At 50.4% G+C, this 55,306-nt stretch carries 67 protein-coding genes and 1 pseudogene (1 of these 68 cut by a window edge); 60 read left to right on the top strand and 8 right to left on the bottom strand.

Annotation, left to right across the window (positions count from 1 at the left end; genetic code table 11):
* The 6 genes from AC1RVX_RS08600 to AC1RVX_RS08575 form a co-directional block, all read left to right on the top strand.
* Nucleotides 1-484, top strand: the 3' portion of a protein-coding gene (locus AC1RVX_RS08600; RefSeq protein ID WP_493216153.1) for a hypothetical protein. The gene continues 74 nt to the left of window position 1, outside the view; only the last 484 of its 558 coding nucleotides appear in the window; its start codon lies beyond the left edge, outside the window; the stop codon is at nt 482-484.
* 457 nt (nt 485-941) lie between these two features.
* Entirely contained in the window at nt 942-2,534 is a 1,593-nt protein-coding gene (locus tag AC1RVX_RS08595; protein WP_493216152.1) for a Fic family protein, read from the top strand.
* A 182-nt stretch (nt 2,535-2,716) separates the two neighbouring features.
* Nucleotides 2,717-3,499, top strand: a complete 783-nt coding sequence (locus AC1RVX_RS08590; protein WP_493216151.1) for an alpha/beta fold hydrolase — start codon at nt 2,717-2,719, stop codon at nt 3,497-3,499.
* Between the two features lie 489 nt (nt 3,500-3,988).
* A complete protein-coding gene (locus AC1RVX_RS08585; protein WP_493216150.1) occupies nt 3,989-4,909 on the top strand; it encodes a pentapeptide repeat-containing protein in 921 nt (306 codons plus the stop codon).
* Nucleotides 4,906-5,532 (top strand): hypothetical protein, encoded by a 627-nt coding sequence (locus AC1RVX_RS08580; protein WP_493216149.1) that lies wholly within the window; start codon nt 4,906-4,908, stop codon nt 5,530-5,532. The genes AC1RVX_RS08585 and AC1RVX_RS08580 overlap by 4 nt, the downstream gene beginning before the upstream one ends.
* Nucleotides 5,529-5,825, top strand: a complete 297-nt coding sequence (locus AC1RVX_RS08575; protein ID WP_493216148.1) for a hypothetical protein — start codon at nt 5,529-5,531, stop codon at nt 5,823-5,825. Before AC1RVX_RS08580 ends, AC1RVX_RS08575 begins: the two co-directional genes overlap by 4 nt.
* A gap of 52 nt (nt 5,826-5,877) precedes the next feature.
* Here AC1RVX_RS08575 and AC1RVX_RS08570 read toward each other — a convergent pair whose 3' ends face one another.
* The gene (locus tag AC1RVX_RS08570) at nt 5,878-7,227 is read right to left on the bottom strand and encodes a type II toxin-antitoxin system HipA family toxin (RefSeq protein ID WP_493216147.1); all 1,350 of its coding nucleotides are present in this window, start codon (nt 7,225-7,227) and stop codon (nt 5,878-5,880) included.
* Nucleotides 7,228-7,252: 25 nt separating this feature from the next.
* Nucleotides 7,253-7,582, bottom strand: coding sequence for a helix-turn-helix domain-containing protein (locus AC1RVX_RS08565; RefSeq protein WP_493216146.1), 330 nt, complete (start codon nt 7,580-7,582; stop codon nt 7,253-7,255).
* A gap of 929 nt (nt 7,583-8,511) precedes the next feature.
* Here AC1RVX_RS08565 and AC1RVX_RS08560 point away from each other — a divergent pair.
* Nucleotides 8,512-10,809 (top strand): TonB-dependent receptor, encoded by a 2,298-nt coding sequence (locus AC1RVX_RS08560; protein WP_493216145.1) that lies wholly within the window; start codon nt 8,512-8,514, stop codon nt 10,807-10,809.
* Between the two features lie 125 nt (nt 10,810-10,934).
* Here the strand turns inward: AC1RVX_RS08560 and AC1RVX_RS08555 are convergent, their stop codons facing one another.
* Nucleotides 10,935-11,303 (bottom strand): MmcQ/YjbR family DNA-binding protein, encoded by a 369-nt coding sequence (locus AC1RVX_RS08555; protein WP_493216144.1) that lies wholly within the window; start codon nt 11,301-11,303, stop codon nt 10,935-10,937.
* 158 nt (nt 11,304-11,461) lie between these two features.
* Nucleotides 11,462-11,902, bottom strand: coding sequence for a hypothetical protein (locus AC1RVX_RS08550; protein ID WP_493216143.1), 441 nt, complete (start codon nt 11,900-11,902; stop codon nt 11,462-11,464).
* Nucleotides 11,903-12,063: 161 nt separating this feature from the next.
* On the opposite strand from AC1RVX_RS08550, the gene AC1RVX_RS08545 reads away from it, so the two are divergent.
* From AC1RVX_RS08545 to AC1RVX_RS08520, 6 genes are all read left to right on the top strand, one after another.
* Nucleotides 12,064-12,912, top strand: coding sequence for a helix-turn-helix domain-containing protein (locus AC1RVX_RS08545; RefSeq protein WP_493216142.1), 849 nt, complete (start codon nt 12,064-12,066; stop codon nt 12,910-12,912).
* A 98-nt stretch (nt 12,913-13,010) separates the two neighbouring features.
* On the top strand, nt 13,011-13,382 hold the full coding sequence (locus tag AC1RVX_RS08540) for a hypothetical protein (RefSeq protein ID WP_493216141.1): 372 nt from the start codon (nt 13,011-13,013) through the stop codon (nt 13,380-13,382).
* 242 nt (nt 13,383-13,624) lie between these two features.
* Nucleotides 13,625-14,062 carry a hypothetical protein gene (locus tag AC1RVX_RS08535; RefSeq protein ID WP_493216140.1) on the top strand — a complete coding sequence of 146 codons (438 nt, stop codon included), beginning with the start codon at nt 13,625-13,627 and terminating at the stop codon, nt 14,060-14,062.
* A gap of 142 nt (nt 14,063-14,204) precedes the next feature.
* Nucleotides 14,205-14,846: a glutathione S-transferase family protein gene (locus AC1RVX_RS08530; RefSeq protein ID WP_493216139.1), complete on the top strand. Its 642-nt coding sequence runs from the start codon at nt 14,205-14,207 to the stop codon at nt 14,844-14,846.
* 68 nt (nt 14,847-14,914) lie between these two features.
* The gene (locus AC1RVX_RS08525) at nt 14,915-15,478 is read left to right on the top strand and encodes a tetratricopeptide repeat protein (RefSeq protein ID WP_493216138.1); all 564 of its coding nucleotides are present in this window, start codon (nt 14,915-14,917) and stop codon (nt 15,476-15,478) included.
* Nucleotides 15,479-15,542: 64 nt separating this feature from the next.
* A complete protein-coding gene (locus AC1RVX_RS08520; RefSeq protein ID WP_493216137.1) occupies nt 15,543-16,811 on the top strand; it encodes a tetratricopeptide repeat protein in 1,269 nt (422 codons plus the stop codon).
* A gap of 290 nt (nt 16,812-17,101) precedes the next feature.
* On the opposite strand, the gene AC1RVX_RS08515 is transcribed toward AC1RVX_RS08520, so the two are convergent.
* Nucleotides 17,102-17,884: a 3-hydroxybutyrate dehydrogenase gene (locus AC1RVX_RS08515; protein ID WP_493216136.1), complete on the bottom strand. Its 783-nt coding sequence runs from the start codon at nt 17,882-17,884 to the stop codon at nt 17,102-17,104.
* Nucleotides 17,885-17,913: 29 nt separating this feature from the next.
* Nucleotides 17,914-18,660 (bottom strand): acetoacetate decarboxylase, encoded by a 747-nt coding sequence (locus tag AC1RVX_RS08510; protein ID WP_493216135.1) that lies wholly within the window; start codon nt 18,658-18,660, stop codon nt 17,914-17,916.
* A 486-nt stretch (nt 18,661-19,146) separates the two neighbouring features.
* Here AC1RVX_RS08510 and AC1RVX_RS08505 point away from each other — a divergent pair, with 486 nt between their 5' ends.
* From AC1RVX_RS08505 to AC1RVX_RS08360, 30 genes are all read left to right on the top strand, one after another.
* A complete protein-coding gene (locus AC1RVX_RS08505; protein WP_493216134.1) occupies nt 19,147-20,283 on the top strand; it encodes a hypothetical protein in 1,137 nt (378 codons plus the stop codon).
* A gap of 334 nt (nt 20,284-20,617) precedes the next feature.
* Nucleotides 20,618-21,763 carry a hypothetical protein gene (locus tag AC1RVX_RS08500; RefSeq protein ID WP_493216133.1) on the top strand — a complete coding sequence of 382 codons (1,146 nt, stop codon included), beginning with the start codon at nt 20,618-20,620 and terminating at the stop codon, nt 21,761-21,763.
* Nucleotides 21,764-22,024: 261 nt separating this feature from the next.
* Nucleotides 22,025-22,387: a hypothetical protein gene (locus AC1RVX_RS08495; protein ID WP_493216132.1), complete on the top strand. Its 363-nt coding sequence runs from the start codon at nt 22,025-22,027 to the stop codon at nt 22,385-22,387.
* A complete protein-coding gene (locus AC1RVX_RS08490) occupies nt 22,387-22,677 on the top strand; it encodes a hypothetical protein (RefSeq protein WP_493216131.1) in 291 nt (96 codons plus the stop codon). Before AC1RVX_RS08495 ends, AC1RVX_RS08490 begins: the two co-directional genes overlap by 1 nt.
* Nucleotides 22,678-22,709: 32 nt before the next feature.
* Nucleotides 22,710-23,381, top strand: coding sequence for a hypothetical protein (locus AC1RVX_RS08485; RefSeq protein WP_493216130.1), 672 nt, complete (start codon nt 22,710-22,712; stop codon nt 23,379-23,381).
* Entirely contained in the window at nt 23,362-24,846 is a 1,485-nt protein-coding gene (locus tag AC1RVX_RS08480; protein WP_493216129.1) for a terminase large subunit domain-containing protein, read from the top strand. Before AC1RVX_RS08485 ends, AC1RVX_RS08480 begins: the two co-directional genes overlap by 20 nt.
* Nucleotides 24,847-24,891: 45 nt before the next feature.
* Nucleotides 24,892-25,266, top strand: coding sequence for a hypothetical protein (locus tag AC1RVX_RS08475; RefSeq protein WP_423040290.1), 375 nt, complete (start codon nt 24,892-24,894; stop codon nt 25,264-25,266).
* A 78-nt stretch (nt 25,267-25,344) separates the two neighbouring features.
* A complete protein-coding gene (locus AC1RVX_RS08470) occupies nt 25,345-28,194 on the top strand; it encodes a hypothetical protein (protein ID WP_493216128.1) in 2,850 nt (949 codons plus the stop codon).
* 9 nt (nt 28,195-28,203) lie between these two features.
* Complete coding sequence (locus AC1RVX_RS08465) at nt 28,204-28,437, top strand: hypothetical protein (protein ID WP_493216127.1); 234 nt, start codon at nt 28,204-28,206, stop codon at nt 28,435-28,437.
* Nucleotides 28,438-28,509: 72 nt separating this feature from the next.
* Nucleotides 28,510-29,472, top strand: coding sequence for a hypothetical protein (locus AC1RVX_RS08460; RefSeq protein ID WP_493216126.1), 963 nt, complete (start codon nt 28,510-28,512; stop codon nt 29,470-29,472).
* Nucleotides 29,473-29,482: 10 nt separating this feature from the next.
* Nucleotides 29,483-30,538, top strand: coding sequence for a N4-gp56 family major capsid protein (locus AC1RVX_RS08455; protein ID WP_493216125.1), 1,056 nt, complete (start codon nt 29,483-29,485; stop codon nt 30,536-30,538).
* Between the two features lie 15 nt (nt 30,539-30,553).
* Nucleotides 30,554-30,766, top strand: a complete 213-nt coding sequence (locus tag AC1RVX_RS08450; protein WP_493216124.1) for a hypothetical protein — start codon at nt 30,554-30,556, stop codon at nt 30,764-30,766.
* A 9-nt stretch (nt 30,767-30,775) separates the two neighbouring features.
* Nucleotides 30,776-31,144, top strand: coding sequence for a hypothetical protein (locus tag AC1RVX_RS08445; RefSeq protein WP_493216123.1), 369 nt, complete (start codon nt 30,776-30,778; stop codon nt 31,142-31,144).
* Between the two features lie 77 nt (nt 31,145-31,221).
* Nucleotides 31,222-31,707, top strand: coding sequence for a hypothetical protein (locus tag AC1RVX_RS08440; RefSeq protein ID WP_493216122.1), 486 nt, complete (start codon nt 31,222-31,224; stop codon nt 31,705-31,707).
* Between the two features lie 3 nt (nt 31,708-31,710).
* Nucleotides 31,711-32,391, top strand: coding sequence for a phage adaptor protein (locus AC1RVX_RS08435; RefSeq protein ID WP_493216121.1), 681 nt, complete (start codon nt 31,711-31,713; stop codon nt 32,389-32,391).
* Nucleotides 32,388-34,433 carry a hypothetical protein gene (locus AC1RVX_RS08430; protein ID WP_493216120.1) on the top strand — a complete coding sequence of 682 codons (2,046 nt, stop codon included), beginning with the start codon at nt 32,388-32,390 and terminating at the stop codon, nt 34,431-34,433. The genes AC1RVX_RS08435 and AC1RVX_RS08430 overlap by 4 nt, the downstream gene beginning before the upstream one ends.
* A 9-nt stretch (nt 34,434-34,442) precedes the next feature.
* Nucleotides 34,443-34,970 carry a hypothetical protein gene (locus tag AC1RVX_RS08425; RefSeq protein ID WP_493216119.1) on the top strand — a complete coding sequence of 176 codons (528 nt, stop codon included), beginning with the start codon at nt 34,443-34,445 and terminating at the stop codon, nt 34,968-34,970.
* A 9-nt stretch (nt 34,971-34,979) separates the two neighbouring features.
* A complete protein-coding gene (locus tag AC1RVX_RS08420) occupies nt 34,980-35,393 on the top strand; it encodes a hypothetical protein (protein ID WP_493216118.1) in 414 nt (137 codons plus the stop codon).
* A gap of 27 nt (nt 35,394-35,420) precedes the next feature.
* Nucleotides 35,421-35,621 carry a hypothetical protein gene (locus tag AC1RVX_RS08415; RefSeq protein WP_493216117.1) on the top strand — a complete coding sequence of 67 codons (201 nt, stop codon included), beginning with the start codon at nt 35,421-35,423 and terminating at the stop codon, nt 35,619-35,621.
* Nucleotides 35,622-35,702: 81 nt separating this feature from the next.
* Nucleotides 35,703-36,356, top strand: coding sequence for a hypothetical protein (locus AC1RVX_RS08410; protein ID WP_493216116.1), 654 nt, complete (start codon nt 35,703-35,705; stop codon nt 36,354-36,356).
* Nucleotides 36,277-36,780, top strand: a complete 504-nt coding sequence (locus AC1RVX_RS08405) for a DUF4376 domain-containing protein (RefSeq protein ID WP_493216115.1) — start codon at nt 36,277-36,279, stop codon at nt 36,778-36,780. The genes AC1RVX_RS08410 and AC1RVX_RS08405 overlap by 80 nt, the downstream gene beginning before the upstream one ends.
* 149 nt (nt 36,781-36,929) lie before the next feature.
* Nucleotides 36,930-37,124 (top strand): hypothetical protein, encoded by a 195-nt coding sequence (locus AC1RVX_RS08400; protein WP_493216114.1) that lies wholly within the window; start codon nt 36,930-36,932, stop codon nt 37,122-37,124.
* On the top strand, nt 37,121-37,603 hold the full coding sequence (locus AC1RVX_RS08395) for a glycoside hydrolase family 108 protein (RefSeq protein WP_493216113.1): 483 nt from the start codon (nt 37,121-37,123) through the stop codon (nt 37,601-37,603). The genes AC1RVX_RS08400 and AC1RVX_RS08395 overlap by 4 nt, the downstream gene beginning before the upstream one ends.
* Nucleotides 37,596-38,039 carry a hypothetical protein gene (locus tag AC1RVX_RS08390; RefSeq protein ID WP_493216112.1) on the top strand — a complete coding sequence of 148 codons (444 nt, stop codon included), beginning with the start codon at nt 37,596-37,598 and terminating at the stop codon, nt 38,037-38,039. The genes AC1RVX_RS08395 and AC1RVX_RS08390 overlap by 8 nt, the downstream gene beginning before the upstream one ends.
* 72 nt (nt 38,040-38,111) lie before the next feature.
* A complete protein-coding gene (locus tag AC1RVX_RS08385) occupies nt 38,112-38,429 on the top strand; it encodes a hypothetical protein (protein ID WP_493216111.1) in 318 nt (105 codons plus the stop codon).
* Nucleotides 38,430-38,455: 26 nt separating this feature from the next.
* Complete coding sequence (locus AC1RVX_RS08380) at nt 38,456-40,774, top strand: DUF4214 domain-containing protein (protein WP_493216110.1); 2,319 nt, start codon at nt 38,456-38,458, stop codon at nt 40,772-40,774.
* Nucleotides 40,771-41,205, top strand: a complete 435-nt coding sequence (locus AC1RVX_RS08375) for a hypothetical protein (RefSeq protein WP_493216109.1) — start codon at nt 40,771-40,773, stop codon at nt 41,203-41,205. Before AC1RVX_RS08380 ends, AC1RVX_RS08375 begins: the two co-directional genes overlap by 4 nt.
* 1 nt (nt 41,206) lies before the next feature.
* Nucleotides 41,207-42,229 (top strand): hypothetical protein, encoded by a 1,023-nt coding sequence (locus AC1RVX_RS08370; RefSeq protein ID WP_493216108.1) that lies wholly within the window; start codon nt 41,207-41,209, stop codon nt 42,227-42,229.
* Entirely contained in the window at nt 42,229-42,696 is a 468-nt protein-coding gene (locus AC1RVX_RS08365; RefSeq protein ID WP_493216107.1) for a hypothetical protein, read from the top strand. The genes AC1RVX_RS08370 and AC1RVX_RS08365 overlap by 1 nt, the downstream gene beginning before the upstream one ends.
* A 620-nt stretch (nt 42,697-43,316) precedes the next feature.
* Complete coding sequence (locus AC1RVX_RS08360) at nt 43,317-44,420, top strand: transglycosylase SLT domain-containing protein (RefSeq protein WP_493216106.1); 1,104 nt, start codon at nt 43,317-43,319, stop codon at nt 44,418-44,420.
* 62 nt (nt 44,421-44,482) lie between these two features.
* Here the strand turns inward: AC1RVX_RS08360 and AC1RVX_RS08355 are convergent, their stop codons facing one another.
* On the bottom strand, nt 44,483-44,641 hold the full coding sequence (locus AC1RVX_RS08355) for a hypothetical protein (RefSeq protein WP_493216105.1): 159 nt from the start codon (nt 44,639-44,641) through the stop codon (nt 44,483-44,485).
* A gap of 104 nt (nt 44,642-44,745) precedes the next feature.
* Between AC1RVX_RS08355 and AC1RVX_RS08350 the strand changes: the two genes are divergently transcribed.
* The 8 genes from AC1RVX_RS08350 (at nt 44,746) to AC1RVX_RS08315 (ending at nt 51,040) form a co-directional block, all read left to right on the top strand.
* On the top strand, nt 44,746-46,638 hold the full coding sequence (locus AC1RVX_RS08350; protein ID WP_493216104.1) for a hypothetical protein: 1,893 nt from the start codon (nt 44,746-44,748) through the stop codon (nt 46,636-46,638).
* The gene (locus AC1RVX_RS08345) at nt 46,626-47,219 is read left to right on the top strand and encodes a pentapeptide repeat-containing protein (RefSeq protein WP_493216103.1); all 594 of its coding nucleotides are present in this window, start codon (nt 46,626-46,628) and stop codon (nt 47,217-47,219) included. Before AC1RVX_RS08350 ends, AC1RVX_RS08345 begins: the two co-directional genes overlap by 13 nt.
* 600 nt (nt 47,220-47,819) lie before the next feature.
* Nucleotides 47,820-48,293, top strand: coding sequence for a hypothetical protein (locus tag AC1RVX_RS08340; RefSeq protein ID WP_493216102.1), 474 nt, complete (start codon nt 47,820-47,822; stop codon nt 48,291-48,293).
* Nucleotides 48,230-49,129, top strand: a complete 900-nt coding sequence (locus tag AC1RVX_RS08335) for a hypothetical protein (protein WP_493216101.1) — start codon at nt 48,230-48,232, stop codon at nt 49,127-49,129. The genes AC1RVX_RS08340 and AC1RVX_RS08335 overlap by 64 nt, the downstream gene beginning before the upstream one ends.
* A gap of 6 nt (nt 49,130-49,135) precedes the next feature.
* Entirely contained in the window at nt 49,136-49,612 is a 477-nt protein-coding gene (locus AC1RVX_RS08330; RefSeq protein WP_493216100.1) for a hypothetical protein, read from the top strand.
* Nucleotides 49,609-50,064 carry a hypothetical protein gene (locus AC1RVX_RS08325; protein WP_493216099.1) on the top strand — a complete coding sequence of 152 codons (456 nt, stop codon included), beginning with the start codon at nt 49,609-49,611 and terminating at the stop codon, nt 50,062-50,064. The genes AC1RVX_RS08330 and AC1RVX_RS08325 overlap by 4 nt, the downstream gene beginning before the upstream one ends.
* A 47-nt stretch (nt 50,065-50,111) precedes the next feature.
* Complete coding sequence (locus AC1RVX_RS08320) at nt 50,112-50,615, top strand: hypothetical protein (protein WP_493216098.1); 504 nt, start codon at nt 50,112-50,114, stop codon at nt 50,613-50,615.
* Nucleotides 50,615-51,040: a hypothetical protein gene (locus tag AC1RVX_RS08315; protein WP_493216097.1), complete on the top strand. Its 426-nt coding sequence runs from the start codon at nt 50,615-50,617 to the stop codon at nt 51,038-51,040. The genes AC1RVX_RS08320 and AC1RVX_RS08315 overlap by 1 nt, the downstream gene beginning before the upstream one ends.
* A gap of 2 nt (nt 51,041-51,042) precedes the next feature.
* On the opposite strand, the gene AC1RVX_RS08310 is transcribed toward AC1RVX_RS08315, so the two are convergent.
* Nucleotides 51,043-51,468: an RNA 2'-phosphotransferase gene (locus tag AC1RVX_RS08310; protein ID WP_493216238.1), complete on the bottom strand. Its 426-nt coding sequence runs from the start codon at nt 51,466-51,468 to the stop codon at nt 51,043-51,045.
* On the opposite strand from AC1RVX_RS08310, the gene AC1RVX_RS08305 reads away from it, so the two are divergent.
* From AC1RVX_RS08305 to AC1RVX_RS08265, 9 genes and pseudogenes are all read left to right on the top strand, one after another.
* Nucleotides 51,462-51,761, top strand: coding sequence for a hypothetical protein (locus tag AC1RVX_RS08305; protein ID WP_493216242.1), 300 nt, complete (start codon nt 51,462-51,464; stop codon nt 51,759-51,761). The genes AC1RVX_RS08310 and AC1RVX_RS08305 overlap by 7 nt on opposite strands.
* 18 nt (nt 51,762-51,779) lie before the next feature.
* Nucleotides 51,780-52,046 (top strand): hypothetical protein, encoded by a 267-nt coding sequence (locus AC1RVX_RS08300; RefSeq protein WP_493216096.1) that lies wholly within the window; start codon nt 51,780-51,782, stop codon nt 52,044-52,046.
* Nucleotides 52,047-52,577: 531 nt separating this feature from the next.
* A complete protein-coding gene (locus tag AC1RVX_RS08295; protein ID WP_493216095.1) occupies nt 52,578-52,919 on the top strand; it encodes a hypothetical protein in 342 nt (113 codons plus the stop codon).
* Nucleotides 52,920-53,339, top strand: coding sequence for a hypothetical protein (locus AC1RVX_RS08290; protein ID WP_493216094.1), 420 nt, complete (start codon nt 52,920-52,922; stop codon nt 53,337-53,339).
* A complete protein-coding gene (locus AC1RVX_RS08285; protein ID WP_493216093.1) occupies nt 53,336-53,695 on the top strand; it encodes a hypothetical protein in 360 nt (119 codons plus the stop codon). The genes AC1RVX_RS08290 and AC1RVX_RS08285 overlap by 4 nt, the downstream gene beginning before the upstream one ends.
* A gap of 303 nt (nt 53,696-53,998) precedes the next feature.
* On the top strand, nt 53,999-54,274 hold the full coding sequence (tnpA, locus tag AC1RVX_RS08280; protein ID WP_493216092.1) for an IS66 family insertion sequence element accessory protein TnpA: 276 nt from the start codon (nt 53,999-54,001) through the stop codon (nt 54,272-54,274).
* A 44-nt stretch (nt 54,275-54,318) separates the two neighbouring features.
* Entirely contained in the window at nt 54,319-54,672 is a 354-nt protein-coding gene (locus AC1RVX_RS08275) for a hypothetical protein (protein WP_493216091.1), read from the top strand.
* Nucleotides 54,650-54,886 (top strand): annotated as a pseudogene (locus AC1RVX_RS08270) (IS3 family transposase); the annotation flags it as partial. The gene AC1RVX_RS08275 and the pseudogene AC1RVX_RS08270, both read left to right, overlap by 23 nt.
* A 68-nt stretch (nt 54,887-54,954) precedes the next feature.
* Nucleotides 54,955-55,260 (top strand): hypothetical protein, encoded by a 306-nt coding sequence (locus tag AC1RVX_RS08265; protein ID WP_493216090.1) that lies wholly within the window; start codon nt 54,955-54,957, stop codon nt 55,258-55,260.
* Nucleotides 55,261-55,306 lie beyond the last annotated feature (46 nt).

The following is a 55,306-nucleotide window of genomic DNA, read 5'->3' as shown; positions in this document are numbered from 1 at the left end:
TTCACCCATGGCCAAACTGGCCCTGCAAGGTGCAGGCGCGGGTGGTACCAGCAATGGCAGTGGCAAGGGCCTGGTGGCACTCGATGGTGCCGCACAAGCCGGCATGATACTGGCAGAAATTGAACGCCTGCCTTCCGTACAGCGCGCCTGCATCACCGCCCGTTACGTCATCAAGACAGCCGAATGCAAATGCTGCGGTTCAGAAGGCTTAAGCGAAGATTACCGCAACGCCATCGGCAACCTGCGTGAACTGTGCAGCAGCCAGGTCACCGGCATGTCGCTACGCATCATGCGCGAGACCATCATCCGCGCATTTTACGAACGCCGCATTTCCATCCTTAAAAAAGCCGAAGAACTACGCATCGCCAAATCCACCGTCTACGACCAAAAACGCCTGATCTGGGGGTGGCTGAGCAAGGTCGATGCCGAAGCACAAAACCTGATTGCAGACAAACTGCAAGGGATGGTGGAGTCGCTGGTGTAAGCCTGCGGTGAATTTGACGTGACAGGTGGTTACGGGAAGCGCACTCTGAGGAGTGCGTTTTTTGTTGCTGGCGTACGTGAAGTGGTTCGATCTGAGGCTATACAAAAACCATCAGGATGCAACTAAGCAGGTCATCCTGTTCGGCTACCAAATGGCCTGCGGTGGTCAGTAAGGGTAAGCCGTGCCTTGTTGCTGCGCTGTCATCTTTCGCATCGCTTTTTAGATTTTGTAATCATTTTTTGGGAAAAATAGGTAAAAACAATGATTTTTTTATGTTTGTAATCATTTTTTGGCAGTATCAGGCGCTTTTTCTTTCCGCAAAAAGTGGACAAATATGAACTTTTGTAATCGTTTTTTTAAAAAACTTGCGATTTTTAATGATATTTTTTGTCTTTTAATCGTTTTTTGTGTATTGTGAAGCTGGGATGTGTTGATATTTGAGTAATTGGAGGTTTCTATGGATTGGGTCGGTGGAAAATGGTTGGTAGAGAAATACCAAATCAAATTGGCCCAACGCTTGCGGGTTGAAAGCGTCATCAGCAAAAGTCGCAAGACGAGTTCGTCTGCAGAATTGACCGCTCAAGAATTTCCAGAAGGGTTTCGGCCAGCAGAAACCCTGGCAGGCCATCTGACCTTTATGTTCAAACATGAAGAAATGCATTTCGAGTTGCTATCGCGATTGTTCGACGCAATTGACCAGACTGAGCTTGAAGAGTGGATTCAAAGCGAATCAACGGGCGCTTATGCACGCCGTGCCGGATTTTTTTTCGAATGGTTTACCGGTCGCCATCTGAATGTTGATGATCTGAGTCAGGGAAACTACATCGACGCCATTGACAGCAGCGCGTATTTCTCTGCACCGCAACCGGAGTCGGTAAAAAGATGGAGAGTCCGCAACAACCTGCCTGGTACCCGGCACTTCTGCCCCTTGATCAACATCACCGATAAAGTCCAAGCCGCACAAGATTATGATTGCGCTGCCGCATTGACCGGTCTTGAGACGCAATTCGGGGCGGACGTTCTCTTGAGAAGCAGCGTTTGGCTAACGATTAAGGAAAGCCGCGCCAGCTTTGCTATTGAACATGAAGAAAATCGTGAAGACAGAATAAAGCGTTTCGCGGTGGTGATGGAAAGCCGCTGCGGCGAACTGGCAAATCCACTGTCTCTGCGTGATTTAGAAAATCTGCAGGCAGAAATATTAGGTGAAAATGCGCTGACATATGGCGTGCGCCAGTCGCCAGTATTTGTCGGGCACTCAGTTGGTTATCGCGAGATGGTGGACTACATCGCACCCCATTGGGAAGATGCACCAGCGATGCTAGGGGGGCTCAGCGACACACTGTCCAGAACACAGGGTACATCGCCTATTGTGCGTGCAACGATTGCTTCCTTCGGATTTGTTTATATCCATCCGATGGCAGATGGTAATGGGCGGATTTCCCGATTTTTAGTGAATGATATCTTGCGCAGAGACGGGGCGGTGCCCAAGCCGTTCATATTGCCCATTTCAGCAACGATCACGCATTCAACGACGGCCAGAGTGGGGTACGACCAGAGCCTGGAGGCATTTTCCAAAGACCTGATGAAGGCTTACGCCGAAAACTTCAGCTTTGGTAAATCAGAAACCTATGGCGATGGGATTGAATCCAACTTTCACTTCAGCGCCTACGACCATGCCTTACCAGCCTGGCGTTACCCAAATCTGACATCACATGTGGAATACATGGGGAAGGTAATCCGGCAAACCATTGAAGAAGAAATGCGCGATGAGGCATTGTATATGCGAAATATTCACCGGGCCAGGCGTGCAGTTAAAAAGATTATTGAAGGCCCGGATGCAACGATAGACCGGATAATTAGCAGCATCTGGACCAATAAAGCCGTCTCCAACAAACTGCGCAAACAGTTCAGCCTATTTGAGGATGAAGAAAAATCCAACAAGATTGTTCAGGTGGTATTGCAGGCTTTTCGAATCGACCCTACGGAAGGTTTATTTGACGATGAAGATGGTAGTGACGAAGATAGTGAATCGGTTGTGTATCGGCAATGATAATGTATGAATTTTTATTCGGTATAAAAACGGTGATCGCTAAAAAGCCAGTCACTAAGCTGTTTTCAGTACAATTCTGGATGCTGGAATAACCCACAGACACCCAACTTATACAGAAAATTATCGCTCGATAACAAAGCCAGGCCGCTGTTCACTTTCTTGCCTATTTGAGATACCCACCCATGACGACCTATGCACCCAAACAGACTGCCAATCGTGGGCATGTCGCGCAAATCAACAATATGGAAATGTACTATGAAGAGTATGGAGCCGGGCAGCCGCTGGTACTCTTGCATGGGTTTGGTGGCTGTGTGCAGAACTGGCATCCTTTTATTGACGTATTAGCGGAACACTACCGGTTGATCCTGGTGGACTTGCGTGGCCATGGCCACTCTACCAATCCCGATAACAAGTTCACCCACCGGCAAGCGGCCAGTGACGTGTTTCTCTTGCTGGACGCATTGGGGATTGATCACTTCTCGGCCATGGGAATGAGCACTGGCGGGATGACGCTACTGCACATGGCAACCAGCCAGGCCAGACGTATCGACGCCATGGTATTGGTCAGTGCAACGACCCATTTTCCTGATCAGGCAAGGGCCATTATGCGCAGAGCATCGTTTGGCACCATGCCCCAGCCGGTGCGGGACATGTACAGTGAATGCGCGAAGCGCGGTGACGAACAAATTCGCCAACTGATTACCCAGTTCAACGCCTTCCACCAAGACTACGACGATATGAACTTCACCGCACAAAGCTTGTCCGGCATCACCGCACGCACGCTCATCGTACACGGTGACCGCGACGCTTTCTTCCCCGTTGAAATCCCGGTGAGCATCTACCGTTCCATACCGGACGCCGCCTTATGGATTATTCCAGGCGGCGACCATGTGCCTGTGTACGATCCCACGGTTCCCTTTACAGCAACCGCTCTGCGATTTCTTGTTGGAGGAAACGGCAAGTAGCAATTAGTGTCCAGGTCGCTGGTATGTCCTTGTGTGTCTTGCAAGAAATCATCATCCGAGTATTTTACTAACACCGTATTTTCATTCAAAAGAGAGCGGAAGAACTACGCATCGCTAAATCCTCCGTTTACGACCAGAAACACCTGATTTGAGATCGGCTGAGTAAGGTCGATTTCGAAGCGCAAAACCTGATCGCTGACAAACTGCTGGAGATGGTGGAGTCGCTGGTGTAAGAGAACTATTTTTTTCAATTTATTTCATGAGTGTCCTGCGGCCTTTCGCAGGCTCTCAGTCTTCCTGATGGAAAAGCACAATTTGAGTGATGAGATCATTTAAAATTGTTAATATTCTAGTATCGTTCATGGTAAAGTCGTGCATGGAAATGTTAACCAAAATCTGAATAACAAAATCAATCAAGATCGTTCTTTCATTTGACTAAAATTTTGGTGTTTGGTTGAAAGATGATTTTGAGATGCTGGAGCGTAATCTATGGACGAAAAACACGGTGAAACCAGGACTTCGAATGACAAGCAATTGTTAGTTGATACTGCTGTAACGACGAACTCTGAAATCGGCAAATATCTGAAAAAAGGTAATCGTGAAGTACTTCAGGATTATTACGTTTTTAAAAATGTAATAGCTGAAAGTGATGAATTTGCATTCAAGACTTTTGCTTTTAAGATATATGTGCGTTTAAACGCAATTGGAATGACATTTAGAAATGTCTCCTTTAAGCAATGCATTTTTGAGAATTGCTATTTGAATAAATGTGTTTTTGATTCTTGTGATTTTACTGGATGTAAATTTATTGGGACTAATTTTCACCAATCAGCTTTTACAGGGTGTAAATTTGACTACGCTGTGTTTGAACGTTGTGCTATTGATGACGATATTTTGTTGAGTGAGGCTCCCAGAGAAGAGAATCTTAGGATGCGATTTGCTCGTACCATGAGAATGAATTTCCAGCAAGTTGGTGATGCAAAAGCGGTAAATCTTGCTATTTCAGTAGAACTTGAAGCGACTGCAATTTATCTTTATAAGTCTTGGCGTTCATATGAAACTTATTACAAGTTAAAGTATCCGGGTTTTAAAGGATTTGTGCAGTTTATTAAATGGTCAGAGTTTTGGCTGCTGCATTTTCTCTGGGGTAACGGGGAGAGCATATTAAAGCTCTTGAGAACGATTGTTTTCTGTGTATTCTTAATTACATTCTATGATACCTTTGCCAACAATAATCCACTTTGTATTAAAGATTATTTGGTCAATTTACAGAAAGCTCCTGCGATCTTTTTAGGCGTATTGCTTCCTTCTTATTTTCCACCGTGGATACTTTCGATAGTCGCTGGTGCGCGGCTAATTGCTGTAGCTCTATTGACAGCACTGTTGGTTAAGAGGTTTAGTAGGCGATGACTTTACATTATTATGCTTTTGGCTCGATTTGCAGAGGTGAGGTGGATTCTTCTTCTGATATTGACTTACTTGCGTGCACCTCGTCGCGTGATTTGGCACTTGATCCACAGAAGTTTTCGATTTATATATATGATCGTATTATAGAACTCTGGAGGGAAGGGAATCCGTTTGCCTGGCATTTGCACTTGGAGTCTCGATTATTATTTTCGTCTGATGGATCTGATTTTTTGGCTAGTTTAGGTAAACCGTCTCCTTACACAAAAGGGAGAGAAGATTGTGAGAAGTTTTATAAATTATTTATCGAATCTAGCGATTCGCTTCTGATGTCTTCGAACAGTTCTATCTTTCATTTGTCGTGCATGTTTTTAGCGATGAGAAATTTCGCTACATGCTTTTCACTCGACAATGGAGTTCCAATATTTTCGAGAAAATCTCCTTTGCTTTTAGAAAAAAAAGCGCCTGTCAGCGAAGAAGTTTTTGGTATTTTTGTGCGAGCGAGAGTGTTATCCACCAGAGGTTATGGGGGCTTGATTTCAAATAATGAGATAGAGTTAGCAAAAGGACATATGCCTGCAGTTCGAGAATGGATGAGTAATCTTTCAGATATGAGAGTTTCGAAATGAGTGAATTTAACAATCGTATTGCTGCACAAAGGGAAATCCTTTTGAGTGTTAATTCGTGTGCATGGCGCGAGGAATTATTCGGCATGTCAAATGGTGCGATTAATAGATGGGTCTCCACAAATAATTTGGAAGAGAATGCTTCGCTCACAGAATTGATTCGCCAAGCTGCAGATAAACTCTTTTTTCTTTCAAATAAAAGCCAAGAGCAAATAACTGAAGATTATCAAAATTTGTCTTCGGAAGTAGCTGTGTTGACAAACCGTATTAAGCTTGCCGTTCAAAAATATCGATGATCGTCTCCTGTGCTTGATGAAATCGGGATAATTTAAGATGTAATTGTGTTGATTACAACTCCGGCACCCACAACAGCGCACCTATCTTGCTGATCTGTGCTTCTGACACCCCGGCTTGTCTGGCGAAATCTGGCCAGGCTTTGAATACGGTGGTGCATTGGCGGATGATGGATTTGATTTCGCCTATGCCGTAGCGGTCTGCTTCTTGGAGCAGGTCGCTGACTTCAAAGTTGCGGAACTTGCCGTTGATGCTCATGAGGTGCTGGTGGGTCCATTCGCCGGTGGGGTTGTGTGAAAAGCTGATGTCGTAGGCGGGGGCTAGTTCCCATTCGCCGTGCTGGCGCAGCAGGAAAGAGGTGTTCTTGGTGTGGTCGTCGCAATTGCGGCCCATGGCGTTGAAGACCATGCGACGGAAGGCTTCTACCATGGCGGCGCGCGGCAACTTTAAGGCGAGAATGGTGATGAATAACTGGGCGTAGCTGTTGGCGGATTTCTTTTTGTAATCGAGATGGGCCATGGCGCACAGGGTTTGTATGTGGTGTTTGATATCGACCCCATCGTTACCATTGCTGCCGTCGCTATCTGTCTTGCCTGCACGGTCAAAGCGCTGTGTCATGAAATGGGCGCGGCCATTTTCTTGCAGCAGGTGGCAATCCATCATGTGTATGCCTGCCTGTTTTGCCATCAGCGAATAGGCGTATTCGATGCGGCCATAGTCGGCACCGCTGCCGAGTTCATGGTCTTCGCCCATGCCGTCGAATTTGAGCAGCCAGTGTTCAAAGCCGGGTGGGGCGCTGGCCTGGCCAGAGCGGATTTCATTGGTGTCGCGGTTCCAGGCGATGACGGCTTTGGCCCTTGCACCACCGGCAGAGGTGCCGACTTCGATAATGCTGCGCAGGGCGGCATTGCTGTGGGCATCGTCATCGATGTGGCCATTGACGATCTTGCGTGCTTCTTCTACCAGGTGTGACATTTCTATGGCGGTGGGCTTGATGCTGCGCGGGCCGTGGCGCGGTTTGAATTCCAGCGCGCCCATGGATCGCTTGCCCATATACGCGAGGCGGTCCAGCGGCGTGACCTGGGCTGGATCGATACCCTTATCGGCCATGTAGCGGTTGATGAGGGCATTGCCGAAATCATCGGGCAATGCATCCGCCAACATCGCAGGTAGACGCTTGTAGGTGGCTTCTGGCAGGTCCATGAAGATGGATACATCAGACGCATTTTGCAAAGGCATGTGCAGCGGTGCCAGTTCTATACCTTTGCGGCGGAATGCCGGGTCATACGCAAAGGCGTAATAGCCGTAGGCCGGGTCCAGCGCGACTGCACCGACATACTGGCCCCATATGTGCACCTGGATGACTTCGGTTTTTTGGAATGTGCCGTTCTTCTTGGTGGCCATGGGCTGTTGTCAGGTGAGCGTAAATTCAGGGTTTGCCATGCATAGTTGGCCGTGTACTGACACGGTGGCGGCTGGCTCTTTGCCTTGCGCTTTTGGTGTTGACCATGAGCAGGGGGTTGATGCTGGCGACCGGGGCCAGGCTTTGTATCCAGTCGATGCGACCCAGCGCCCGCAATACCTTCAGCAGGGTTTTGACGGTCGCGCCTTTGCCGCCTTCGAGGTTTTTGATGGCAGTCAGGCTGATGCCAGCCTGGCTGGACAGGGTTTCTCTGTCCATATTCTTTTGCAGGCGCAATTGCCGCACATGCTCACCCAGGGTGATCTCGTATTCTTCGGTATTGCTGATGATATTCATAACAGCCTTAAATAAGTCTTTTAATGTGAAATTAAAGATTAAAAGTTCTTTTTAAGTCTATTGTAGTTTATTTTTTGGTTATTTCAATGAAAAATAGTAATGGTCTTAAATAAAGCTTTTATGTATAAATATTGTAGTAAAGGATTTAAATAGATCTATTAATTATCTTTGTGAATGATATCTGGCAAAGCACCATTCTGCTGCCTGCGATAGGGTTTTGCGGTTTTTCTTGTTCAGGGCAGACAGGGCTTTCTGGTGGCAGAGTGGGGAGGTACTGGCTGGAAATCCAGACAGCCATAGGCACGATAATAGGCACGATAATAGGCACGTTAACGGTGCATGAAGCCGTATTGATCACAGAAAACCATGGATGCAAATCATACGAGGGCAGGGTGAGGAGGATGTCCTTCGCGTGTGCCTAAGTATGCTCAACGGCACTGTGCGACCGCATCAGGGGATGTGTTATCGCTGTGGATGGTTGCTTAAGCACATGCCTTAAAACATATGCCCTAAAAAATATAAAAAATATCTCTATGTTCCAGATAAAGAACCAAATTTTCTCTTGTTTTTATGAATTCCCGTATTTTCCGCCCATTACTTGCATCAGGTATTCACATTTTTGGCAAGAAAGCAACACTGTGGATGGACCCGCTTTTGGCGGGGGCAACAATATGCTAACTTTGAGAAATACAAATCTTGTCATTTCTGTTGAAAAGACTTTGTCAAAGTCATTTTCAGGACTTACGCAAAACGGTCGCCGCAAGGTGCAATAAGACAGTGCTGTAGTGCATGTTTTTTGCCAAGCGCTGGAGTTGCAATGCAGCTGGCGCGGTTTTTGCGTAAGTCTTATTTTTAACAGAAGTCCGAATAATCCCTCTCCAGGAAAGGTAGTCAATAACATGGTTTTTTATAGTGGGAAACGAACATGCGTGGCCTTAGCAGTTTCATCCATATTTGCCAGCGCAAGCTGGGCGCAACAAGCGCCTGATGCTACTGCCACTGGCAGCACGGCAAATAAACGTAGCGATCAGATTGATACGGTGACCGTCACGGCCCAAAAACGCAAAGAAGATGTGACCAAGGTGCCGCTCAGTATTTCTGTCATGAAGGGCGAAGACATGGTTGGTCAGCACATCACGGATATTGGTGATGTCACGCGCGCTATTCCTAATGTCTCTTACTCTGGCGCAAGTGGTTCTGGTTCTGGCCTCAATAATATTGAAATTCGCGGTGTCAGTTCGGCTGCCGGTTCCAGCACGGTGGGTGTGTATCTGGATGACGTGTCGATGACGACCCGAAATCTGTATAGCCTGGGTAGCGCCGAACCCAAGCTGTTCGATCTGGACAGGATAGAAGTCTTGCGTGGCCCGCAAGGTACTTTATATGGTGCCAGTTCCATGGGTGGTACGATCAAGTTCATTACCAATCAGCCAGACCTGAAGTATGCTGACACTAATTTTTATAGCGAAGTGTCTTCAACCAAAGGTGGTGGCACTAACTATACCGTCAATGGCGTGTATAACGCGCCTTTGATCAAGGATGAACTTGCATTGCGCATAGGCGTGCAAAAAGGCTATAACAGCGGCTTCATTAACCAGGTTTCGCCAACGACAGGCAAGGTGATTGCTTCTGGCATCAATACTGAAGATAGTTCTGTATTGCGACTGGCGATGAAGTGGGCACCAAGCAGCAATCTTTCGATTACTCCATCGCTGTTCTATCAGGAAGTCAAGTCGGGCGATATCGATGCCTATTACCTGGCCCTGCCAAAAAACCAGACTGCCAAAACAGTGCGTGAACCTGGTACGGACAAATTGACGGTCCCCAGCCTGACCATCAATTACAATTTCGGCTTTGCCGATTTGGTCTCGGTTTCAAGCTATTTCAAACGTGAATTTAACCGCACCCAGGACGGTACGGTGGTCAACAGTAATTATATCGGCGGTGTCATTAATGGTGTAAGCGGTGTGCCTGCTGGTCTGGGTGACGTGGTGACCAATCTGCCGTCGGCGGTGTTTTTGAATAATGAAATTCGCCAGTTTTCTCAGGAAGTCAGGCTGGTTTCCAAGCCGTATGACCCAAGTGGTTCTCCTATTACCTGGATAGGCGGCCTGTATTATTCCAACTTGCGTACGAATGTCGTTGATAACGAACCTGTATTCGGTATCAACCAGGCATTTAACGCCGCCGGTGCCAATATTGTGAATGTATTGGGTTTGCCGTTTCCTGGTGATAATTCCTACTTTAGCGCCCGCCATTACAAGACCCAGCAGACAGCAGTATTTGGTGAGTTGAGCTACCATTTCACACCGAACCTGCACGCGACTGTCGGTGCCCGTTATCTGCGTGCCAGTGACTCGTTGGCGCGTGATGGTGACTTCTATTTCGCCGGTGGCCCAACGCATTCTTATGCAAGCTCTGATTTCAACGCAACTACCCCAAAATTTGCGCTTAACTGGGCCGTCACTCCAGAGCAGACGCTGTATGCCAGCGCCAGCCAGGGGTTCCGCCTGGGTGGTCAGAACCGTGCCATCCCGACGGATGTCTGTGCATCTGACTTCAAGAATCTGAACCTGGCATCTGCACCTACTTCGTTTGACCCTGACAAATTGTGGAGTTATGAAGTCGGTTCAAAATCCCGCTTGCTCGACAACCGTCTGTCGATGAATCTGTCTGCTTTCTACATCAGCTGGGATCACTTGCAGCAAGATATTTCATTACCTACCTGCGGCTTTGACTTTGAAACCAATGTCGGTAAAGCGAAGAGCTATGGCCTGGAATTTGAAATCAAAGGCAAACCAACTTCTAACTTATTGCTTGGCTTTGCAGGTGGCTACACCAATGCAACGCTGACGACCAACGTGCCATCTATTGGTGCAGTGGCCGGGCAGTCCATCCAAGGCGTGCCAAAATACAATCTGAGCCTGACCGCACAATATGACTTCAATATCACTGGCGACTACTTTGGGTTTGTACGCGGTGCCGGACATTGGATAGGTGGCAGCCATGGTACGTTGACACCAACTGACCCGGACTATGTACGCCCAGCCTACAACACCTTTGACGCCAGCATTGGTGCCAGCTATGGTCACTGGGAATTGTCTTTGTTTGCCAAAAATCTGACTAACACTGACAAGACCATACAGCGGCCAAATGTCCAGTTCATTAACGAAGGGTACAGCATGCGCCCACGTACTATAGGATTGAGCTTGACCGGTAAAGTATAAAAAGCGAAATGTAAATTTAAGCGCACCTTGAAATTCGAGGTGCGCTTTTTTATTTTCTGACTGACTTATAGGGCCTACGTAACATTGTCCCAGCAAGGCTGGCGTCAATCATGCCCTTGCATGCATCACTCTGCCGCTGGTTGCAACAAGCCTTCACGCTTTTTCTTGCTCAGGCCAGACAGGGCTTTCTGGTAAGAATAGCTGATCAGCTCACGCAGATAATCTTCCGGGAAATGCTCAACCTTGACGATGGTGACCCAGTGAAACCGCCCCATATAACGCGCCGGTTTGACGCCGGGGGTATCGGTCAACTCTAAAAAACGATCGGGCGACACCCGCACGCTAAAGCGCCATTGCTCTGGCTCGCTGGTCTTGAAATAGGCAAAGCTTTTGTCTTCCACGCTGTACACCAAGATATTGCTGGGTGGGCCATGCAGTTTTTCTTGCGCGCCGGGGAAGGTGGCACAATGTTTTTTGAGGGCGGCTAGTTTCATGATGGTTTCGCGACAGTTGTTATACCGGGATGATAAACTGCTTCCTGGTTTTTGGCCGCGTGCTGCACAATCAGGGTTTGCTGATGTTTGAAAGAACAGGCAGGGAGAACACAATTTTTGCTCCCCCGACCTGCCTGCACGTTACGAATCAAAACGTTTTATGCCCGGCGCAGGCTGCGGTATTCCAGCGCCGCCAGCACCACGACCACTACCGCCTGCGCCAGGATGAACAATATGCCCAGGGTGGTGGGGCTGAACCATAATTCCATCGTCAGCAGGCTGGCAATGACCCAGCCTATATTGCCGATGATGACCAGCCAGGCCAACGCTGCCGGTGGTTTCGCCTGCTTGCCTATGCGGCTGGTCAGCAGCATCAGCGCCGCACAGGGGAAGAGGGTAACGCCAGCCAGCAGTACAAAGTCTTTCGGCAAACCCAAAAGGCCAGACAGCAAGCCAGACGCGCTGACCAGCAGCAGGCCCATGGCGACACAGGTGATGGCATCAAGCATCAGGATTTTTCGTAAAGAGACACCGGCAGCAGCAACCTGGCTGGCAGTGGCATTGGCAGAGGATGTGGAATTTGACATGGTGCTAGACATGATGGATCTCCAATTTCAGTTGAGGGGATTGCAGTGTCCCTCTGTCCATGCAGCAAGTCGATTACCTCAGAGGTAATGGAGTTCATTTATCGGTAGGTGCATAATTTGATAAACGCCGACAAATGCCAACAAACGCTGATAAACACCAACAGGAGACAGCCGTGACCATCGCCACCACCACCCGTGCAAATACTGCTACCAAAGCTATCCATCACGATGGCAGCGTCGGTTCCCTGATACGCGAATGGCGCACGCTGCGCAAGTTAAGCCAGATGGACCTGGCGCTGGATATCGACATCTCGCCACGGCATTTAAGCTTTGTGGAAACTGGGCGTTCCACCCCCAGTGCCGATTTGCTGATGCAGATTGCCGCACAACTCGATGTGCCCTTGCGTACCCGCAATACCTGGCTGCTGGCTGCCGGCTATGCACCGCGCTATAGCGAGCAGGGGCTGGATTCTGCCCGCTTGGCACAAGCCAGGGCAGCGGTGCAGCGCCTGCTGGATACGCATGACCCTTACCCCGGCGTGGCGCTGGACAGGCACTGGAACGTGATCCTTCACAACCGGGCAGCCGCTGGGTTGATGGCTTTGCTGCCAGATGCATTGCGTACCCAGCCTATGAACATGTTCCGCGCCAGTCTGCACCCGCAAGGCTTTGCTGTCTACACCCAAAATTTTGATGAATGGGGCAGCTACCTGCTGCAAGTTTTGCAAAGGCTGATGCTCAACGCCCGCGATGAAAGCATCGTCGCCCTGCTGGAAGAAATCAATACCTATCCCAACGTGCAAGCCCTGAAACAATCCGCACCCGGCAATGCCGTGACAACAGCCACAGAACCGGCCTTGCTGGTACCCTGTGTGCTGAATCTGCATGGCCAGCAATTGTCCCTGTTCACCACCCTGACCACCTTCGGCAGCCCGCGTGACATTACCCTGCATGAATTGTGCGTGGAATTGTTTTATCCGTCTGACCCGCAGACGGAGGCGTTTTTGAAGGCAGGGGCGTGAGGTAATATGATCAAAATTAAAGCGGATCTGATTACGTCAGTTCAGCCCGGTTACAATCGTACTAACCCTAATCTGCACTTTGAGCTTGAATTCGCCGTATGAATAAAATTAAAAAAATAGTTGTCTTGACGATGTTATTTGTAGTTATGGGATGCTCGCAGGCTAGCGAAATTATTTTAGAATCCAAGGATGTGCAATCGTTCAACATTGTTGAGAAGGTGCCTACGTCGCCATCTATCGTTAACATATCTGGTCTTGCGTTTCATAGCGCACTGGCAGTGAATGAGGTAACAAGCACGCAAGAAGGTGAGGCGTTACTTGTCTACGTTCATTTGGTTCCGGCACGAAAAAATTTATCAGGTAATTTTTCTTATGAGATCGTCGTACCTGCTGCGGTAAAAATAATATATTTTGGACGTGAAAAAGCTGTCATTTGGAAGCGTGGCGTTGGCCCATTTCAACAAGAGTGAGTTTGCACTAAGGTGAATCAGGTTCTTGGAATGTGCTCAAAGCGTATTCGATTGCGTCAGATTACACTTCTGCATAGCTTTTTACAATCGCACTAACCGACCTGCACTTTGAGCTTGAATCCGTCATTTAACATTCAATATTCAAGACTCGGTCACATAGGCAACCACAAAAGACACTGGCAACGGCCCTGTCAATTCATGCGCGCAATTTTTACTTACTTTTTGGTGTCACGATGTTAACCATGCAGATCATCACAATTCCTGTATGGGCTAAGCCGTTTGAGAGAAACATTGAACTTAAGTTTGGGAATGCCGAGTATGAGCGCGTTCTGATTCAATATTCTGCCATCATGGACATCGTCCAGCAAGCGATACAGACCTACGTTAACGATAGTTTTCTGACTGCAGAAACGTCCGGAGAGGGCTTTCCCGCACGAGAGCGCCTTACTGGTGAGTATTACATCAGCAGTGAGTCCTATTGGGTGAACGATGAGCCGTGGTTCGGGCGAGTCGGGCGTTCGCCGGAGTATCGATTCAGCATCACGGTACATTGTCTTGAGAAATTGCGGCATCCCAATCAGCAGGATCAAGATTATCTTGGTCTTGAAGTTCACTTCTCCTGGCTACCAAACCTCTGCATGTTCGAGCACCATGGGGATGTAGACTCAAGCAGCATCTGATCTCACATTGTTTTATCCGTCTGACCCGCAGACGGAGGCGTTTTTGAAGGCGGGGGCGTGAAGAGATCGCTTTCATGATCTTGCAAATGTGAAAATTTTGGTATGATGCTTTTTCTGATCACCATGACCACGGAAAATCATCATGTACAAACTGCACAGTATCTGCCAGTCGGGCAATGCCTATAAGGTTGCGCTGTTGTTGCAAGCCCTGAACCAACCCTGGCAAGCTGAATTTGTCGATTTCATGAAGGGCATTTCACGCGATGAGACATGGCGTGAAAACAGCAATGAATTGGGTGAGATACCGATACTGGAAGATGGTGACTTGCGGCTGACACAGTCTGGCGTCATCCTCACTTATCTGGCAGATAAACATGCTGCCTATGGTGGCAAGACAGAAGAAGAAAAGCGCGAAATCTTGCGCTGGATTTTGTTTGATAACCATAAGTTCACCAGCTATTTCGCCAGCCACCGCTTCATGAAATCTTTTGGCCCGGCAGCACCAGATGCCAACGTCATGGCCTGGTTGCGCCAGCGTATGGACAATGCTTTTTTGATTGTTGACAAGCATCTGGCGACACGGCCTTACATCGTTGGCGACAGCCCGACTATTGCCGACATGTCCATGAGTGCTTATCTGTTCTACCCGGAAGAAGAATTCGGCTACCCTGTTGCCAGCCGCTTTACCCATATCGGTGCCTGGCTGGACAGGCTGCGCGGCTTGCCGGGCTGGACTGAACCTTATGCGATTTTGCCGGGTGAGCGCATTATGCCTAAATGGTAAATAGCTGAATGCGTGGTGGCGGGTTAGCAGAAGGACTTTGCCACTCGTATCGCTTTGTGGCCCGAACAATGACAAAACCGGATAACAAGCACGCTGGATTGAAAGCAGGCCTGTTGGCGACCATGCTGGCAAGCGCCTGTCCTTTGCTGATGGCAAACCCGGCAGAAATAAGCAGTGCGCCAGCGAATGCACAAGCTAAGGCACCAGCCAAGGATGTACCCGCGAAGGAGGTGCGACTTTTACCGAACGTCAAGCCGGTCAACATCCTGGAAATGAAAGAGCTGGCGGCGCGCGGGTATCTGAAAGAGCAACTGTTCCTGGCTGACATGTATGAAACCGGGAATGGCGTCAAGCAAGACGATGCCGAAGCTTTCAAGTGGACACTGAAGGCGGCACAACTAAGGCATCTGCCATCGCAGAATACGGTCGGCATCAAATATGCCATGGGTAAAGGCACGCCGCAAGACATGGTGAAAGCCTATATGTGGTTTACCCTGGGTGCCATGGCGGGTGAATTGTCGCCCGTCGAAAACCGTTTCATCGCCGCCAAACTGTTAAAGCCAGAGCAGAAAGCACAGGCTGAAGCCATGGCGGTGACATGTTGGAACAGTAGTTTCAAGAATTGCCCTTGAGCACAAATCGAGTTAGCATCTGTACGGTTAGCACAAAAACCAGCTTCCACACACCGGAGATGAAATGACGAACCTACTCAAACCAGCTTCCATCCCGGCGCTGGTACTGCTGGCATCGATGACATCAATGGTATTGCTGGCCCAGCCCGCCAGCGTCTGGGCTGCGGGCAATGGCGACGAACCTGCCGCAAGAAAACAGCATACCTGGACCCTGGCAGAACTGAAGGCCGCAGCGGCCAAAGGGGATGCCTGGGCGCAAAATGACCTTGGGTATCGGTATTATGTGGGTGAGGGCGTCAAAAAAGATGATATCGAAGCGATCAAATGGTATCAAAAAGCGGCGGTGCAAGGGTTTGTCACCGCACAATTCAATATTGGCACAGCGTTTGAAAAAGGGCGTGGTGTGCCGCAGGACTATCAGCAAGCTGTCAAATGGTATCGCCTGGCGGCAGAACAGGGGCATGCCAGTGCCCAGACCAATCTTGGTGTCATGTATGTGAATGGAACCGGCGTGCCGCGAGATGTTGTCGAGGGCATCAAGTGGTATCGCCTGGCTGTTGCCAAGGGACAAACGGTCGCCATGTATAACCTGGCCGGTTTGCTTGAAACTGGCACGGGCGTCAAAAAGGATTTGAAAGAGGCTTACAACCTGTACCTGCAGGTGGCTGAAAAGGGGGATGCGGATGCCCAGTTTTCGGTTGCCTTGATGCTGGACCAAGGGCGTGGTGTCAATCGCGATGATGCCGCCGCTGTCAAATGGTACCAACTGGCGGCAGACCAGGGTCATGCTGACGCCCAGACTAATCTGGGCGTCATGTATGAAAAAGGCCGTAGCGTCAAGCAGGATTATGCGACCGCGATGAGATGGTATGAAAAATCTGCTGCACAGGGCGCACCCAGTGGCCGGATAGGTATTGCATGGCTGTATGAAAACGGTTTTGGTGTACCGCAAAATTATGCTGAAGCCATTAAATGGTACAAGATGGCGGTGGCGCAGGGTGATGCCCATGGCGAGGCCAATCTTGGTTTCATGTATTCGACCGGCAAAGGTGTGCCGGCAGACCCGGTAGAAGCTGTCCGGCTATACCGTCTGGCGGCAGAGCAGGGCTATGCGCAGGCACAGAACAATCTGGGTTCCAAATACGAAAAAGGCCAGGGTGTGCCACAGGATGATGTGCATGCCTACATGTGGTTCAAACTGGCCAAGGATGCCGGTAATGCCGACGGCATCAACAACCTGCCCATCGTAATGAAAAGGATGACATCCGCCCAGGTGATACAGGCAAACATCATGGCAGAAGACTGCCGCAAGCGGGAATTCAAGGGGTGTTGAGATGTGCCGCTTTGGACTGAAGATAAGTTCAGGCCACCTGGCTTGATGTTGAATCGCGCCAGGCACTGCGGGTAGCAGGACATGGCGACTAAGCGCAAAATTTTTAAGCTGTCGTTTGCCACCTGATTCGCCAAATCATTCGCCAAGCGATTCACAGGAATCGATATAAGCCATTGTTTTTAAATGGATTTTAATGATATTTTTCTTGCTTGAATATTCGCCAAATTATTCGCCATAACCGTGAATTGATACGCTAAAACACGGCACATGGCGAAGCCGGCGGACAGGCTTTAACTCATATGCCAGCCGTGGCTGACAGTAATCGATTGCCCGGTCAGCGCGTTGGAGCCGAACGATGCCAGGAACAGCGCTGCCTGTGCCACGTCTTGCACGGTGGTGAATTCGCCATCGACGGTTTCTTTCAGCATGACGGTTTTGATGACGTCGGCTTCTGATATGCCCAGTTCTTTTGCTTGTTCAGGGATTTGCTTGTCCACCAAAGGGGTACGGACAAAGCCGGGGCAAATGACGTTGGCGCGGATATTGTCCTTGGCACCTTCTTTGGCGACCACTTTGGCCAGCCCGATCAAACCGTGTTTGGCGGTGACGTAAGGGGCTTTTAATGGCGATGCTTCATGTGAATGCACTGATCCCATGTAGATGATGGCACCACCCTTGCCACCGACTATCATCGCGCGCATGCAGGCGCGGGTAGTGAGGAAGGCACCGTCAAGGTGAATGGCGGTGAGTTTTTTCCAGTTATCCAGGCTCAAATCAACGATGGGGCTGATGATTTGTATGCCGGCATTGCTGATGAGTATATCTACGCTGCCATAGGCGGCAACGGCATCGGCAACGCCTTTATCGACCTGGGCTTCGTCGGTAACATTCATGGCCACGGCCATGGCAATGCCACCTGATTGTTCAATTTCCTTTGCGGTGGCGGTGGCTGCTTCCAACGCCATGTCAGCGATGACGATTTTTGCGCCTTGCTTGGCGTATTCAATGGCGATTTCTTTGCCGATGCCGCTGGCGGCACCTGTGATCAGAGCGACTTTGTCTTTGAGTAACATGATGTTTCCTTTATTGAGAGGATGAGGCTTTATTTACGGTTCGCCAGATAGTCGTACGCAACGCTGCCATAAGGCAGTGTCAGGTCGGCCAGAATATGAACTGCAGAAAGTACTTCACGCACCGGCAAGGCTGACACCGGTGCCAGTGCATGGGGGAAGAGATCGAGTGCGCCAGGGCCGCCCCAGGCGCCCTTGATGTTGATATCGGTCAGGCTGTATTGCACCAGCTCGCAGATGCGTGGGGTGCCATCCACATGCGGAATAATTTTCAGCAAGAAGCTGGGTGTGGCCATGCTTGCCTTGACCTTATCCGGGTCAAGCGTGGTGTGTTTAAAGCCCATTGTGCCGGTTGCCACGCGGATGTCGCTGTAATCCAGGCTACCCACCAGTGTGTCTTTGTGTACCCGCAATTCCGGGTCACCCAGTTTTTTAGGAAAGCCCCACAGCTCACGCCCCGCAGCAATGGGTGGATGATCATTCAGGTACATGCTGTGTACATAACCACCGGCAACGCCATCAAGGGTGACAGGTATCACCTGGCCTGATTCGCAATAATGCCCAAAACCGGTCGAATCTGGCATGTTGATGAATTCAAACTTGACTACCGGCTCTGCCATTTGCAGCGGGGCGGGAATGACTTTTCTTAATAAATCGGGGTCGGTGCGATAGGTGATGATCAGGTATTCCCTGTCAGTGAAGCGATAAGGCCCGGGTGGAAAAGCGGAACTCGTATAGGGCATGGCAAAGGCATTGTTGCGGATATCATCTTCTGTCATAGCTTGTCCTGTTCTTGTGCAAGTTTGTGAATAACTGATGGATGGGCGTTAATAGTTGCTGATGGTTACTGGCGATTACTGGCGTTTGCTAATAATGGGTTTTACATAGTAACTGAAGCTTGACTTCTTTGTATTTCAGCTTTGTTACAAAGTATTTGAATGTCCTGTGGTGCGATGGCTTGATCACCTGTTTTCAGGTGCTTGACCACCAAAATATTCCGGCTTACACTGGTTTCTGATACACGTCATCATTGCGTCTTACATGTTGTATTGATGCGTTTGTATTGATGCGAAGCAAACCCGCCAAATACTGGCGGGTTTTTTATTGTCTGTATCTGTTTTTCTTCCTGCGTTCTCTCTGCTGTTCTTCTACATCTTCTTCTCAGTTTTCGTCTGTCTTTTCCGCATTGTCGTTGTTGGCAAGGCGTTGCTTTGTTCAAGCTGCTTTTCAAGCTTTCTTTCAACCTCTTTTTCAAGGATTAAAAAATGAAACACGACAAATTTTGGGCCGCCCTGGGCGGTTTCTTCGGCATCACTTTATTGGCTGCCAGTTTGTTGGCGGCGCCGCATGCCAGTGCGGCGGGTTGGTTGCTGACAGATCTGGGGGCGTTTTCCGGGGGAACCAGCGTTGCTCGCGGCTTGACGCCGGATGGGCGTGTAGCTGGTTATTCAGCAGAGGCCGACGGTCAGCTGTATCCATTTTTAAGTAGCCGTGGGCTGGTCAGCAAAGTAGGGAGCGGTCCTGGTGCTGCTCTGGCCGTGAATGCGCTGGGGCAGTCTGCCGGGGCACTGAACAACATGCATATCGGACTATTTGTCGGCCAGACATCCACCGATTTGGGCAGCATTGATGGCGGTGCCAATATCGCTGTTGGTATTAATAACAATGAGCAAGTAGTGGGCTACACCGTGTTGGCGAATCATGATGAGCGTGCTTTTGTCGCGGATAAGTATAGCCTCACAAACCTGGGTACGCTGGGTGGTAGTGTTAGTCGTGCGATTGCGATCAACAGGTCGGGCGTCATCACGGGTTATTCTTTCACAGCGGATGGTCTGGGTCGCTGTTTTGTGTCTCATGGCAACGGCATGGCGGATATCGGCTCGCTGGCTTCGACAGACAATTGCATGCCAACAGCAATCAACGATGCTGGACAGATCGTTGGTGCCGTCTACAACGGCTCGGGATCACACGCGTTTTTGTACGATGGCCGTCAGTTTAATGATCTGGGTACACTGGGTGGAAATACCAGTGCGGCCAATGGTATGAATCAACTGGGACAGGTCGTCGGGCAAGCACAGATGGCGAATGGCGATACACGTGCGTTTTTGTATTCTGCAGGTCAAATGATCAATCTGGGATCGCCAAGCGCAACTGGCAGCGTTAGCTCTGCGTTTTCTGTCAACGCCAGTGGGCAGGCTATCGGTTACTACACCCTGCCGAACGACAGCAGGCACCTCCCAATTTTGTTTCGTAATGGCAGCATCATAGAGTTGAACAAGGTATTGCCGATGTTGACAGAGGTGGACGACACTTTCCTTTACCTGAACGACGCCGGGCAGATTGCCGGCACCGGCAAAATCAACGGCGCACGACATGCATTTTTGTTGACACCTATGCCTTGAAATTGGTAGCGATTGATTTATGAATTTTTTTATAAAACGCTAGCCCGTCAAAATATTCCGGCTTACACTGGTTTCTGATACACGTCATCATTGCGTCTTATATGTTGTATTGATGCGTTTGTATCGATGCGAAGCAAACCCGCCAGTTACTGACGGGTTTTTTGTTATGTGTATCTGCTTTTCACCTGCGTTCTCTCTGCTGTTCTTCTACATCTTCTTCTCAGTTTTCGTCTGTCTTTTCCGCATTGTCGTTGTTGGCAAGGCGTTGCTTTGTTCAAGCTTTCTTTCAAGCTTTCTTTCAACTTCTCTTTCAAGCTTTTTTAAAGGATTTAAAATGAAACATAATAAATTTTGGACTGCCCTGGGCAGTGTCTTTTTAATGGCTGCCAGTTTGATGGCTGCACCGCATGCCAGTGCGGCGGGTTGGAACTTGACGGACCTCGGGGCTTTTGGCGGAGGTACCAGCAATGCCCGTGGTTTGACACAGGATGGCCGGGTGACTGGCTATTCCATGGAAGCCGATGGTTTTCCTTATCCGTTTTTAAGTAGCGGCGGGCAGATCGTTAAAATTGGTAGCGGTACGGGTGTTGGTGTGGCGGTTAATGCGCAGGGCCAGGTGGCTGGTGCGGTGACGAGTGCGGATGCCTCCAGCATCGATGTTGGCCTGTTTATCGGCCAGACATCTGCTGACCTGGGGGGGATGGGTGGCACTTCAAATATTGTGTTTGCCATCAACAACAGCACGCAAATTGTGGGTTATGGCATTTTGGCGAATGCGGATGAACGCGCCTTTGTCGCCACGCCGAATGGCATCGTAAACCTGGGTACCCTGGGCGGGCGCTTTGGCCGTGCCATTGCTATCAACAGTTCGGGTGTGATCACTGGTTATTCCACGGCCAGTGTGGGTGGCCCCAATCGCTGCTTTGTATCGTATGGCAATGGCATGGTGAATATCGGTTCGCTGGCTTTGACGGGCGCTTGCTTGCCATACGCCATCAACGATGCCGGACAAATCGTCGGCATGGCCTATAACGGTACAGCGTCACATGCATTTATGTATGATGGTCATCAATTTCATGACCTGGGTACGCTGGGTGGAAAAACCAGTGCTGCCAATGGCATCAACCAGTTGGGCCAGATAGTAGGGCAAGCGCAAACGGCAAACGGTGACACGCGCGCCTTTTTGTATTCCGCAGGCCAGATGAGCAACCTGGGTTCACCACGCGCAACAGGCGGTGCCAGTTCTGCCTATGCCATCAATGCCAGTGGCCAGGCAATTGGTTATTACACCGTGCCGGGTGACTCTACACGCCGCCCACTTTTGTTTAGCAACGGCAGCATCATCGACCTGAATACAGTGCTGCCAGCGTTGACCGAAGTAGATGGCACTTACATTTACCTGAACGATGCAGGACAGATCGCTGGTACGGGTAAAATCAACGGTGTGCGTCATGCATTTTTGTTGACGCCTGTGCCTTGATGTGAGTTGTTGGTGGGTGAAAATTTTGGTCAATAACGCGGGCAGAAATTTTTTAAAAAATTATTTATAAAATGCTTGCCCGTCAAAATATTCCGACTTACACTGAATTCTGATACACGTAATAGCTGCGCCAATTTAAAGTAAAGCCTGAGCCTGCCGAATTTTTTCGGTGGGCTTTTTTCTTATGCTTTTCTACAAGCGCAGATACATATTCAAAACCCCGTTGCTAACCCAACGGGGTTTTTCTTTTTTAGGACAATCATGGCAACTCCGATTTCGGTTTGTATAGCAATAGATGAAGGCGGCAATATCACTGTCGGCACGCAGGATACATCGGCGGATTCAAGTTCAGCTTCTTCATCGCCAGCAATGGGCATGGGGGCAGATGGGTCTTCGGGTTCAGCTTCTGCTGGTCCTGCTGATATGGATAACGATGCTGACGACACATCCGGCATGCAGCCGGTAGACAACATAGACCAGGCACTGGCCGTGGCGCGTGACTTGTTACGCAAGGCGGCGCAAGTGGGTGCTGCCACTATTGGTGGTGACCCTGGCGGCGCAGGCGCACAGGATGCGGCGGATGCGGCATTCAAATCACGTCGTGGCGACAAGGCGGGGTTTTGATGATGGCGGAAGACGTAAACGAAGTAAATGAAAAAAACACACAACCATCCGGCACCGATGTCATTGAAATGTCAGGTGACCTGATGGGTGCTGTGGCGCTGGCTTATGGTTCGCCGGTCGATTTTGATGGCGTCACCATCAGTGTCTTGCGTGAACCTGGTAGCAACCGCTTGCTGGCCTTGATCGTCAGCCCGGTGGATATGCATGGTGATGAACCGTTTGCCAGGTATCAGGTGCATCCTGATCATGTGGCAAAGGCACGTCAGCGTTCATTGATAGTGCCAGCCTGATTTTTAAGAATGACAAAGGGGAGAGTGCGAAGATGACTATGCCCGATGAAGAAAATACGGTTAGCAAAAAACGTCGCATTGACTGGGAATCAGTTGAGCGTGATTACCGCGCCGGTGTGTTGTCCATACGCGAAATCGCCAGGCTGAACGGTATTTCTGATGGCACTATCCGCAAGAAAGCAACGGCCCTGTTGTGGGAACGTGATCTGACACAAAAAGTGCAGGAGCAGGCCAGGACAGAGCTGGTGCGGGGCGAACTTGGGTATGGTGAAGAGCATATTCCTGCTACGCCCAGTGAAAGGCAGATCGTTGAAACTGCCGCTGCCACGGTGGTGCAGGTGGTGCGTGAACATCGCGCCCGCATACGGCAAGGTCATGCATTGGTGGAATTGCTGACACAGCAGTTGCTGGATGTGGCCGGGCGGCGCGATGAATTTGAACAAGACATCGAAGCCGATTGCGCCGACGACAAAACCGGCACCCGCCAAAGCCGTTTGCTAAAGGCGGTGTCTTTATCGACCCATGCGGCCCTGGCGGTCAGCCTGGCAACAGCCACCAAGACCTGGATAGGGCTGGAACGCCAGGCATTCAATTTGCGCGAGCTGGCACCGGCAGAGGATGAAATACCGGCAATGACGGACGCGCAACGCCGTGCCCGCCTGGCAGCTTTGCAGGAAAAATTATATGGCCTTGAGCAAGGATGAAGAACTGGAATTGATCGCGCTGCTGGAGCAGGAACAGGCAGCGCGGGCAGTAGATGACCTGGCGGTGTATGCCACCATGACGCTGGATGTGACACCAGCGCGTCATCAAGCCTTGTTGATCGCAGAACTGGAAGCAGTGGAACGCGGCGAGCTGGATATGCTGATCGTGACCATGCCGCCCGGTTCGGCTAAATCGACGTATGGCAGTGTGGTATTTCCCGCCTGGTATCTGGGGCGGCACCCGGAACGCTGTGTGATTGCTGCGTCGCATACGGTAGAACTGGCCGAACGTTTTGGCCGCCGTGTGCGTAATCTGTTTGGCAGCAACGCCCATGCACGGGCTTTTCCCAAGAGTGGTTTATCGGCACATAGCACCGCCGCCGGGCGCTGGGACACGGCGCAGGGCGGTGAGTATTTTGCGGCAGGCGTGGGCGGATCAGTGACTGGTCGCCGCGCTGACCTGGCGATCATTGATGATCCGGTCAAGAGCCGCGAAGATGCGGATAGCCCGACCATACGGGAAAAGCAATGGGCATGGTGGCGTGATGACATGAGCACACGCTTGAAGCCGGGTGCCGCCACGGTACTGATCATGACGCGCTGGCATGAAGATGATTTGGCTGGCCGCATGATCGCTGATTTGAAACAGGCAGGGCAGCGCGTGAAAGTGCTGTCGCTGCCGATGGAAGCACGCGAAGACGATGCGCTGGGCCGTGCCGTTGGCGAACCCTTGTGGCCAGAATGGTTCACGCCGCAAATGCTGGAAAATGCCAAGCGTGAACCCCGCACCTGGTCGGCCCTGTATCAACAAGAACCGCGCCCGGTCGGTGGTGGCGAATTCAAGAATGAATGGCTGCTGTATTACCAGCGCCAGCCCGCCACCAGCAACAAGGTAATTTTGGTGGACCCGGCCAGCGGCAAGAGTCGCACGCGAGGCGATTTTACATCGATGTGGGTAGTGGGACGCGGTGCTGATGGCAATGATTATGTGCTGGATGGCATACGTGACCGGCTGAATCTGACGGAACGTACTGAAGCGTTATTTACTCTGGTACGCCGCCATCGCCCAGCCGCAGTCGGCTATGAACAATACGGCCTGCAATCGGATATCGAACATATCCGCATCGAGCAGGAAAGGCAGCAATACCGTTTTCGTATTCTGGAGCTGGGCGGGGCGACAAAAAAGGAAGACCGCATACGACGCCTGATCCCTTCATTCCAGCAAGGCCGCCTGTGGCTGCCTGCGAGCATGAAACGCCAGATGGCCGACGGCCAGTTGCGCGACATCATGGATGATTTTCGGAATGAATACGCCGCCTTCCCGGTCGGTGCCCACGACGATGCCCTGGATTGCCTGGCCCGCAAGGAAGAACCAGCGATACGCAAATTTTTACTCGCCCCGCGCGAGGAAGACGAATTCGAGGATGAGGCTTTTGTGCCTTTGGATGCGGAGTTTAATTATTGAGCAGATAGCATGCCGCTGTCTGTTTTACCTTTTAAGGAGTAGGACATGGCAAGCGTTAGCCCCCAATTTTCTCGTGACATCGGTACCCGTGATGCCAGTGTCGTTTTGTTGAGCTGGGCCTTGAGTACGGCGAATACCGATGGCCTGCCGTTTGAAATGCCGGAATGGGCCGATCGTACATGGCAGGCGGTGGGTAGCTGGGGCGGTGCGACACTGAGCCTGCAGGGCAGCAATGATGGCAGCAACTGGTTTGTGCTGTCGAATGCAGCTGGCGGTACGGCGGCTACCTTGTCTGCCAATGGTGGTCTGGCCAGCATAGAGTTGCCGCGTTATGTGCGGCCCAACCTGACCACGCCTGGCAGCGGGGCGACGGTGACGGTGAGCCTGTGTGCACGTCGTGCCACACCTTTGAGGAATTGATATGCCCCAGCATATACCGATCAGAAAAGGCGGCGGTGGGCCGCGCCCACGTAGTTGGCAATGAAGGTGGTGAAGACAATGAAAATAAAAAATCAGAATGTGAATGCGGGCCAGGCTTTGCCTGAAGGCATGCAAGTTCGTGCTGCGCGAGGTGGTAAAAAGAATGCGAATGAAGTCGCGGGTGACGATGGTGGCGATGACGGCGATGATGAAGCCAGCGAAGAATTTGACGATGAACTAAGCGAAGCGCGACTGGAACGGTTGGCGGCATTTTCTTCGACCTTGCGCGCCATGCGTAATACGGCGATAGAAGCACGGAGTCAGATGGGCATAGAAGAACAATGGCAGGAAGATGAAGACCATTACGAAGCGATAGACGATGCCAACCGCACGACATCGGCCCGTATCAAGCCATACGACTTTGGTGGCACCGGCACAGGTGCGACCCGTGCGCCAGATGCCAAGGCAACGCGCAGCACCGTTTTTGTGCCCTTGACGCGACCGTATGTGGATATGGCATCGGCCCTGATTGCTGACTTGTATCTGCCAACTGATGACAGGAACTGGGATGGTGAACCAACCCCCGTGCCGGACTTGGTAAAGCAGGCCAAGGATATGACACCGCTGATGCAGGCAGCGCAGCAGGTGCAGCTTGGGGCGGATGGACAGCCGGGGCCGGGTGGTGTGGGTGGCGCGGGTGGAAGTGCGATGCCAGCTTCCATGATGGCACGTTTGCGTAGCCTGTTTGTAAAACCTGCAGGTGGTGCGGCGATGCCAGTGGGACCGGCTGCTGACCCTGTTGGAGCGTCGTTGGCAGCAGCGGGAATGGCAGACGCACCACCAACTGCGATGCCACCAGCAGCTAACCCCATGCAGGCAGCAATGCCAGATGCCGGGATGATGCCCGGTGCGCCAGCAGACATGGGTATGCCCGCATCACCGCCTGCGTCACCAACTGTGTCACCAACAACGCCAGCACCGCAGACCGTCGGTGATCTGGCGCAGCAAGAAATTGATGCCGCCAATGAGGCCTGGCAAAAAGCCCGTACCCGTATCGATGACTGGCTGACCGCCTGCGCCTATAACGCAGAAATGCGCAAGGTGATCAAGGACATGGCGCGTATTGGTGTGGGCATCATGAAGGGTCCTTTTCCCAAGGCGAAATCGACCAAGGCGGTGGTCAGGACAGACCAGGGTTATGCCATCGAGATACAGGAAAAAGTGATACCGGCGTCGCGCCGCATTGACCCCTGGCGGTTTTACCCTGACCCGGCTTGCGGTGAAGATATCAATAATGGCAGTTATGTATTCGAGCAAGACTTTATCACGCGCAGCAAGTTGCGTGACCTGGTGAAGCTGGACAGTTATATCCCGGCGCAGATTACGCGCTGCCTGGAAGAAGGCCCCATCAGCGCCACCCACGGTGCCCGCAAGAGTGCGGCAGAACAGCAGGCAGATTCTGACTTGTTCGAGATCTGGTATTTTGAAGGCCAGGTCGAATGGCAGGACATGGCCGACGCCGGTTGTGAGGTGGAAGGCGAAGCTGGCGATGTGTTTCATGCCGTAGTGACGATGGTGAATGACCATGTGATCAAAGCGGCGCTGTCGCATCTGGACAGTGAAGAATTTACCTATGACGTGACGGTATGGCAGCGCAAATCCGGTTTGTGGATAGGCGATGGCGTAGCACGCCAGGGCCGCACGGCGCAGCGTGGTTTGAATGCAGCGGTGCGTAACCTGATGGTCAATGCCGGGCGTTCTGCCAGGCCGCATACGGTGATCAACCGCAAGGCGGTGGTGCAGGGCAATGACCCTTACACCTGGTACACGCGGGGGGATGCGGATATTTCGCAGGTGGCACATGCGATGATGTTTTTTAATGTGCCCAGCATGCAGGGCGAGCTGATGAACATCATCCAGTATTTTTCCAAGATGTTTGAAGATGCTACGGGTTTGCCGATGATGATGCAGGGGCAGCAAGGGGCCGCGCCAGAAACCGTGGGCGGCATGCAGTTGCTGATGAATAACGCCAGTATCGTGCCGCGTGACATTGTGCGGCGTATCGACGACTGCATTACTGAACCGCATATTGGTCGTTATTATGAATACCTGATGATCCATGGTGAAGACGATAGCGAAAAAGGTGATTTCAGCATCCATGCGCGTGGTTCCAGTGCATTGATGGAAAGGGCGGCGCAAGACCAGTTTTTGATACAAATTGCATCCTTCGCCACCAACCCGGCTTTTGGGCTGGACCCGGAATTGTTTATTGAAGAATTGCTGAAATCCAAGCGCATCAACCCGCAACGCCTGAAACTGAGTGATGCCAAGAAGCAGGAAATGGCAGGTCGTCAGCCACCGGAAGATGCCCGCATTACTGCCGCCAAAATCATGGCGCAGGCAGGCCTGGCGAAGGTGCAGGCACAGGCGCAGGCGAACGGACAATTGCAGATGGCGCAATCGCAGGCAGAATTGCAGCGCATTGCGCAAGAGGCCGGTCACCAGCAAGAATTGTTGCGTACCGGTGGTGCCACGCCGCAAATGGTCAGCGCCAACGCCCGCATAGAGCAAGAACGCATACGTGCGCAGACATCGCAAATGGTGGAGACATCACGCGCGAATGCTGAAATGGCACGCGCCGACAAGGAAATGCTGATCGCAAGGCAGAACGGCGAATATGAAATGCGCAAGCTGGAATTGCAGCGCGAAATCGCCTTGCTGGATTATGCCAACAAGGAAAAAATCAGCATCAACGACGCCAGAACCATGCTGACCAAATCAGCCATGGATAACCAGACCAAGCGTGAACTGGCTGCCGCTGAAATACAGCTGGCACAAAACGAGGGCATGCAGGATCGTCTGTTAAACCTGCATAAACACCACACCAGCCTGGTGCGCGATGAAATCAACACGCCGGATACGCCATAGGATAAATCGATGAATGAAGATGATTTTCAACTCAGCAATGAAGAGCGGCATAGCCCGGTATGGGCGCGCCTGCGCGAGCATCTGGAGCAGCGCCTGCAAAGCCTGCGCCAGCGCAATGATACCGACCTGACGCTGGAGCAGACAGCAAAGCTGCGTGGCCGCATTGCTGATACACAGTATGTGTTAAGTCTGGGAGTCGCCAACCGCGACCTACCGGAACCATTGACAGGTCACGACGAGTAATCGTTGCCCTGTTTGTAGTCTGACCCGCATGAATAAAATTTTATGCGGGTTTTGTTTTTTGGAGAAGAAAAAATGAGCGGTGAAATCGAACAGGGGGGAGCAGCAGAGCAGCCTGTCCAGAGTAATCAGGATGCTGGCCGCAGTGTTGACAGTGGCGGCGGTGGTGGCGGTAGTAACAGTGGTGGCGGTGAAGCCGCAGCAGCCGCAGCAGCTTTTGACAAGGCGCGCAGTGAAACATCCGTCGCAACGAAGGCCGAACTGGATAAGGATGCCGGACAGGCCGAAGCGCAAGCAGCGCCAAGGATGCTGGCCGGTTTGACAGAACAGCAGATTGCCGGCTTGCTGGGTGAGATACCAAAGTATCGCAAGCAGATTGATCATCTGGCCGGTAACAATGGCAAGTTGAATGCAGCGATACAGCGCCTGCAACAAGAGGTGCCACGTGGTCAGGCTGTTACGGTGAATGATGAAGATCTGGCGGAAATGCGCGAGATCTTCCCTGAACTGGCAGATCTGACGAAGGGGGCGCTCAATAAGATTCTGGGCAAACTCAATACCCGGGGTACCGGGCCAGGGAATGGTGCAGAAGATCCTTCAAAAGGTGGCAAGACCAAAACTGCAGGCCGCACACCGGACGACTATGTCGCTCTGGCTAAAAAGGCTGCAATGGAAGTCGCGTCATCAGAACGGGTGAATACCCACGTTGAGTTATTGCATGGCTTAAACCCCGGCTGGGATCAGGTCATCGGCTTGCCGGATGCGGATGGCCGTCTGCCACAAACAGAGTATCGCAAGTGGCTGGCGGCGCAGCCTGTGGCTTACCAGACCAAGATGCACAACTCGAATAATGCGTTCGAGATCGGTGCTTCGATCAAGGCTTTTCAACAGGCCAGGGACGCCTTCGCCAAAAAATCGCAGCAAAACAAGAACCGTCTTGCCAATGCCATGCAGCCGCAAGGCCAGGTGGCGGCACGCGGTGTCATTTCTGAACAATCTGCTGCCGACAAAGCTTTTCAGGCACGTCGGCAGCGCTAGGAGTTAATTTATGCCAGTAGCAAGTTATGCCAACGTAACCCAGCGGGTGGGCACGCTGAAAGGTGAAATCCTTTCGCATGCAGCGCCGGTTGAAGTCTTGTCTTTGGTCGGTACCGACAAAGATAAAGTCATTCCAAAAAACAAATCGAATAACGTGAAGTTCCGCCGTTGGCTGCCCTATGGTGGTGTGGATAATCAGTGGATTACCGCCAACAACGTCGCCACATTTGCATCCAGCCAGCAAGCCGTTGAAGGTGTGACACCGACCGCTGACACGCTGACCCCAACTGATATTACTGCCACGCTGGTGCAGTATCTGGTGCTGTACTGCGTGACTGACCAGATGAGCGACATGCATGAAGATGGCGACATCATTCCTGATGAAGCCAAACGCCAGACTGGCCAGCGTATGGGCCTGATTGGTGAAATGGTGCGTTACGGCGCTTACAAGGCAGGTACAACCGTGTATTACAGCGGTGGCACGTCGCGTGCGACGGTGGCCAATACCGTCACCATCAACATGCTGCGCAAAGTGGCCAAGACCTTGCTGGCCAACCATGCCATGCCGATCACGCAGGTGCTGGTACCTTCCACTAATTTTGCAACGGCACCGATTGAAGCGGCTTTTGTGGTGTTTTGCCATACCGATCTGGAACCGGCCATCCGCGATTTGCCCAACTTCAAGGACATCGCCAATTACGCGCAGCGCAAGCCTATCCATGATATGGAAATCGGTTCGTGCGAACGTTTCCGCTTTGTGTTGTCGCCTGAACTGGCCGGTTATCCGGATGCTGGTGCGGCGATTGGCGCAACGGGCATGACCAGCACCAGCGGTTCGCTGATTGATGTCTACCCGATGATCATGATGGCCGATGAATCGGTAGGCCAGACGCATCTTGGCGGTGTCGAGAACTGGGATGCCTGGTACTTGCCACCGTCTCAGCGTGACAAGTCTGATCCGGGTGGTCAGCGTGGTTATGTCGGTGCCAAATGGTATTACGCTGCCATCATCCAGAACCAGGGTCGCCTGGCGGTGGTGGAAGCGGGTACGCCTTTGTTGAGCTAATGAAAGGAAACCTGTATGCCTGAATCCATCAAGCAACGCACCAATGCTATGGCAAATAATCGTGATGCCGAGGCGGTGCGTTTTCTGATTACTGCCTTGCGTGCCGATGTGGCTGGCTTGCGCACGGCACTGATCGCTACCAATGCCAAGCTCGATAACGATGCTGGTGTGACCGATACCAATTATGGCGCGCTGAACAATCCACCAGCGCTGACCACCAACCTGTAAGGAAGCAAGATGCCTCAAAATATCGCTGGTCAGGTTCTGACCTATAACCCGTCCCAGGGCTCGGCAGCATTTGCCAACGGCCTGGATGTCCTGGATGGTACCGCCATCACTGCCACTGATTACGTAGAAATTGTCTGTGGCTTTAAACCCCGGTATGTGGTTTGGGAAAACCTGACCGACCGCGTCTGCGGTGAATTTTACGAAGGCATGGCCGCCAATAGCTGTGTCAAGACGGCAGCGAACGGTACCCGCACGCTGGAAATCAACGGCGGCAATGGCGGTATTACGCTGACGAATAACGGCTTTCGCGTACTGCAAAATGTCACGCTGGGCCTGGTGCTGGCATCCAGGACTTGTGCCTGGCGTGTGCACGCTTAATTCAATCACGTAGTCGTTGTATCAATGAAAGGAACATCTGCGGATGTTCCTTTTTTTTATTTTTAAAAGGATCAAACATGTCACGAAGCAAAAACACGGCTGAACTGCAAGGCCCGGTGGCACCCGATGTCACCATGCCTGCCAGCGGCGTTTTCAGTCATGATGATGTGCCGGAAATTGAAGTCGTCGCCGATGTCATGGCCGACAAGAAGGACTGGGCAGACAAGATGAATTTCATGAATGAAACAGTGTGCATACGCATACAGGAAACCACCAACCCGAATGAAGAACCACGGGTGCCGGTGTGTGTGAATGGCGTCAAATCGCATCCGGTGTACGGCAATAACCTGCCACGCGGCATAGAGCTGAATGTGAAACGCTATGTGGCCGAGGCGCTGTTACGTGCCAAGCCTATCAACGTGCGCACCGTCAAGACCATTGACCATGATGGCAATGACACGGCCAGGATAGTACGCAGCATAGGCACGGCTTACCCGTTCGAGATGATCAATGCCAAACCGCGTGATACCGAATGGTTGCGGTCCATACGCGCGCAGGCATAGATCATGAACTATCTGTCTATCGTCAATGCGCTGCGCGAAAAATGTGGTGCTTCAGGTACTGCGCTGACCACGGTGACGGGGCTCAGTGGTGAATCATTGAAGTTTTGCAACTGGGTCAATGACGCGTGGATGGATATCCAGGGTATGCATGAAAACTGGGAATTCATGCGCGCCAGTTTTTCATTTAACACGGTGGCGCAACAGCAAGCGTATACACCGGCACAGGCGAATGCGGTGAATTTTGGCAACTGGAAAACTGACAGTTTCAGGTTGTATCAGACCGCACTTGGCACGGCGAATGAAGTCTGGTTGCCTTGTCGCGAGTATGGGTATTTTCGTAATCTGTATCAGTTTGGTGCCATGCGCGTTGCTTATCAGCGCCCAGTGGAATGGGCGGCCAGCCCGGCCAAGGCGATTCTGTTGGGGGCGACGCCGAATTCTACGGGTTATACCGTGACGGGTGAATATTATCTGGCACCGCAAGAGTTGCAGGCTGCGACGGATGTACCGTCTTTGCCAACCGAATACCATCGCGCAATTATCTATCGGGCCATGATGTTTTATGGTGGCCATGAAGCGGCGTCGGAAGTGTTTCAGCTGGGGCAATCTGAATTTGACAAGGTATTGGCCAGACTGGAATTGAATCAATTGCCGCCTGTACATTTTGCGGAGCCTTTGCTATGAAGATGCCCGTGGTACGTCAGGATTATTATCCATTGGGGGGCGGGCTGGATCTGGTCACGCCATCAATCGCGATGGCTCCAGGTATGGTGATCGATGCCCAGAATTATGAACCGGCAATTGGTGGTGGTTACCGTCGCATAGATGGCTATGAACGTTTTGATGGCCGGCTCTCGCCCAGTGCTGCTGTTTATACGCTGGTATATGTGAATACCACTGCGGGTATTGCGGTTGGCAACACGATCACTGGTGCCAGCAGCGCGGCAACGGCACTGGTGCTGGCTGTTTTCAACAATTACCTGGTGTGCAGCAGGGTGAGTGCGACTTTCCAGATTGGTGAAAGTATTCAGGTTGGTGGCACACCTGTGGCCACCATCACCGCATCACAGGCCAGCAATGGCGCGAGTTCTGTCAGTGATCATGTCGATTATGCCTTGCTGGCGGCGAATGACCAGCGCAGCCTGATCCAGGTGGTACCGGGCAGCGGCCCGGTGCGTGGTGTGTGGGTATTCAATGATGTGTTGTACGCTTTTCGCGACAATGCGGCAGGCACCGCCGGTGTGATGTACAAGGCTAGCAGCAGTGGCTGGGTGCAGCTCAGTTTTGGTGTGGAAGTGCAGTTCACTGCCGCCACGGCAGAAATCAAAACAGGTGATACGGTTACTCAGGGCGGGGTATCGGGTGTGTGCGTGGCAGCGATGCTGCGTACCGGCACCTGGACCACTGCCGGTGCTGGTACGCTGATATTTGCGTCGCTGACAGGTGGTGCCTTTGCTGCCGGTGCCTTGCAGGTGGGCGGTACAAGCAAGGTGACGGCATCTGGCGCATCGACTGCCATCACACGCCTGCCGGGTGGCAGAATGGAATTTTTCAATTACAACTTCACTGGTGCCAACAACACGAGCAAGATGTATGGCGTGGATGGCGTGAACCTGGCGTTTGAATTTGATGGCAATAACTACATCCCCTTACGTACAGGCATGGCGCAGGATACACCTGCCCATGTGATTGCGCATAAGGGTTATCTGTTCTTATCCTTTAATGCATCGGTGCAGTATTCCAGCCTGGGGGCGCCGTATTCATGGACGGTAGTGACGGGGGCGGGGGAGCTGGATTGTTCAAAAACGGTGACAGGGTTCTTGCCGCAAGGCGGTAATCAGGCAGGATCTTCACTGGCCATTTTTACTGCCGAGCGCACCTTTGTGTTGTATGGCACCAGCAATGCTGACTTCAAGCTGGTGTCGTCAATCTTTGATATCGGTTACAGCGCCTTCACCTGTCAGCAGGTGTCGAATGATGCCTTTGGTATGACCACGCGCGGCATCCAGGCACTGACCACGACGCTTAATTACGGCGACTTTGATTATGCCTCCATCAGCCACATGATACAGCCGCTGGTGACCCGCAAACGTGGACTGGAATGTGCATCAACGACCTTGCGTACCCGCAATCAGTATCGCGTGTTTTTTACCGATGGTACGGCACTGGCAGTTGGCCTGACCGGCGACAAAGTGAATGGCATGTTGCCACTGAATTATAACCGGCCGGTACGCTGCATCTGCACGGCCAATCTGATCAATGGTACCGAGGTGACGTATTTCGGTTCAGATGACGGTTATGTGTATCAGGACAATACCGGTACCTCGCAAGATGGCAACGCGATAGAAGCCTGGTGCCGTCTGCCGTTTAACAATAACAAGTCACCACGGGTACGGAAACGCTTTCGCCGCGCGGTATTTGAAGTGGTAGTCGAGGGCTTTGCCAAGGTTAATATTTCTTACGATCTTGGCTATGGCAACCCGGCCGTATTGCCTTCGGCGCCGCAAAGTGACACTTCACTCAGCGGTGGTGGCGGTTATTGGGATCAATTTAGCTGGGATCAGTTCAACTGGGATGCGGCTTACGTCAGCAGCCCCTCACTGTCTATCGATGGCACGGAAAAAAATATAGGCTTGTTGTTTTATTCAAACCGCAGCCAGGACCAGTCGCATACCTTGCAGGGTGTGACACTGATGTCCACACCGCAATTACTTCAACGTTCGTGAAAGGCAGGTATGACGAATCCCTATTACACGCAAACCGGCGCACCGGTGGCGCAATCGCGTGGCGCATCGATGTCAATACGTTCTGAATTTGGCCTGGTGCAGACTGGTTTTGACAATGTGCTGGCGGCACTGGCCACCAAAGGTGCCATCGCCGGACAAACCTGGGCTGGCACGCATGACTATAGCGGTGCCACCCTGAAAGTGCAAACCAGGCCGCCCGCTGACAATTCAGGCAACGCCGCCAGTACCGCGTATGTGGATGCAGCAACAGCTGTGCTGGCTGCAGCGCAAGCGCTACTGGCCAGTTTGAATTCGCCGGCCCTGACCGGCATACCGACCGCACCGACGGCTGCACCAGGCACCAATACCAACCAGATCGCCACCATGGCAGCACTGGCCGTACAAGCCATGAATGCCGCCTTGCCCGCGCAAAGCACTGCGACTGCCGGCCAGGTCCCGGTCAGCGACGGTACCAGTGCCACCTGGGGTGACATCAGCAATGTCGGCGCTGATATTTATCTTTACAATCATTACTAAGGAGGCGCAATGCCTGCAAATCAAAAACCGATATTTCCTTTAAGCCCCAAGGTGCTGATCGCACCGTTGATGACTGCCGCAAACACGGCCAGGGACGGCACTGGCACTGTCGTGCAGATATCCAGCCCGGCTGGTGCTAACGGCAGCTTTGTAGAAAGCGTGGAAGCCATGCCGGTGGGCACCAATACCGCATCTGTATTGCGCGTTTTTTTGAACAATGGTTCAGCCACGACGACTGCAACCAACAATTTGCTATGGGAAGAAGTCAGCCTGCCTGCTACGACAGTAACTGAAATCGCTGCTCAGACCAAAGTCGTTATCCCATTGAATCGGGCCGTCCCCTCAGGATATACGCTGTACGCCACCCTGGGTACTGCCGTTGCCGCTGGCTGGCGTGTGCGTGTGCATGTGGGGGATTATTGATTATGACGGGGTTTAGTGGGTTTTTGGGTGCGCCGCTTCGTGGTGTTGGTTTTCAGATATTCAAAACATCTGGTAATTTTATTTTGCCACAAGCGAACAATTTTATTGTTGATGTTTTTGGTGGAGGCGGTAGCGGTGGCTGTGGTGGTACTGCTGGGTCAAATTCGCTTTCCTGTGGAGGCGGAGGAGGTGCGCGGAATCGTCAAATATTTTTGGCGCAAGCGTTGAATCCTGGCACAAATTTACCAATTGTTGTCGGTGCGGGTGGAGCCGCAGTAACATCTCCAGGGGCATCTCCTACAGCCGGAAATGCAGGAGGAAAATCGTCTTTCGGAGCTGTTGGGCTTGGTGTTTTTATTGAGGCTTATGGTGGTGCTGGTGGTTCTGGTGGTGGTGGCGGATCTGGTGGTGGCGGTATTGCTGGAGCTGGATCTAGTTCTGCAGGAGGGCTTCCGTCGAATAGCTCACAAAGTGTCACAGGGACAAATTCAAATGCCTCAAGTGATTATGGGGGGGGCAACGGAGGGGCGACAAGTAGTGCTCTATCTGGAAATGCTGTTTGGGGTGGCGGTGCTGGCATTTCAAATAACAGTGGTGGCGGAAGTATTTTCGGTTGCGGTGGTGGAGGTTGCTACCAAAGCGGTGGTGGCGCATCAGGACAATACACTCAAGGAGGATCAAATTCTACTCCAGCAACAAATGGCACATTACATGCACTCCAGGGCGGAGGTGGCTGGGGTGGGAAAGGTGCTGCAAGCCCAGGTGCAAATGCGGTTGATGGCGGTTTTCCCGGCGGTGGGGGTGGTGGAGTCGATGGCACACCCGGGGCTGTTTCCGGTAAAGGCGGCGACGGCCTGGTTATTATTTACTGGTGGTAATCATCATGAAATCAGCAGAAATTCAAAACGGAAAAGTCATCAACATCATACTGGGTCGCATGGATGGTCATGTGCCGGTAGATGATAGTGTAGTGATCGGTGATTGCTATGACGGGAATCGGTTTTACAAACCGCTCCCGGATATCCCCGGCCTGAAGGCGGCCAGGAAAGAACAAATCAACTGTGACTGGAAAAATGCCAACAAGGCGGCTTTCGATTATGCGGGCCAGAAAATTGCCTGCGACAATGATAGCCGTGCGGCGATGGATGCACTGGCAAACATGATTGCCATGACAGGTGATTTCCCAACTACGTTTTCGCGTACCTGGAAAACGCAGGACAATACACAGATCAGCCTGCCTGATGTTGCCAGCTTCCAGTCCATGTACACAGCCATGGCAACGCATGTCAGCGATAATTTCAAGCGGGCACAAGCACTGAAAGTAACATTGGAGCAGGCGGAAAGCGTAACTGAAATAGATGCGATCAATTGGCCCACGCAGGCATAGACGCAGTGTCATCACCGGACCTGACATGACATAGCAACACCAGCACCAGTACCTCCAAATACTTCAATGCCTCAATACTGCAACACCCCCATACCCAAACAGCAACCCGCGCAAGCGGGTTTTTTTTGTCTGAAGAAAGATAAACCCGCATGCAACATTCGCAATTTACCCACTGGCTTGATGCCCTGTCCATAGGCACGATGCTGGCCACGCTGGCAGGCTGGCTGCCTTCCCTGGCGGCCCTGGCTTCGCTGATCTGGACCTGCATACGCATCCTCGAAACAAGAACCGTGCAGGACTGGATTTTCAGACTGCACAAACTCAACAGAGAAAGAAAAAAATGAATCACTTTGAATTATGTATCGCCCCCTTGCTGGCGAATGAAGGTGGTATCTCCAATCATCCGCTGGACCACGGTCACCTGACCAGGTATGGCATCAGCCAGCGCAGTTACCCGAATCTGGATATTGCAGCTCTCACCATCGAACAGGCTAAAGCGTTGTACCGGCGCGATTTTTGGGATGCAAACAAACTCGATACTTTTCCCTTGGTTGTTGCCTTTGAATTTTTCGATTGCGCAGTCAAATGTGGTGCCGGTACAGCAGCCCGCATCCTGCAACGTGCGCTTGACATTGCGGACGATGGCATTGTCGGTCCCGTCACGCTGAAAACCATGGCCAAGGCTGATCCAGAAAAACTGGCAAAACGCATGGTCGCGCATCGCATCCGCTTCTATACCAAATTAACCGGCTGGGCCAGCTTCGGTGCAGGCTGGTTGAATCGGCTGGCTAATAACATGCTGTGGGAGAGCACAAATGTTTGAAAAACTCGGACTGTTCTACAACGTATTCCGGCAAGGCCAGGCGGTTGCTGATGCCGTGAAACTCAAAAACAAACAGGTGCTTGGTAACGCCATCGCTGTGGTGCTTGGCTCCATTTTTGCGATCGGAAAATTGTATGGTGTCGACTTTCACTTATCGCCTGATGACCTCAACCATATTGGCGCTGTGGCTGCTATCGGCTTCGGGCTGTTCAACGGTGCAGCAACTGTTGCGAGTTCCGACAAAGTCGGATTGCCGCCCAAGCCCCAACAAAATAGCCCAGGCAATACAGAAAGCGGAACCCCGGTGCCAGTCATACCTGAGCCAGCAGCACCAGAACCAGTGCAGCCTGAGCCTGACACCACTGCGCGAGGCGGATATCAGTTTGTTGACTCCGACAACCCCCTCGCCGGCCTCGATACAACGTATCGCGGCTGACTACATCCGGTCAATCGATGGATTGACCATCACCCAGATGTGCAAATTTTAACCACCACAAAAGGAAATACCATGAACATCACACAAATACTCCAGGCAGCAAAGCAATTTGAACAACTGTCCATCAATCTCGCCCCCGTCATCAGCGGCCTGGTGGCTGACGCAGCCAAAACCTTTGGCCTGGATTCGGCAAGCAATGATCAAAAGCTCCAACACGTCAAAGACCGTCTGTCCGCCATCTGGCAATTTGCCGGTGAAGTCGGCGAAGACTTTGACAAGGTTTGGCCACTGCTGTCTGTCGTCATCGCTGGCATCGTCAAAGCAAATAACATCGGCGGCCGTTGGTCGCAGGCGATTGCAGCGCTGGACGTGGTAGCAGCAGGCTTGTAATCGCAAACTCCAAATAAGGAATCGCCATGGCATGGAAAATGAATTCAGATGGCACATCGACTTATATCCCGGATACGCCAACTGCAGACCTGACGCAAAGTACTGGCGGTAGTAGCAGTGGTGGCAATGGCATTATCAATACCGCATCCAGTACCAATAACACCGCCGCTTCTGCTGCTTCTGCTGCTGCTACTTCTTCTACCACCGCTGGCTATCCTGCCCCCATGGATAGCCAGGCACAACTTGGAACAGCATCATCCACAGCAAGCACAGTCCAGCCATTTTCAACAAATGCCGCTGACTGGTACACAAGCGCACTTGGGCGCAAGGGCGATCAGGCCGGAATTGATTACTGGAATGGTCAGTTGCAAAGCAATGCCGACAAAAATCAGGTCTATCAAAGCTTCTTGTCTGGTGCAGCGCAGAACAAAGAAAATATCATTGGCAGTAACGCTGCACCAATCGCATCCGGCACCGCAAAACAATCTGCGTCCTCTGGCTGGTATACCGATATGGGTAAAACTGGAGATTGGGCAGGAGAAGGGTATTGGGATGGACAGATCGCGGCCAAAGGTTATGACACAGCCCATCAAGCCTTTATACGCTCTGCGAATGATGCACTGGCTGCTGGCAAAACCGTTGGTATGGCACCGACCACAACAACAGGAACCACAGGGACAGGTAACACCACATCTGGTACGGGGACATCTACCTACAATGTCAATGGGCAAGATATCAATTCACCTACCTACAATGCAGGCTACAACCCGGCTTTTGATTATGGTGGCGCGCAATATACAAGCACTGGCAGTTCGATTACACCTGATCAAGCTTTAGCAGCTTATGCCGCCCAGAATGCAGCCCTGAAAATCTCTGATCCAGCTCGCTACAATCTTGAATCTAGCCGTGTCTACGAGCAGGCTCAAATGGCGGCGATGAAGCCGCAGGACCGCGCCGACTGGAACGATTATCAAACGCACCAGTACGATAAAGCATACATCAACGTCAACGGCAGCTTTGTTGCCAACCCAGACTACAACCCCTATTACGAGTTGCGCTATAACTCAGCGCCCTCATTGGCTGCAAAATATGTACCGGGACAGACATTCAATCCAGATGGTACTTTAAAAAGCGGGACGGGAAGTTCTACTGGCACCGCCGGAACAGCAGGGACAGTGGGTACTTCTGGTACCGGCATCATCAATCGCGGATCGGTGCCACCCCCATCTGTGGGGCTGGCCAGCAATGCCAATACAAATGGTGCTTATGGTTCGGCATACGGCACAACAGGCGGTACCGCCGGCAGTTCAGGCGTATATCAAGCTGCAAACGGCGCGTATCAATATAACCCTGCCACCCTGGGCAACCCTGCAACATGGGGCGTGACATCTGACCAGACCACGCAGGGCCAGATGGCCAGGATGATAGACCCGAACAACCCGTACTATCAGGCCTGGGCCAACGCCGGTGCACAAGATGCGGCAGCCAGAGGGTTCACTGGCAACAGCAGCATCCGTGACAGCGCGATCATGGATGCGGTCATGCGCAATGCCACCCCGATTGCCTCTGCCGATGCAGCAACCTATGCCAAGGCAGCCGGATACAACACAGATCAGCTGAATCAGAATGCATTGCAAAACTTCAATGCTACCAATGTGGCAAATCAGTTCAATTCCGGTCAAAGCAATACGCTGCTGAACAATGTTTTGGGTATCAATTCCAATCAGTCTATCGCCAAGCTCAACTCTGATACGACCCTGGGTGTTGCCGGCATCAATGCGGCCACATCCAAATACAACACGGATAGCAATGCTACGACCCAGCGATACAGCACCGACAGCAGTGCCAATACCGCTCTGGCGACAGCCAACCTGTCTGCCGCAACGCAGAAATATATCGCTGATGTCAGCGCAGCCAGCCAGAAGACCATTGCCGGCATGAACAACAGCAGCCAGCAAACTCTGAACGCTGCACATGATGTCAATTCTGCTGCGATTGCAACAAGCCAAAGCACAGCAACAGCCTGGAACAATTACATCAACGGCATTGCCACCATACAGATGCAACCAGGCATGGATGCCGCTGCAAAGCTGGCAGCGGTGGCCAACCTGACCGCCGCAGCGCGTGCAGCAGGCTTGAACGTGGCATTGAGCAGTGATGAACAGGCTGCACTGGCTGGCACGGGCAACTATGTTGGTGCTGGTGGTACCACTAGTACAAATAACGGAAGTGGAACAGCGGGTGGAACAGCGGGCAGCAATTTTGTCGGTCCGCCCACACCCACACAACAGGCGGCAATCAACCAGGCCAATGTGGATGTCAGTAATCAATTGGTGTTCCCATGAACCAGATCACACAAGCAAAGCCGGTCACCCGGCAGCAGGTGAATGAACTCGAAGCCGCCATGAAAAAAATGCCGCAGGTCGAATTGAAAGTCATCAACCATTTCGCCAACGGCGTCTATGCGCGTGAATTGCATATCCCTGCTGGCATCACACTCACCGGTCGCATCCATAAATACGACAACCTCAACATCCTGTCGCAGGGTGAAATGCTGGTCACGACCGAGGTCGGACTGGTGCACGTCAAGGCACCTTTCACCGTCGTGTCGCCTGCCGGTACCAAACGCATCGCCACCACGCTGACAGACTGCATCTGGACCAGCATACACGGCACCGGTGAAACCGACATCGACAAGATAGAACAGCATTTCACCGCTGGCAGTGATCAGGAATACCTGGACCACTGCAAAAAATTAACACTGGAAGGAAAATAATATGGCATGGGTTGTAACAGCCGTCGCAGCGGCATTTGAGGTGACCACCGTCGCCACCGTGTTGACGGCAATATCTGCCGTCGGCATGGCCACCACCGTGGTGGGGGCGGTGACCGGCAATAAAAATTTGATGAAGATAGGGGGCGAGATCAGCATGGTCGGCGGCATCGGCGGCCTGGTCAATGCTGGAATAGGGGCTTTAGGCACAGCCGGGGCCAATGCCGCAGCCGGACAGATAGGCGCAGATGCCGCAGCCAATGCAGCAGGTGACGCTGCAGCAAATGCTGCGACGGATTCTGCAGTCAATACCGCAGGCGATGCAGCGACCGATGGACTGGTTGGCGGAGTGGATTCTGGAGGATTGGTCGCCAATGACTTGTCCGGCATCCAGGGTGCGACTGACACAGCAGCCGCGGCAACAAACCCTGGCGGAAGTACAGCGTTGACCGGGGTCGATGCAGGCAATACCAATCTTGCCGGTTATGACCTGATCGGTAACCAGGCGACGACAGCAGGAACAGATGTGACAGGTGCTGTAACTCAGTCCACACCTATCAGCCAGTCATTATCGCAGACAGTACCTGTGCAAGGAACTGCGGCTCATGTCGTTGAAAACAGCATTCCTACAACTGGATTTGATGCGCCATATGATACCGGTGTTGTGTTCAATCCCGATAACACCATCAACACGACAACCAATAACCAATTTGCTGTAGCGGGTGAAGATGTTGGCGGGCTGGATTCCGGTGAGTTGATACCTAACGATTACTCGAAAATACAAGGCGCAGTCACTAATGCTGGTCAAAATCAAAATTTTCTCAGCAACCTCGGCAACAAATGGGATAACCTGACCGATGCCCAAAAACTGGAATTCACCAAGTCAGGTTTGTCGCTTCCATTCAACATCATGAACCAGCGCAACCAGCAAGCTGCACTTGATTTGCAACGTCAGAAACTGGCCCAGACCAGCTACGGCAGCGCCGTCCCGCGCTTCGGTATCATCAACTCAGTACGGAGAACCTAATGCTAGGCCAAGCTTCCAATGCCATGCTCGCACAGGCCGAGCAAGGTATTCAATCCAAAGTACCACCGCAATTTCAAAGTGCCCTGTCCAAAGTCGTCAACGCCGGCTTGACCATCATGTATGCACCGCAGAATAAAGAAATGCGCCTGCAACGCATGGCACAGCCTGGCAATCCCGCTACGGATGCCGGTGCCGGCGCCGCCCGCATGATCAGCAACCTCTATGCACAAAGCAACAAGCAGATGCCGCTGGAAGTCGTTGTGCCCGCCTCCATGATCTTTGCCTTTGAATACCTCGACCTGCTGGTCAAAGTCAAACGCCTGGCGATCACGCCCGACCTGATCGCCGCCACCACCCAGGCCGTGGCAGACGCCGTGCTGCCCCTGTTTGGCGTCAGCAAAGACCATATGACACAACTGGTCGCCTACGCCAAACAGCGGCAGGCCAGACAGAACAGGGCACGTTAGTCCCATTTAGAAAACGCAAGAGGAAACACATTATGTACACAAACTACAGAAGCCCATACTCGAATGACCCCTATGCCGAAGACGAAAATGGGGATGCAGATCAAATGCCTGAACAAGCGCAGGATGGTGATCCGCAATACGACGCAGCAAGGCAAGACCAGCAAGGGGATTTACTTCAGAATAAGAACAATTCCGTTGACGAATTGATCCGTACGCTCGCCATGAGCGTTCCACTTGGCGAAGGCATTATTTCTAAGGCACCAGGTACTAATTTGCTGTCACTGGTAAATGATAGTGACAGCAGCTACCCATCATCTTCCGATTCTGCCTATGACATTCCAGATGAAATGCAAACTTCCGGGGACTCGTCCGGGTCAGGGCGGGACAGTGATGGGCGTATCAACATGCCAGCGATTCAGGAAGAAATTAATAAACTGCGTGGCGTTAAAAATAGCTCTTCTGAAAATCCAGTGACTGACACCTCGCCCAATAATGCAAGCGCAGGTTCAGCAGCTTCGCTGAAAGACAGATACGCGGCCTACCTGCTGGCGACCAGAAACCAGGACGAAATCGATCATATGCAATCCGCAGGCATACCTGACGATGAACTGCAGGACGACGTGAATACCCCGGAATTTGCCGCATTCAATCGCCGGCTCGATGCTGGCAATGTGAATGTCAGTGGCCTGTATGACAAAGCCAAAAAAATTGCTGACCGGCTAAATGCGCCAGCTGGCGAAAGAGAGTTTACAGATTCCCGCTACGAAGCAGCACAACAACGTACACCGGAAGAAGCCCAGGCATTCAAAGAAGAAATTGCGGCAGCAACAGCCCGCCATTTCTTTGATCTCTTGAAACCAGACACGCCAAGAGATACCGATTTTAACGAAAGGCGTTTTGACAGCAAGGGCGAACCTGATGATGAAGAGCTGGATAGAAGAAGTACGAAAAAACTGCACGACGACATCAGCAGCATTGTCCAGAAAATTGACCAATTGTCGTCGCCCAAGAAAGATGATACGCAGCCGCTACCGTCAGTTGAACTCAGTAAATTACCTAATTCCAATGGAAACGGTTTTAAAATAATTGATGGATACAGACCCTATTTTGATTCTGCTGTAGAAAAGACTGGCGTTGATGGAGCAAGTCTGAGAGCCATTGCCAAAACGGAATCAGGGGGGGAGAAAAATCCTGCCATTGCTCGTTCAGGGGAAAGCGCTGTAGCCCCAAGTGGTGTCATGCAGATTTATGGGCCTACCTGGACGGGTACCGTAAAAAATCATAAAGAGTTGAGTCAATACAAAGACTTTGAAAAATACAGATCAGACCCAGAGGTGAATATTCTGGTTGGTGCCTATGCTTTCCAGGACATCAGAAAGTTAATCAACATTCCAAGCAGTGACCCGAATTTTGAAAAATTGTCTTTTGCTGCCTATAACGCCGGTCCGGGTACAATCAACGATGCCCTCGAAAAAGCCAGAGCAGACCATCAGAGCGACCCAACATCGGTTGTATTGGATCCAAAATATCTTGAGCCAGCGATAAAAAAAACAAAAATATACAGCTATTACCTGACAGGTGGGGGAGGTGACAATAATCCCTATAACCCAGGCAATCCTGGTGCCTCAGAAGAAAAAGCAGAGCAATGGGCAATTAAGGCCAAGTTGAAGGAAGTTTCGGAATATGCTCAAAAGGTATTGAATTACAGAAAAAAAGAGCAATAGAACCTTGCTCAATTTAATTGCAGTTATCCCCTTTTTTTCAGCATCCTGCAAAAAAAGTATTTTCATGACTGCATGAAGCCCTTACTCCCCACGCTCGCATCGCCAGGCAGGGGAGTAGTCAACCTGTTCACTTCATTCACCCAGGCTTCATACCGGTCTCCCTGCCACCACAGGCTTGCCCTGCCTCGTTCGGTCGCCAGCTTGCTGGCGGATATATCCATGCATCACTCGCTGACATCGCTACAACAATAGCGACTACCCAGTAAACCACGCCAACTACGCGTCATCTGTTATCAGATGTGAACAGATTTTAACCTGATGCCACATGATGCAGTTACCCATCGATGCCCAACAAAACAGCGCGCCAGACAAAGCAAGGCGCGGTAGTCACCTGTTGAGCAAACGCAAGAGGAAATACAGGATGTACGCAAGCTACAGAGTTCCTTATTCGATTGACCCCTATGCCGATGACAACGTCGGTACTGAACAAATACCAGAACACGCCTATCCACAAACAGACGTCCAGCAAGAGGCATTGGCCCAGAAAACAAATGTCATCGACGATTTTCTCCGTCAGCTCGCCATGCACATTGCCGGCGGCACCGGCATTATTTCACGCCCGCCGGGTGCAGATCTGCTGGCCCGGGACAATGCCAGCTCTGACACCTCCCCATCTTCATCCGACGATGATGCAGAAGAAGCGGGCGACAGGCATAACGTCCCAGAAGATAAACAAACACCAGAGGAAATACCGGACCCACCGCAGGAAAGTAAAGCACGCGTCATCAGCCCAGAGCTACGCAATGAAATCGACAGAGTAAAGGGAATCAAGCCTGATGCGGTTGGGAATGCCCTGCGCGACAGCTTGGCTGAAAAAAATACTGGCGCCGGGACTAGTCCATATGGCTTAGCTAAGCCAGGCGAAGGTATGGATTTTTCTGTTCACAGTGAAGTACCTGCGCAAACTTTATACGGCGATGATTATCGAGTGCAGATGACTGGAAGTTATGATGATTACCCAGGCATCGAATTCCTGGATACCCCTCAAGGTAAGAATGGGATGCCTGCGGGAACTACTATAGTAAAGAAGTCCTCAGGGATTAGTCTGTTTAAAAATGTTCGTGACTCATTGCCTAAATATCAGTCGACCGTTGATAACATGCAATCGCGAGATGTATATCAAATAGTTGCAAACTATGAACTTGAAGATGGTAAAAGAGTAAGTAACGGTCCGGCCTTTTATACTGCATATAATACGGTAGCGAAAAGAACAGATTATGTAATTGGCGTTGATGACCTATCTAAATTCTTGCAGTCAGCAGTGGGTTATCGAATGAAAGCGGACTTAGATGCAGCACCTGGTTATATTAAAGAAGGTAATGCAGCCGCTGTATCTTTGGCTGATGGTGAATTTGGCGCGACTGCGCGGCATTTCGGAAATGCTTGGGGTGATGCTGTAACTTCCCCTGATTGGTGGCTATGCGTTGCAGCAAACTTTGCCGGTGGAGCGATGGCGAAAGAATCTGCGCTCTTGGCTCAAGAAGCCAGGATTGCTCATGCTAATAATTCTCGCGCAGCTACATACAACGGTGATGAAAAATCTCCTTATTTTATAGGGCCACGTATAGTTGAAAGTGTTGATACTACTCCTTACATTTTGCTGAAAGACACAAAAACAGGAACTGATTCAATTCCGTTGTTTATCACGGGAGATGATGCTATAAAAAAGCAATGGATCGTCAAAGCCAATGGTTATACTGGACAGGACTTAGGAAATGTTAGTGACCCGCTTGCTGCGATCAAGAACATAGTTCAAAATGGATTTGAACAGAAAGGGAATAATGCCAATTTCTGGGATCATAAGTATCCGGATTCAACCGCCTTGCTGAGTTCATATGAACCAAGTAAATATCGAGGTGTTTCTGGAAATGCTGAAATTCCGCTCAAAAATTTCATATCCAATGGAGACCCTGACAGTTATTTCGTTCGGTTCGAAACTTCGGGACAAATAGGATATAACATCGATAAAATTTTTGAAGATAATCAATGGAAGCTTTCAGAGCCGCGTAAAAATTTAATAAGTCAGAAAAAATATTTTAATGAAATTGAATTCTCTGTAATAAGTAGGGATGCAAATAAACATCTTAAAAATGCCCGACTTTTTTATAAAGATGCACAAGGGAAAATAAAAGATATGGGGGTACTATGGATGAAATAAATGTGAATGATCAGGAATTTTTACGTGCAAGATGGAATACTGCAGATGGAAGGCGACGACTCAAAGAAATTTTTCAACAGAGATTTTTTTTGGACTCCATTGAAAAGAAAAGAAATGCTATTGACGACCAAGCTAATCTAATCAGTGATCTTCGAGGAATCGATATGCAACATTTGACGTTGAACCATTTTTTATTGTTTGATACAGATATTCGATGGGGGAATTTTGGATATTCAAAGCTGGAAGGGCCTTTTCAAGACGTTGACCTGACTTTTGCTAATTTTGAATGTGCAAATATTTGTGAAAGTTGTTTTTGGAATGCGAAAATGTTGAATTGTAATTTTAAGGGCGCTGAAATTCGAAATTCAACGTTCGAAGGTGTCGTAGCAACTGGCACATCTTTTGAAAGTGCAAAATTTGATGACGCAAAGTTTTTCTCTTCAGATTTAAGAAATGTAAATTTTAAAGGGGCGATATTCATGAATTGTCAATTTTATTCGGTGAAGCTCGATGTAAGGGATAAGGCTTTTTGGAATACGTTGAATAAAGAATGTATGTTTCATAATATTGAATGGTGTTAATTAGCCTGTTAATGAAATGCGCTAAGTTTGGTGCGAGTAAATAAAACTGCTAGCCTTCGCGACGGACTTCAGGGCAGGCATATTCAGCACTATGTCCGTCAAAATCAACTCGATAGTGCGCACTGAGGTGTACTGTCAATAGCGGATACTCATGTTCTAAGCTGCCTTGATTGCCAAGACGCGTGTAACGCATTGAATTTTTGATACCTTGCATCTTGCAAAAAAAGTATTTTCATGATTACATGAAGCCCTTGTTCTTCATGCTGGCATAGTCATGGTGGGGAACAGCAAGCCTGTTTATTAGGACTTACGAAAAATTGTCCCAGCAAGGCTATCGCTTCCAGGAAACCTCCCTTGCAGGGGAGGTTTGTTACGTCGGCAGGCAACATGTTGCCTGAAACCCCGACTACACCTATCGCTTTTAGGAAACCTCCCTTGCAGGGGAGGTTTGTTACGTCGGCAGGCAATATATTGTCTGAAACCCCGACTACACCGTAGCGACGAAGACAGTACGAACAGTACGCGGCTCCTAGGAGAGGAGCTGCAACGCAGCTGGGGCGGTTTTGCGTAAGTCCTATTTATTTTATTTGCCCGGACTTCATGCAGATCACCCGCCACTTCAGGTACTTCCTTCCGCATTTATTCGCCAGCTTGCTGGCGGGTATATCCATGCCGTCACTCGCCGACAATAGCAAAGCTGATCAGGCGACAGCTGCAGCTCCTCTTACTCCCCATTCTGCCTATACTCGCCATCTGGTGACCGGTTCACTCACACGTGACCATATTGCCGCGCTTGATGCGGCGCTGGCAGCACATCCAGATTTGAAAGAAATCGAACTGATCGATATCCCCGGCGCATCCGGCATCGCGCCAGAGATCGCCTACCAGTTTCAGTGGCGCATCAATCAGCATCAGTTACATACCTTTGCCCGTGGCGAATGCGCGTCTACCTGCGCCTATAAACAGGACCAATTACCTACCGTCCTGGCGGAGGGAATGATACCCCAGCAATGGAATTACACCCAATCTATGATGCGATGGGTAACTATTCAGGAACTGAGTGGGTACCGGTAGATAACACACCAGTACATGACCCGGTTGGCGAAGCGATCGTGCGCGCATCCAGGGCCGCTGGTAAAGACCCGCTGGAAGCTGGCAAGGGGTCGTTAAAAAGTATCTTGAACATAGGCCCTGGTCTAATTAACTTACCCATCGCGGGTACCAAGTTGGCTACCGAAGGATACCTGGCAATTGGCAACCAATTCGGACTGGTACCAAATGACATCTATCAAACCTTCCGCGATTCGCAACCATGGCAATTGCATACCTGGACACCAAGCAATGATGCGCAACGCTTTGGGCAGTATGGGACCGATGCAACCATGGCTGCCGCAGGAGGGGCTAATGCCTGGAGTAAGGCTGGTAAAACAAGTGCGCTGCGTGATGCAGAACAGTTGTCGTCGTATGGGGCGAATAGTAGCGGTGATATGGTACAGATGTACCGGGGGACTGATCGCTATCTCGAAAACGCGAACTTCAACGAATCGGGACATATACTTAGTGACGCGACCAATCGTGCCTATGTTGAAACAGGAAGCCTTGAAAAGGCTTACAATCATGCTTCCGAAACACATCAAAAATGGATTGATATTTTCGGAAATGAAGCATCCTATGTTGAAAATCACTCGGCATTAGGGCTTGAAATTAGTCGTGCGAATGGTGGTTTAGAACGAACCTTCGTATCACTGACTGACAATCTTGCTAAGGCAAAAAAATTTGCGAACGGTGGACCTGTCTACGGCGGTATGGTGCCGAGGTCAAGCATACTGCAGCAAACATTGACAACATCCGGCGAGCGAGAATATCTCGTACGCTATGGGACTAATTATCTAAAACCATTGGGACAGTGACTTATTATGAATTTACCGCACCCAGAGTTAATAGAAATTTTTGTTGATGGTCAGCCGACGATAATTCCGACGAAAGCCGGCTGGGCCATGCTCGTCAATGATCCCGTCTTGGATGACCTGCCGCTCTATTCTGAAGGGATGAAAAAATTATTTGAGAAAAATCTTGATTTTGTTGAAAGCCATATAGATGAATTTTCGTTGGGACTATATCGATATGGAAAAATTGCTTCTTGGTTGATAGTGCCGCTTCTAAAAATGCAGAATAAACTTCAACGTGTTCAAATTGAGAAATTGAGTTGTGGACATTGCGATTGGAGTGGAATGGCAGCAAATCCGATTGAGGGTAGTTTATTTTATTGGCCAGATCGCAATGACGCAGAGTTAGAAGCGATGGCAATTCCACAAACTTGCTGTCCAAAATGTAATAGCGTTTTGCCTCGCCCAGCCATATGGGTAGAAGATATTTTCAGAAAATCAACATGAAGACAAATTTTGCAAGACCGTCATGGAAGCCAACGATTGTTCCTGACATTAAATGGACAGCAGAGTATTTGTCCAAATACTTGGGTAATAGACGCTTTACGATGTTCAAAAACGGAACATGTGTAGTTTGGCCGGATTCGCTCGAATTGAGCCAAGCCGATTGCGAGCAAAGTTTATTGTCAGTCGTTGCTCACTCGCCCGATTTTAAAGTGCGACGGGGAGGGGATGGTGATTTCTTGGTCACGTTTAAAGGAGGGGTTGGTGGGATTGTGCCAGGTAGTCTTCTATCCGAGAATTTTTCGACTTTACGTGCTGAAGCAATGTCACTGGGAAAGCTTCCGTCGGAAACATTGCAATGTGAAGGCGACGATGGTCAGCTTGAAATTGAGTTGATTGCGGGTTTATACGTTCGGGCTCGACTCTATCTTGATGTTGAAGGCATCAATAGTTAACCAGCAATGATGCCCAGCGCTTCGGTATGTATGGGACCGATGCAACCATGGCTGCCGCAGGAGGGGCTAATGCCTGGAGTAAGGCTGGTAAAATAAGTGCGCTGCGTGATGCAGAACAGTTGGCGTCGTATGGGACAAAGACGGCAACGTTCGCAGCTGATGAGGTCCGGTTACCACAAAGCTCGGTATCGTTTCATAAAGTGGATCGCGTAACCGGCCAAACCTATACTTATGATGATCTTGTCGCCAGTATGAAAGAAAAAGGATGGCAGGGTGATCCAGTTGACTTGGTGCGTATGCCAGACGGAAAGCTTACCAGCATGGACAACACTCGTATAACTGCTGCTAGAGAGGCCAAGATTGGTGTTCAAGGTGTGGAGCGGAGCTACGGCGAAGCGTTAACGCCAGAGATTCAAAATGCTCGCGGCTGGAACGACTACAACACTTGGGGAGAGGCGATCACCGCCCGCATCAATAACCAATCGAAGAGTTTTAGCACTGCAAATCCACACGGTTCCCCTAATTCGCCTCGCATTAAAGGAAAACCATAATGAGTAAGTTATTTTTTTACGATTCACCTATTCTCCCCGCCGGATTCAGTTTTCCGAAGCATTATTTGGAGCTGGCTCAAGGTCATGATATTCCCGATCTTGAGCCATGGGGGTTTTTGTTCTTGAATATGCCTAGTTCACTAAATTACTATGGTGCTATGCTTCAGAAATATCCGGATAATCCATTGATCCCCTTCGCAATCATCAATGATAAGAGCGGTTTTTATAACGGCGGGTACGTGGTGTTGGCGTGTTTTGACGGCGATGACAAAAGCGGGGATCCGAAGGTCTATTTCCACGATTATTCAAATCCAAAACGAGTTGATTGGGCTGATAGGTATTTTCTGCCCAATTTTTCCGAGTGGCTGCGCGTCGCGGGAGAGGAATCCGCACGTTACAAAGCGGAACGCGCTGAGGAAGAGTAATTTTATTCGATGATAAAGAGAGTTGGTACGGCATTGGTTAGCCAAACATCATTCTCAGCCTGAAAAAAATTATGGCCTTGTTCATACATGAGTAGGGCTTTAATTTTTAGCACCACTGATTTGCCATGCCTCTGGCCAACGGCAAGCGCGGTCAGTTCGTCTTGCGACAGATGCACGTACTGGCGAGAGCCGGGCAGCAGTCCGACTTTTTGAATAGATTCCATAAAACGCGTGGCGGTGCCATGGTAAAGAAATTCGGGTGGCAGCTTCGCCACATAACTGATGTTGAATGTCTCGGTGGAATGTCCTTGCATGGCACGAATGCGCAGACCATCCTCAGAAATAGTGAAGCGCTTCTTGTCGCTACTTGTAACTATGGTTTGAATCATGTCGTAGTTGAGCTGTTTGTAGGAGTTGTGAAATGCTATTGAATGTATCTTCCGACGAGGACGAGATTTATTTATTTGAGCGAGTTGTTTCTCATCTTCAATCTCGTTATAAGTATTTGCCGGATGACGCCGTTGAGTTAGTGAACGCCTATTATGCAAATTTTACAAATCCTGTTTTTTGTGAAAAATTCGGTATTCCTGTTCAGAATGTTGATTTTTTCTGTCACATGGAGGCGAATGCAATGGCAGATCGGATTCATTACTATCAAGGACTCGCTCATGTTCCAGATGAACGCGCTTTTATCGACTGGCAAAAAAAAATTTGGACTTGATTTATTTGGAGAGCAAAAATGGCGGTTCTGATTGAAGCAATATCTGTTGTGCTTCGTTGTGAGTCTATAGTAAAGAGGTTTTCTGGAGGTGTTGAACATTTTATGTCTTCAATTCCCAATAAAACCCTTTGCTCCGATGGGGAACTGGCGTCTGTTAGTTTTATGGTCCCAGCAGATGTAAAGAACTACGTTGAATATTTGGTTAGGCAAGGCTTGGTTTTTAAAAATGACGCAATTGCTATGGACTTGGTTGTAGTAGATCAGAGACATGGTATGACAATCTGATTGTGATTGGGCCATTTTTGGGGAGGCAGATTGGAATAATAGTCCGAAATGCCCTATTTCCGTTTGTCAATATTTTCAAAGTAATATCAAGCATGTCGTTGTGCCAGAAGGATGGGATTATGCGTCTTCTTTGAGCGCGGCTAGTAACTTTGTTGATGGAGAAAATATCGCCTCTAGTTTAAAGTTTGTCCGGCGCGAGGGAGATTCGGACGTACTCTTTGATGAAAATACAAGACAAGAGTTTTTTGTGAGGCGGTCGTAAGAAAATAGATGAGGTTGCTATGAGTATTATGAGTAATTTGAAAAATGAGTCTAGTGAGTTGATGATTGATGAGCAGTTAGTTATGGTTATAACCTAAACTTATTTGACAATTTACCCGGCGCACAGGCCGCGCAGGTATGGGATACCGCGTCTGTCCGATTTGCTGAAGGCGCTCGCGGTAATGTTAACGTGTTCAATAAAGGCGCGACACAAATAGGCCCTTACCGGTAGATAACACACCAGTACATGACCCGGTTGGCGAAGCGATCGTGCGCGCATCCAGGGCCGCTGGTAAAGACCCGCTGGAAGCTGGCAAGGGGTCGTTAAAAAGTATCTTGAACATAGGCCCTGGTCTAATTAACTTACCCATCGCGGGTACCAAGTTGGCTACCGAAGGATACATGGCGATTGGCAACCAATTCGGACTGGTACCAAATGACATCTATCAAACCTTCCGCGATTCGCAACCATGGCAATTGCATACCTGGACACCAAGCAATGATGCACAACGTTTTGGGCAGTATGGGACCGATGCAACCATGGCTGCCGCAGGAGGGGCTAATGCCTGGAGTAAGGCTGGTAAAATAAGTGCGCTGCGTGATGCGGAGTAGGTGGCATCGTATGGGGCTAATCCAGAAGCACTCTATCGTTTAGGGACGCCAGCTACGCCGCTTGAACGCACATTTGAGCACGCACTAAATCCTCAAAAGTATGTCGAAGATATTGCGGGGCATTACAACATAAATTTAAGTGGGTCGGGGCAGAAAATTGAAGTTGTTTTTGATGAAACTCTTGCTCCAGGCAAGTTGGGGGTGACTTATGCGTCAGAAGGTGGGAGGGTTATTCGAGTAGGGCCAGGCGCGTTAGTAGATCAGGAGACAACAGCAAATACAATAGCTCATGAGTTAAGTCATGCTCGTGATTATCTACGTGGCGCACATAAACCACACGGTGATGCGAATTCCGTTGCTAATCGTACTCCGTATGGTTCTGGGAATGCATTGCAAGAATGGAGAGAAGGTAAACGATGAATATCGCTGAAAATTTTTGGAAAGGTGTTCCAGTTGAAAAAATGACTCAATGGCAGACTACCTTTGATGGGCAAGTTGACATACTTATAGGATTGCCTTGTCCTGTTTGTGGTGTGACCAAATTGCGTCAGTATTACCATCTTGAGAAAAGCCAACCGGCAGTATTACAAGGAAGGTCGTTCATTGGTCGAGGCAGTTATTGGTCGTGGTGTGCAAATTGTGGTACGTATGAACATGCATCTAGTTTCGTTCCTGCTGAATGGAAGGGGGTAGTATTGCCAGTAAATCACGCTATGCTAACTCCATTACCCACAGAGTTAGAATATGCGGTCTTAGCATTGCCACCTAAGGCATAGTTTGTATGATGTGATGCGTTGATGTATTACAGGGAGCATCTGATTAAGTTCTAATTTTCTTGAACTTCAAAAGCATGTGTTTTTGAAATAAAAATGTATGGGCAAGAATATAACTTTAGGAGAAATTGTGGTCGATTCCTCTTATGCTTACCTGCTCTTGTGTGATTTATCGCGTATAGTCTTTTGCATGCGCAATTGTGTTTGCTGGCCATGAATAGATTCGACGTAAGCGAACACCCGTCCCATCTATGAATTGATATTCAGTTTGATGATACTTCAGTTTTTTAAACTGAGGAAATCAGGATGACACGAGAAGAATGCAGAGCCTTGTGGCAAGAGCGAATCAATCAATGGCATCAAAGCAGTTTGCGACTGGCGACATTTGTTCGCCAGCATGCGCTCGATATCAAGCGTTTTGCTTACTGGCGCATTGCGTATTCAACCTGTCAGCCCACAAGTCTATGCATCTACCCCATCTGCACCTACCACCTGCCTGAGCATCACCAGCCTTGGCGGTTGACGTATTACCTTGCCAACGACCTTGCCTGTTGCCTGGCCAGACGGCAGCACGCTTACTGAAATTGCTCGTGCGAAGTGGGCAAAAAAATTTGGCGGAAATTGAGATGAAAAATAACGAATTAGGGCAAGAATTTGATAATGCCTTCCAACTCTTTTGGGATTCCTTTCTTGAAATTCATCCAAAAGAAGCTTGGCCAAGTTGGTTCCGTACACATACGACCTACGGCGGACATAATGAAGGTGCTCGTCGTTGGCGGTTCTCCTTCACAGCAGGCCCATCTTCAGCGTTAGCTAACGGGGACTCATGGGAAGAGACTAAGAATGGTGGATATATTCTGGCCCGAATTGACCCAGAAACAAATGAGAAACGGTACGTTATTTCAAACGTACCAAGTGTCGTGATTACTATTTTCGAAGCAGTTGTTGATCTTGCTGAAGGAAGGAAATTGTTGGGATAATGCACCCACCGAGAGCTGGTTTAATAGTTTCAAGAATGAGCGTTATCATGGAATTCGTTATACAACCCATGATGCAATGAAGGCAGCAAGCTTTGAATATATTGAAGTGTTTTATAATCGAACCCGCCAGCACTCAACATTAGGTTACCGCTCGCCGGTTCAACATCTGGAAGATTGGATGAAGAAACAAAATCAAGAGAATCTGGCTGCATGACATTCACCTGGTGGTGAACTAATTACCGAGGGAAGCTCACATGTGTAGTTTGGCCGGATTCGCGCGAATTGAGCCAAACCGATTGTGAGCAAAGTTTATTGTCAGTCGTTGCTCACTTGCCCGATTTTAAAGTGCGACGGGGAGGGGATGGAGATTTCTTGGTCACGTTTAAAGGAGGGGTTGGTGGGATTGTGCCAGGTAGTCTTCTATCCGAGAATTTTTCGACTTTACGTGCTGAAGCAATGTCACTGGGAAAGCTTCCGTCGGAAACATTGCAATGTGAAGGCGACGATGGTCAGCTTGAAATTGAGTTGATTGCGGGTTTATACGTTCGGGCTCGACTCTATCTTGATGTTGAAGGCATCAATAGTTAACCAGGAATGACGCACAACGCTTCGGGCAGTATGGAACCGATGCAAC

The organism is Undibacterium sp. GW821-FHT11B02, assembly GCF_058808955.1.
This window is presented reverse-complemented; position numbering and strand designations above follow the sequence as displayed.

Bases quoted from the DNA above. Each gene is read 5' to 3' on its own strand.
- AC1RVX_RS08390 (WP_493216112.1), top strand. From the start codon at position 37,596: ATGTTTGAAAAACTCGGACTGTTCTACAACGTATTCCGGCAAGGCCAG.
- AC1RVX_RS08450 (WP_493216124.1), top strand. From the start codon at position 30,554: ATGCCTGAATCCATCAAGCAACGCACCAATGCTATGGCAAATAATCGT.
- AC1RVX_RS08505 (WP_493216134.1), top strand. From the start codon at position 19,147: ATGAAACACGACAAATTTTGGGCCGCCCTGGGCGGTTTCTTCGGCATC.
- AC1RVX_RS08520 (WP_493216137.1), top strand. From the start codon at position 15,543: ATGACGAACCTACTCAAACCAGCTTCCATCCCGGCGCTGGTACTGCTG.
- AC1RVX_RS08275 (WP_493216091.1), top strand. From the start codon at position 54,319: ATGAAAAATAACGAATTAGGGCAAGAATTTGATAATGCCTTCCAACTC.
- AC1RVX_RS08500 (WP_493216133.1), top strand. From the start codon at position 20,618: ATGAAACATAATAAATTTTGGACTGCCCTGGGCAGTGTCTTTTTAATG.
- AC1RVX_RS08440 (WP_493216122.1), top strand. From the start codon at position 31,222: ATGTCACGAAGCAAAAACACGGCTGAACTGCAAGGCCCGGTGGCACCC.
- AC1RVX_RS08375 (WP_493216109.1), top strand. From the start codon at position 40,771: ATGAACCAGATCACACAAGCAAAGCCGGTCACCCGGCAGCAGGTGAAT.
- AC1RVX_RS08350 (WP_493216104.1), top strand. From the start codon at position 44,746: ATGATGCAGTTACCCATCGATGCCCAACAAAACAGCGCGCCAGACAAA.
- AC1RVX_RS08525 (WP_493216138.1), top strand. From the start codon at position 14,915: ATGACAAAACCGGATAACAAGCACGCTGGATTGAAAGCAGGCCTGTTG.
- AC1RVX_RS08405 (WP_493216115.1), top strand. From the start codon at position 36,277: ATGAAATCAGCAGAAATTCAAAACGGAAAAGTCATCAACATCATACTG.
- AC1RVX_RS08585 (WP_493216150.1), top strand. From the start codon at position 3,989: ATGGACGAAAAACACGGTGAAACCAGGACTTCGAATGACAAGCAATTG.
- AC1RVX_RS08315 (WP_493216097.1), top strand. From the start codon at position 50,615: ATGAGTAAGTTATTTTTTTACGATTCACCTATTCTCCCCGCCGGATTC.
- AC1RVX_RS08300 (WP_493216096.1), top strand. From the start codon at position 51,780: ATGGCGGTTCTGATTGAAGCAATATCTGTTGTGCTTCGTTGTGAGTCT.
- AC1RVX_RS08465 (WP_493216127.1), top strand. From the start codon at position 28,204: ATGAATGAAGATGATTTTCAACTCAGCAATGAAGAGCGGCATAGCCCG.
- AC1RVX_RS08325 (WP_493216099.1), top strand. From the start codon at position 49,609: ATGAAGACAAATTTTGCAAGACCGTCATGGAAGCCAACGATTGTTCCT.
- AC1RVX_RS08420 (WP_493216118.1), top strand. From the start codon at position 34,980: ATGCCTGCAAATCAAAAACCGATATTTCCTTTAAGCCCCAAGGTGCTG.
- AC1RVX_RS08595 (WP_493216152.1), top strand. From the start codon at position 942: ATGGATTGGGTCGGTGGAAAATGGTTGGTAGAGAAATACCAAATCAAA.
- AC1RVX_RS08485 (WP_493216130.1), top strand. From the start codon at position 22,710: ATGACTATGCCCGATGAAGAAAATACGGTTAGCAAAAAACGTCGCATT.
- AC1RVX_RS08320 (WP_493216098.1), top strand. From the start codon at position 50,112: ATGGCTGCCGCAGGAGGGGCTAATGCCTGGAGTAAGGCTGGTAAAATA.
- AC1RVX_RS08335 (WP_493216101.1), top strand. From the start codon at position 48,230: ATGGAATTACACCCAATCTATGATGCGATGGGTAACTATTCAGGAACT.
- AC1RVX_RS08490 (WP_493216131.1), top strand. From the start codon at position 22,387: ATGATGGCGGAAGACGTAAACGAAGTAAATGAAAAAAACACACAACCA.
- AC1RVX_RS08535 (WP_493216140.1), top strand. From the start codon at position 13,625: ATGCAGATCATCACAATTCCTGTATGGGCTAAGCCGTTTGAGAGAAAC.
- AC1RVX_RS08400 (WP_493216114.1), top strand. From the start codon at position 36,930: ATGCAACATTCGCAATTTACCCACTGGCTTGATGCCCTGTCCATAGGC.
- AC1RVX_RS08460 (WP_493216126.1), top strand. From the start codon at position 28,510: ATGAGCGGTGAAATCGAACAGGGGGGAGCAGCAGAGCAGCCTGTCCAG.
- AC1RVX_RS08330 (WP_493216100.1), top strand. From the start codon at position 49,136: ATGAATTTACCGCACCCAGAGTTAATAGAAATTTTTGTTGATGGTCAG.
- AC1RVX_RS08355 (WP_493216105.1), bottom strand. From the start codon at position 44,641: ATGGATATATCCGCCAGCAAGCTGGCGACCGAACGAGGCAGGGCAAGC.
- AC1RVX_RS08480 (WP_493216129.1), top strand. From the start codon at position 23,362: ATGGCCTTGAGCAAGGATGAAGAACTGGAATTGATCGCGCTGCTGGAG.
- AC1RVX_RS08475 (WP_423040290.1), top strand. From the start codon at position 24,892: ATGGCAAGCGTTAGCCCCCAATTTTCTCGTGACATCGGTACCCGTGAT.
- AC1RVX_RS08530 (WP_493216139.1), top strand. From the start codon at position 14,205: ATGTACAAACTGCACAGTATCTGCCAGTCGGGCAATGCCTATAAGGTT.
- AC1RVX_RS08410 (WP_493216116.1), top strand. From the start codon at position 35,703: ATGCAGGAGGAAAATCGTCTTTCGGAGCTGTTGGGCTTGGTGTTTTTA.
- AC1RVX_RS08510 (WP_493216135.1), bottom strand. From the start codon at position 18,660: ATGACAGAAGATGATATCCGCAACAATGCCTTTGCCATGCCCTATACG.
- AC1RVX_RS08370 (WP_493216108.1), top strand. From the start codon at position 41,207: ATGGCATGGGTTGTAACAGCCGTCGCAGCGGCATTTGAGGTGACCACC.
- AC1RVX_RS08430 (WP_493216120.1), top strand. From the start codon at position 32,388: ATGAAGATGCCCGTGGTACGTCAGGATTATTATCCATTGGGGGGCGGG.
- AC1RVX_RS08470 (WP_493216128.1), top strand. From the start codon at position 25,345: ATGAAAATAAAAAATCAGAATGTGAATGCGGGCCAGGCTTTGCCTGAA.
- AC1RVX_RS08540 (WP_493216141.1), top strand. From the start codon at position 13,011: ATGAATAAAATTAAAAAAATAGTTGTCTTGACGATGTTATTTGTAGTT.
- AC1RVX_RS08575 (WP_493216148.1), top strand. From the start codon at position 5,529: ATGAGTGAATTTAACAATCGTATTGCTGCACAAAGGGAAATCCTTTTG.
- AC1RVX_RS08555 (WP_493216144.1), bottom strand. From the start codon at position 11,303: ATGAAACTAGCCGCCCTCAAAAAACATTGTGCCACCTTCCCCGGCGCG.
- AC1RVX_RS08565 (WP_493216146.1), bottom strand. From the start codon at position 7,582: ATGAATATCATCAGCAATACCGAAGAATACGAGATCACCCTGGGTGAG.
- AC1RVX_RS08425 (WP_493216119.1), top strand. From the start codon at position 34,443: ATGACGAATCCCTATTACACGCAAACCGGCGCACCGGTGGCGCAATCG.
- AC1RVX_RS08455 (WP_493216125.1), top strand. From the start codon at position 29,483: ATGCCAGTAGCAAGTTATGCCAACGTAACCCAGCGGGTGGGCACGCTG.
- AC1RVX_RS08445 (WP_493216123.1), top strand. From the start codon at position 30,776: ATGCCTCAAAATATCGCTGGTCAGGTTCTGACCTATAACCCGTCCCAG.
- AC1RVX_RS08435 (WP_493216121.1), top strand. From the start codon at position 31,711: ATGAACTATCTGTCTATCGTCAATGCGCTGCGCGAAAAATGTGGTGCT.
- AC1RVX_RS08395 (WP_493216113.1), top strand. From the start codon at position 37,121: ATGAATCACTTTGAATTATGTATCGCCCCCTTGCTGGCGAATGAAGGT.
- AC1RVX_RS08570 (WP_493216147.1), bottom strand. From the start codon at position 7,227: ATGGCCACCAAGAAGAACGGCACATTCCAAAAAACCGAAGTCATCCAG.
- AC1RVX_RS08590 (WP_493216151.1), top strand. From the start codon at position 2,717: ATGACGACCTATGCACCCAAACAGACTGCCAATCGTGGGCATGTCGCG.
- AC1RVX_RS08285 (WP_493216093.1), top strand. From the start codon at position 53,336: ATGAATATCGCTGAAAATTTTTGGAAAGGTGTTCCAGTTGAAAAAATG.
- AC1RVX_RS08305 (WP_493216242.1), top strand. From the start codon at position 51,462: ATGCTATTGAATGTATCTTCCGACGAGGACGAGATTTATTTATTTGAG.
- AC1RVX_RS08345 (WP_493216103.1), top strand. From the start codon at position 46,626: ATGGATGAAATAAATGTGAATGATCAGGAATTTTTACGTGCAAGATGG.
- tnpA (WP_493216092.1), top strand. From the start codon at position 53,999: ATGACACGAGAAGAATGCAGAGCCTTGTGGCAAGAGCGAATCAATCAA.
- AC1RVX_RS08385 (WP_493216111.1), top strand. From the start codon at position 38,112: ATGAACATCACACAAATACTCCAGGCAGCAAAGCAATTTGAACAACTG.
- AC1RVX_RS08515 (WP_493216136.1), bottom strand. From the start codon at position 17,884: ATGTTACTCAAAGACAAAGTCGCTCTGATCACAGGTGCCGCCAGCGGC.
- AC1RVX_RS08550 (WP_493216143.1), bottom strand. From the start codon at position 11,902: ATGTCTAGCACCATGTCAAATTCCACATCCTCTGCCAATGCCACTGCC.
- AC1RVX_RS08580 (WP_493216149.1), top strand. From the start codon at position 4,906: ATGACTTTACATTATTATGCTTTTGGCTCGATTTGCAGAGGTGAGGTG.
- AC1RVX_RS08365 (WP_493216107.1), top strand. From the start codon at position 42,229: ATGCTAGGCCAAGCTTCCAATGCCATGCTCGCACAGGCCGAGCAAGGT.
- AC1RVX_RS08340 (WP_493216102.1), top strand. From the start codon at position 47,820: ATGCAGATCACCCGCCACTTCAGGTACTTCCTTCCGCATTTATTCGCC.
- AC1RVX_RS08495 (WP_493216132.1), top strand. From the start codon at position 22,025: ATGGCAACTCCGATTTCGGTTTGTATAGCAATAGATGAAGGCGGCAAT.
- AC1RVX_RS08380 (WP_493216110.1), top strand. From the start codon at position 38,456: ATGGCATGGAAAATGAATTCAGATGGCACATCGACTTATATCCCGGAT.